At 57.3% G+C, this 57671-nt stretch carries 52 protein-coding genes, 1 pseudogene and 1 CRISPR repeat array (1 of these 54 running past the window's edge); of the genes and pseudogenes, 20 read left to right on the top strand and 33 right to left on the bottom strand.

The window, feature by feature from the left end; translation table 11 throughout:
- The 8 genes from HHUB_RS17675 to HHUB_RS13930 all read right to left on the bottom strand — a co-directional run.
- Positions 1-75, bottom strand: partial view of a DUF7563 family protein gene (locus HHUB_RS17675; RefSeq protein ID WP_449271434.1) — the 5' portion only. Its footprint begins 72 nt before the window's first position; the window shows 75 of its 147 coding nt (coding positions 1-75); its start codon is at positions 73-75; the stop codon falls past the left edge of the window.
- A gap of 8 nt (positions 76-83) precedes the next feature.
- On the bottom strand, positions 84-542 hold the full coding sequence (locus HHUB_RS13960) for an HVO_A0114 family putative DNA-binding protein (protein ID WP_059058575.1): 459 nt from the start codon (positions 540-542) through the stop codon (positions 84-86).
- Positions 535-783 carry a toxin-antitoxin system TumE family protein gene (locus HHUB_RS13955; RefSeq protein WP_059058572.1) on the bottom strand — a complete coding sequence of 83 codons (249 nt, stop codon included), beginning with the start codon at positions 781-783 and terminating at the stop codon, positions 535-537. Before HHUB_RS13955 ends, HHUB_RS13960 begins: the two co-directional genes overlap by 8 nt.
- Before the next feature lie 40 nt (positions 784-823).
- Positions 824-2209 (bottom strand): hypothetical protein, encoded by a 1386-nt coding sequence (locus HHUB_RS13950; RefSeq protein WP_059058571.1) that lies wholly within the window; start codon positions 2207-2209, stop codon positions 824-826.
- A gap of 6 nt (positions 2210-2215) precedes the next feature.
- Entirely contained in the window at positions 2216-4819 is a 2604-nt protein-coding gene (locus tag HHUB_RS16140; protein ID WP_238324103.1) for an AAA family ATPase, read from the bottom strand.
- Positions 4820-5232: 413 nt separating this feature from the next.
- Positions 5233-5448, bottom strand: coding sequence for a hypothetical protein (locus tag HHUB_RS13940; protein ID WP_059058567.1), 216 nt, complete (start codon positions 5446-5448; stop codon positions 5233-5235).
- Between the two features lies 1 nt (position 5449).
- Positions 5450-8716, bottom strand: a complete 3267-nt coding sequence (locus HHUB_RS13935; protein ID WP_059058565.1) for a carboxypeptidase-like regulatory domain-containing protein — start codon at positions 8714-8716, stop codon at positions 5450-5452.
- Between the two features lie 218 nt (positions 8717-8934).
- Positions 8935-9174, bottom strand: coding sequence for a PadR family transcriptional regulator (locus HHUB_RS13930; protein ID WP_059058563.1), 240 nt, complete (start codon positions 9172-9174; stop codon positions 8935-8937).
- Between the two features lie 1597 nt (positions 9175-10771).
- Here HHUB_RS13930 and HHUB_RS13925 point away from each other — a divergent pair.
- Positions 10772-11431: a hypothetical protein gene (locus HHUB_RS13925; RefSeq protein WP_059058561.1), complete on the top strand. Its 660-nt coding sequence runs from the start codon at positions 10772-10774 to the stop codon at positions 11429-11431.
- A 141-nt stretch (positions 11432-11572) separates the two neighbouring features.
- Here the strand turns inward: HHUB_RS13925 and HHUB_RS16735 are convergent, their stop codons facing one another.
- From HHUB_RS16735 to HHUB_RS13905, 5 genes are all read right to left on the bottom strand, one after another.
- Positions 11573-11710, bottom strand: coding sequence for a hypothetical protein (locus tag HHUB_RS16735; RefSeq protein ID WP_157534012.1), 138 nt, complete (start codon positions 11708-11710; stop codon positions 11573-11575).
- A gap of 101 nt (positions 11711-11811) precedes the next feature.
- Positions 11812-14904: a type IV secretory system conjugative DNA transfer family protein gene (locus HHUB_RS13920; RefSeq protein WP_157534011.1), complete on the bottom strand. Its 3093-nt coding sequence runs from the start codon at positions 14902-14904 to the stop codon at positions 11812-11814.
- Positions 14905-15044: 140 nt separating this feature from the next.
- Positions 15045-16208: a hypothetical protein gene (locus HHUB_RS13915; protein ID WP_059058557.1), complete on the bottom strand. Its 1164-nt coding sequence runs from the start codon at positions 16206-16208 to the stop codon at positions 15045-15047.
- Positions 16209-16336: 128 nt separating this feature from the next.
- On the bottom strand, positions 16337-16684 hold the full coding sequence (locus tag HHUB_RS13910; protein ID WP_059058555.1) for a hypothetical protein: 348 nt from the start codon (positions 16682-16684) through the stop codon (positions 16337-16339).
- A 57-nt stretch (positions 16685-16741) separates the two neighbouring features.
- Positions 16742-17140, bottom strand: coding sequence for a hypothetical protein (locus tag HHUB_RS13905; protein WP_059058553.1), 399 nt, complete (start codon positions 17138-17140; stop codon positions 16742-16744).
- 132 nt (positions 17141-17272) lie between these two features.
- Here HHUB_RS13905 and HHUB_RS13900 point away from each other — a divergent pair, with 132 nt between their 5' ends.
- Entirely contained in the window at positions 17273-17548 is a 276-nt protein-coding gene (locus tag HHUB_RS13900) for a hypothetical protein (protein WP_143416459.1), read from the top strand.
- Positions 17549-17661: 113 nt separating this feature from the next.
- Here HHUB_RS13900 and HHUB_RS16135 read toward each other — a convergent pair whose 3' ends face one another.
- Both HHUB_RS16135 and HHUB_RS16130 read right to left on the bottom strand, forming a co-directional pair.
- Positions 17662-18066, bottom strand: a complete 405-nt coding sequence (locus HHUB_RS16135) for an HVO_A0114 family putative DNA-binding protein (protein WP_082687290.1) — start codon at positions 18064-18066, stop codon at positions 17662-17664.
- Positions 18067-18089: 23 nt separating this feature from the next.
- Positions 18090-18394: pseudogene (locus HHUB_RS16130) on the bottom strand (toxin-antitoxin system TumE family protein).
- A gap of 148 nt (positions 18395-18542) precedes the next feature.
- On the opposite strand from HHUB_RS16130, the gene HHUB_RS13895 reads away from it, so the two are divergent.
- The gene (locus HHUB_RS13895; protein ID WP_059058549.1) at positions 18543-18935 is read left to right on the top strand and encodes a hypothetical protein; all 393 of its coding nucleotides are present in this window, start codon (positions 18543-18545) and stop codon (positions 18933-18935) included.
- A gap of 35 nt (positions 18936-18970) precedes the next feature.
- Here HHUB_RS13895 and HHUB_RS13890 read toward each other — a convergent pair whose 3' ends face one another.
- From HHUB_RS13890 to HHUB_RS13870, 5 genes are all read right to left on the bottom strand, one after another.
- Positions 18971-20596 carry a hypothetical protein gene (locus tag HHUB_RS13890; RefSeq protein ID WP_059058547.1) on the bottom strand — a complete coding sequence of 542 codons (1626 nt, stop codon included), beginning with the start codon at positions 20594-20596 and terminating at the stop codon, positions 18971-18973.
- A gap of 64 nt (positions 20597-20660) precedes the next feature.
- Positions 20661-23222 carry a VirB4 family type IV secretion system protein gene (locus HHUB_RS13885; protein ID WP_059058546.1) on the bottom strand — a complete coding sequence of 854 codons (2562 nt, stop codon included), beginning with the start codon at positions 23220-23222 and terminating at the stop codon, positions 20661-20663.
- The gene (locus HHUB_RS13880) at positions 23222-24331 is read right to left on the bottom strand and encodes a hypothetical protein (RefSeq protein WP_143416460.1); all 1110 of its coding nucleotides are present in this window, start codon (positions 24329-24331) and stop codon (positions 23222-23224) included. Before HHUB_RS13880 ends, HHUB_RS13885 begins: the two co-directional genes overlap by 1 nt.
- Positions 24328-24630, bottom strand: coding sequence for a hypothetical protein (locus tag HHUB_RS16730; protein ID WP_089649889.1), 303 nt, complete (start codon positions 24628-24630; stop codon positions 24328-24330). The genes HHUB_RS13880 and HHUB_RS16730 overlap by 4 nt, the downstream gene beginning before the upstream one ends.
- A 32-nt stretch (positions 24631-24662) precedes the next feature.
- Positions 24663-25037: a hypothetical protein gene (locus tag HHUB_RS13870; RefSeq protein ID WP_059058540.1), complete on the bottom strand. Its 375-nt coding sequence runs from the start codon at positions 25035-25037 to the stop codon at positions 24663-24665.
- Between the two features lie 1979 nt (positions 25038-27016).
- Here HHUB_RS13870 and cas6 point away from each other — a divergent pair.
- The 10 genes from cas6 to HHUB_RS13820 all read left to right on the top strand — a co-directional run bounded on the left by cas6 (position 27017) and on the right by HHUB_RS13820 (position 42615).
- On the top strand, positions 27017-27823 hold the full coding sequence (cas6, locus tag HHUB_RS13865; RefSeq protein WP_082687269.1) for a CRISPR-associated endoribonuclease Cas6: 807 nt from the start codon (positions 27017-27019) through the stop codon (positions 27821-27823).
- Positions 27820-29967 carry a type I-B CRISPR-associated protein Cas8b/Csh1 gene (gene cas8b, locus HHUB_RS13860; RefSeq protein WP_059058537.1) on the top strand — a complete coding sequence of 716 codons (2148 nt, stop codon included), beginning with the start codon at positions 27820-27822 and terminating at the stop codon, positions 29965-29967. The genes cas6 and cas8b overlap by 4 nt, the downstream gene beginning before the upstream one ends.
- Positions 29964-31082 (top strand): type I-B CRISPR-associated protein Cas7/Csh2, encoded by a 1119-nt coding sequence (gene cas7b / locus HHUB_RS13855; protein ID WP_059058536.1) that lies wholly within the window; start codon positions 29964-29966, stop codon positions 31080-31082. The genes cas8b and cas7b overlap by 4 nt, the downstream gene beginning before the upstream one ends.
- Positions 31082-31873 (top strand): type I-B CRISPR-associated protein Cas5b, encoded by a 792-nt coding sequence (gene cas5b, locus HHUB_RS13850; RefSeq protein ID WP_059058535.1) that lies wholly within the window; start codon positions 31082-31084, stop codon positions 31871-31873. The genes cas7b and cas5b overlap by 1 nt, the downstream gene beginning before the upstream one ends.
- A 19-nt stretch (positions 31874-31892) precedes the next feature.
- Complete coding sequence (locus HHUB_RS13845) at positions 31893-34577, top strand: CRISPR-associated endonuclease Cas3'' (RefSeq protein ID WP_059058534.1); 2685 nt, start codon at positions 31893-31895, stop codon at positions 34575-34577.
- A complete protein-coding gene (gene cas4, locus HHUB_RS13840; protein ID WP_059058533.1) occupies positions 34574-35119 on the top strand; it encodes a CRISPR-associated protein Cas4 in 546 nt (181 codons plus the stop codon). The genes HHUB_RS13845 and cas4 overlap by 4 nt, the downstream gene beginning before the upstream one ends.
- A gap of 2 nt (positions 35120-35121) precedes the next feature.
- A complete protein-coding gene (cas1b, locus tag HHUB_RS13835; protein ID WP_059058532.1) occupies positions 35122-36114 on the top strand; it encodes a type I-B CRISPR-associated endonuclease Cas1b in 993 nt (330 codons plus the stop codon).
- On the top strand, positions 36115-36375 hold the full coding sequence (gene cas2 / locus HHUB_RS13830; RefSeq protein WP_059058531.1) for a CRISPR-associated endonuclease Cas2: 261 nt from the start codon (positions 36115-36117) through the stop codon (positions 36373-36375).
- 101 nt (positions 36376-36476) lie between these two features.
- Positions 36477-39711: a CRISPR direct-repeat array (repeat unit 30 nt; unit sequence GTTTCAGACGTACCCTCGTGGGATTGAAGC).
- A 206-nt stretch (positions 39712-39917) separates the two neighbouring features.
- Positions 39918-41096 (top strand): orc1/cdc6 family replication initiation protein, encoded by a 1179-nt coding sequence (locus HHUB_RS13825; protein ID WP_059058530.1) that lies wholly within the window; start codon positions 39918-39920, stop codon positions 41094-41096.
- Positions 41097-41571: 475 nt separating this feature from the next.
- Positions 41572-42615 carry a two-component system sensor histidine kinase NtrB gene (locus HHUB_RS13820; RefSeq protein WP_082687268.1) on the top strand — a complete coding sequence of 348 codons (1044 nt, stop codon included), beginning with the start codon at positions 41572-41574 and terminating at the stop codon, positions 42613-42615.
- A gap of 189 nt (positions 42616-42804) precedes the next feature.
- Here HHUB_RS13820 and HHUB_RS13815 read toward each other — a convergent pair whose 3' ends face one another.
- The 3 genes from HHUB_RS13815 to HHUB_RS16725 all read right to left on the bottom strand — a co-directional run bounded on the left by HHUB_RS13815 (position 42805) and on the right by HHUB_RS16725 (position 46347).
- The gene (locus HHUB_RS13815; RefSeq protein WP_059058528.1) at positions 42805-43059 is read right to left on the bottom strand and encodes a hypothetical protein; all 255 of its coding nucleotides are present in this window, start codon (positions 43057-43059) and stop codon (positions 42805-42807) included.
- Between the two features lie 124 nt (positions 43060-43183).
- Positions 43184-44218, bottom strand: a complete 1035-nt coding sequence (locus tag HHUB_RS13810) for a hypothetical protein (protein ID WP_059058527.1) — start codon at positions 44216-44218, stop codon at positions 43184-43186.
- 758 nt (positions 44219-44976) lie between these two features.
- Positions 44977-46347, bottom strand: a complete 1371-nt coding sequence (locus tag HHUB_RS16725) for a hypothetical protein (protein WP_143416461.1) — start codon at positions 46345-46347, stop codon at positions 44977-44979.
- Positions 46348-46456: 109 nt separating this feature from the next.
- Between HHUB_RS16725 and HHUB_RS17375 the strand changes: the two genes are divergently transcribed.
- The 3 genes from HHUB_RS17375 to HHUB_RS16720 all read left to right on the top strand — a co-directional run bounded on the left by HHUB_RS17375 (position 46457) and on the right by HHUB_RS16720 (position 47521).
- Entirely contained in the window at positions 46457-46609 is a 153-nt protein-coding gene (locus HHUB_RS17375; RefSeq protein WP_238324102.1) for a phage terminase large subunit family protein, read from the top strand.
- 229 nt (positions 46610-46838) lie between these two features.
- Positions 46839-47012, top strand: coding sequence for a hypothetical protein (locus tag HHUB_RS17155; protein WP_169793424.1), 174 nt, complete (start codon positions 46839-46841; stop codon positions 47010-47012).
- Between the two features lie 146 nt (positions 47013-47158).
- Positions 47159-47521 (top strand): hypothetical protein, encoded by a 363-nt coding sequence (locus tag HHUB_RS16720; RefSeq protein WP_143416462.1) that lies wholly within the window; start codon positions 47159-47161, stop codon positions 47519-47521.
- Between the two features lie 50 nt (positions 47522-47571).
- On the opposite strand, the gene HHUB_RS16715 is transcribed toward HHUB_RS16720, so the two are convergent.
- The 4 genes from HHUB_RS16715 to HHUB_RS13790 all read right to left on the bottom strand — a co-directional run bounded on the left by HHUB_RS16715 (position 47572) and on the right by HHUB_RS13790 (position 50215).
- On the bottom strand, positions 47572-47727 hold the full coding sequence (locus HHUB_RS16715) for a hypothetical protein (protein WP_157534010.1): 156 nt from the start codon (positions 47725-47727) through the stop codon (positions 47572-47574).
- 5 nt (positions 47728-47732) lie between these two features.
- Complete coding sequence (locus HHUB_RS13805; RefSeq protein ID WP_059058526.1) at positions 47733-48551, bottom strand: UPF0175 family protein; 819 nt, start codon at positions 48549-48551, stop codon at positions 47733-47735.
- Positions 48552-48850: 299 nt separating this feature from the next.
- Complete coding sequence (locus tag HHUB_RS13795) at positions 48851-49339, bottom strand: hypothetical protein (protein ID WP_059058524.1); 489 nt, start codon at positions 49337-49339, stop codon at positions 48851-48853.
- A 99-nt stretch (positions 49340-49438) separates the two neighbouring features.
- The gene (locus HHUB_RS13790; protein ID WP_059058523.1) at positions 49439-50215 is read right to left on the bottom strand and encodes an AlbA family DNA-binding domain-containing protein; all 777 of its coding nucleotides are present in this window, start codon (positions 50213-50215) and stop codon (positions 49439-49441) included.
- Between the two features lie 96 nt (positions 50216-50311).
- On the opposite strand from HHUB_RS13790, the gene HHUB_RS13785 reads away from it, so the two are divergent.
- Positions 50312-50590 (top strand): hypothetical protein, encoded by a 279-nt coding sequence (locus HHUB_RS13785; protein ID WP_059058522.1) that lies wholly within the window; start codon positions 50312-50314, stop codon positions 50588-50590.
- 33 nt (positions 50591-50623) lie between these two features.
- Here HHUB_RS13785 and HHUB_RS13780 read toward each other — a convergent pair whose 3' ends face one another.
- The 6 genes from HHUB_RS13780 to HHUB_RS13755 all read right to left on the bottom strand — a co-directional run bounded on the left by HHUB_RS13780 (position 50624) and on the right by HHUB_RS13755 (position 56013).
- A complete protein-coding gene (locus tag HHUB_RS13780) occupies positions 50624-51016 on the bottom strand; it encodes a hypothetical protein (RefSeq protein WP_059058521.1) in 393 nt (130 codons plus the stop codon).
- A gap of 24 nt (positions 51017-51040) precedes the next feature.
- Positions 51041-53644: a DEAD/DEAH box helicase gene (locus HHUB_RS13775; protein ID WP_059058520.1), complete on the bottom strand. Its 2604-nt coding sequence runs from the start codon at positions 53642-53644 to the stop codon at positions 51041-51043.
- Positions 53644-54558 (bottom strand): Hachiman antiphage defense system protein HamA, encoded by a 915-nt coding sequence (locus tag HHUB_RS13770; protein ID WP_059058518.1) that lies wholly within the window; start codon positions 54556-54558, stop codon positions 53644-53646. The genes HHUB_RS13775 and HHUB_RS13770 overlap by 1 nt, the downstream gene beginning before the upstream one ends.
- Before the next feature lie 100 nt (positions 54559-54658).
- Positions 54659-55414, bottom strand: coding sequence for a competence protein CoiA family protein (locus tag HHUB_RS13765; protein WP_143416463.1), 756 nt, complete (start codon positions 55412-55414; stop codon positions 54659-54661).
- Positions 55415-55423: 9 nt separating this feature from the next.
- The gene (locus tag HHUB_RS13760) at positions 55424-55618 is read right to left on the bottom strand and encodes a winged helix-turn-helix domain-containing protein (protein ID WP_238324100.1); all 195 of its coding nucleotides are present in this window, start codon (positions 55616-55618) and stop codon (positions 55424-55426) included.
- A 101-nt stretch (positions 55619-55719) separates the two neighbouring features.
- On the bottom strand, positions 55720-56013 hold the full coding sequence (locus HHUB_RS13755; RefSeq protein WP_256943900.1) for a winged-helix domain-containing protein: 294 nt from the start codon (positions 56011-56013) through the stop codon (positions 55720-55722).
- A gap of 254 nt (positions 56014-56267) precedes the next feature.
- Here HHUB_RS13755 and HHUB_RS13750 point away from each other — a divergent pair, with 254 nt between their 5' ends.
- From HHUB_RS13750 to HHUB_RS13740, 3 genes are read left to right on the top strand one after another with little or no spacing between them, the layout of a single operon-like run.
- Positions 56268-56894, top strand: coding sequence for a hypothetical protein (locus tag HHUB_RS13750; protein WP_059058511.1), 627 nt, complete (start codon positions 56268-56270; stop codon positions 56892-56894).
- Positions 56887-57177, top strand: coding sequence for a helix-turn-helix transcriptional regulator (locus HHUB_RS13745; protein ID WP_059058509.1), 291 nt, complete (start codon positions 56887-56889; stop codon positions 57175-57177). Before HHUB_RS13750 ends, HHUB_RS13745 begins: the two co-directional genes overlap by 8 nt.
- A complete protein-coding gene (locus HHUB_RS13740) occupies positions 57174-57464 on the top strand; it encodes a helix-turn-helix transcriptional regulator (RefSeq protein WP_059058507.1) in 291 nt (96 codons plus the stop codon). Before HHUB_RS13745 ends, HHUB_RS13740 begins: the two co-directional genes overlap by 4 nt.
- The last annotated feature ends 207 nt before the right edge of the window (positions 57465-57671 follow it).

Genomic DNA, 57671 nt, shown 5'->3' with positions numbered 1-57671 from the left:
CGCGACGCCATCTGGTGTGAACACGCGAACATACTCCGAGGTCACGTGCCCGCCGCAATTCTGGCACTCAGGCATCCGTTTGATCAGGCAGGTGCGGGTTCATCGCTGGATTCGGCCCCGACCAACTCAACATCCAAGTGGATTCGTTCGTAGGGAACGTAGGGCCGTTTGGCCTGTCCGTCGTCGACGATGAACAACAGCCCGTAGTCTGCAAGCCGAGTGACGTCGTCGTGGACGGTCCGGTAGTCGCGGTCAAGCGTCTCCGCGAGCGCGGAGATACTCTCTGCGGCACCCTCGGCCCCCACAAGCACACTCAAGAGTTCGAGACGCCGGCTCGTGAGGACTTTCCGGAGTTCGCCGACCGTCGCGAACGAGACGACTGCCGGCTGCTCATCGCCATCGCTGACTGCATCAGCAGCGGCAAGCGTCTGCTCGCGTGTGTGGTCAAAACCCTCGACGGTGACGCGAAGAACGTCAGGGTGAGGGCGGTCGCGGGGGTCGCGGTACTTCTCGGGCCAGCCGTCGTCAGGCGTGTCAGTCATGGGTTTCGTTGGTGGGGTAGTGCTCGACTTCGGTGAGGAAGCGAGCGATGTGGGTGGTCAGCGAATGGAACGTGATTTCGGTGTCGTCGCCGGGTGTGATGTGTCGGTGGTGCCAGCCGAGTGTATCGTCGTCGTGGGCGTTGTCGTAGCGGAGCAGTTCGCCTTGCTCTGAATGGTAGTATTGGAACCGGTGAACCGCCTCAGGGTCAAGTGGTTCGAGAGATCTCCGATCTCTCGTCATCACGAAACGGCATAGCCGTTTCGGACGACCCCGAGGCGGTTCACAGTACTTTGCGAACTTTCTCGCCATACTGTAGGATATCGATATCTCCCGTAGACGATGTCTCCTGGTTCAGCGAGTCAACGAACAACAGGCCTTTTACTGAGACTGAGTTGAGTACATCCTCTGTTTCTTCAACATAATCCCCTGACTCAGACCTAACGAAGGCCATGTACTCCAACAATTCTCTCAGTCCCGTAGCAATGTAATCCATATCACGTGAGTACTTCACCTCACCAACGAACACCTGATCGAGCTTTCGCTCACCCGTTTCGTCAGATGAGTACTTTTCCAATACGATGTCTGGCTGGCCACCCCATAATGAATTCTGAGCGTTACGCCCGAGGAGCGGTTGTGACAAATCTTGATACTGGTCCAACACGGCGTTCATGCGGTAGAGATACCCGTCTTGTTCTATGGTCTCACCGTCGGGAGTTTCATTGAATGCAAGACCTTCACCAGTACTGTCGTGGGAAAGCACGAAACGTGCGTCATCGCTCTCCCAGGTAGCAATCGTGGAAGGTGATTCGCTCCAGTCTGAGAGTACCTGGTATTCGACGTTCTCATACGCTTGAAGAATGCGAAAAATCCAGTATAATTCGAATAGAACCTCGGTCTTCTCTGGGGAAATAATCGTATTATCGAGGATAGAACGCGCCTCCTCGCTATCCAACTGCTGATTCATCAGTTGACGGAACTGGTCAAGTAAATCCGCGGCTTCGCGATAGAATTCTGACCGGGATTGCTTGACTGATTCAATAGTCCGATGAGTCAGCTCGACATCATCGACGTCGATTTGCTGGAGGTAGATATTCCGTTCATAGATTCGCCGAAGTAGACTGAGGGCAGATTCCGTATCATGCCTTGCTCCATCGGCATCTGCTTTCGTCCATGTATCAATCCACTCGTATTCTGACGGATTTTCGATGACCGGCTCTAGGTCTTCGAAAACAATCTCATAGATAACGCCCAGTAACCGCTTCAAAACGAGATTCTCGTCGATATCGTAGTTCTCTTCTGGCTGATTACATACGAAGATAGGTTCTTCGAGACGCCCACTTCTGGCTCGTCTCTTCGTCGTCTGCTGCCAGTCTATGTGTCCCCGGATTTCTCCTCGCAGTTCGGTAGATTCCCTGGTCGTCGTAGTCTTCATCCGTCGGATACGATCTTCCAACGTCTCCATGAAATCAATCACACCGACGTTTCCGGGGTCGCCCCTCGAGTCGGTGAGTACGAAGTGGATTCGGAGTAGTGCCTCGATATCATCAATATCGAGTTCGGGATGAGCTGACCCGATAACGCGGTCGAATCGAACGCCCTTCCGTAGGTACGTGTGGAAGTTCTCCGAGATAGCCTCGAGGAGTTCCACCTCGTCAGCCTTCGGCACCAGAATTCACCCCTCGTCCTCAGGTCGCTGGAGTTCGGGTTTCTGGAAGAAGTCTCGTGCGACCGTCCACAGCTCATCCGTATTCCCGTCAATATCCTCGATTACAGTCTCGATAGATGCTATGACTTCCTGGAGCGCGTCTCCACGTAGTCCCTCGAGCTGGGGATATACGTACATGATGACCGGTGACACGTAGTCTGACGCCTGGGGAGATGACTGGCCCGCCACATATCTATAGATATCTTCGACGATGGCTGGCCCGATAGTTCGTTGCTCGTTGACTGCACGCCAAATGCGACCAACCGGCCGGTAGTGCTGTTCTGCTTCTGGCAACTCCGACTCTTCGTGATTAGCCCATCCTTCGACGTATGACTGGACCCGATCAGCGAGTTCACTAGTGCTGGAATCCTCGTCATTTGGTTCAGGAAGGTCGGGGACACCGACTGGGATAAATGCCCAACGTCGCATGAACGCATAGCTCATCTCGTATAACGACGTCTTGTCAAGGGTGTTCATCGTCGCAAACATCCGCCAGTCCTCATGTATGTAGAATCGGTTTTCAGCGATGTCTTCATCAGCACGATCTGCGCTGAGAATCTCAATAGAATCTCCATTAGAATCATCAAAAGGTAGCGTTACGCTCTCACCGGTTAACGCCGAGAATAATGATCCAAAGGCTTTGTCGATGTCTGCTCGGTTGAGTTCATCAATTATCAGCCATTCATTCGTAGGGGTTTCGTCCTCGTCTGACTGGAAGCGATCGAGTACGACGCCAGGCTCGAATTCGAGTCCCTTGTCTATCGTTGTCTGATATCCACCGACAGTATCGAATGTCGACCAATCCGCCGAAGCGGTTACGAGATTATAACCGTTCTCTCCGATGGTTGCTTCACAGATTTGTCGAGCTAGCTTAGTCTTTCCCGTGCCCGGTGGCCCGAACAGTAGAATATGGTTGTTATTCGCGAGAGCCTGGAGGATTCGATCTTGAATATTGTCCCAAACCTCCTCTGGGTAGTGGAGGTGCCCCTTTTCAACCGTATAATCTGACTCTGGGACTGCTAAGGAATCGCCGTAGTCTCCATACGTGTCTCGTGTGAAGTCACCACTCAATATTTCGTTCGCAGCCTCTGTAGGGAGATTGAATAGATAGCCGGCCATTCGCTCGTGGTTCCTGTTAATCAAGTAATGAGATGTGTTCTCGATGAAATCATCATCTTTGAGGTAATCGATGACCGGCTCTGCCGGGATTGGTTCATCAAACGGCTCGAATAGTACTGAAACCCGCTGGTGGTCTCCCTCATCGGTAATCTCTCGCTCTCCAAGAGCGGTCGATAAGCCGACGATCTCACCGTCTTCCCCTTCGCTCGACCTATGGATAATCACATCGCCCTTAGAGATTCGGGCAAGGTCTTGCTGCCAACTGTCCTTCGGATAGGGAGCTTCAAGATATTCACCGTCGATTTCATCCTGCTTCGACTGATTCACCCAGAAATATGACGTATCGAATTCGTCAGACTCCCGCATCGTGACCGCTTCTGCGGCAGCTTCAACTCGGTCAAAATCAGCCTCAAGCGAGGGATAGCTATCGATTACCTGTCCAGCGATTTCTGTGTATGCCTCCACGTCTAGCGATCTCACACCCGTGTCGATTCCGAAATGACGCTCGGAAAGATGGTCGCTACCTTCGGTATCTAATTCGAATGCCGAACCATGTTCAGCATGGATGTCGACAAGCCATCGGACGGGTCGCGTGTGGTAGTTATCGCTCGACCGAAGTTCGGGAAGTTCCCTTCGCTGATACGGCCCCGTTACAACACCTAAGCCGTACACCTTGTTCACTCCACTCGTAGCAACAAGTATCGAACCTGTCGGAAGGTTATCCCGGAAATCAAGGAGCGTTCGTGGGGTAGTTTGCCCATCCTCGAAGTGACTGCGAATATCTGACTCACTCTCATCGGCCAAGTCAACGTCGTTTACAGCTTCCCAACCAGTGACGGTGATGTCGTATTTGGTTGCAACATCCCACTGGTCATCTGGATTCATGAACCATGCTTCCACTCCATCAGGAAGTGTCCGTCTCACCGGTTGTTCATCACTCGAGAGTTCTTGGTCGATTCGGCTTTTTGCCGTTGCATCGACCCCAGAATGATTGCTGAGCTCAGTGAGATATTGACGTTTATATTCCGGCTTCAGATTGTGGACAGCGCCCATAATATTGGCTGTCACCGTCTGGACTGATTCGCCAAGTTCTTCCTCGAATGAGGACCAGTCTTCCTCATACAGAGGATTGATTTCTAGTTGAATCGGACGACAGTAGATTATCTCCGAATAGTCTGCATCGTCCCACAGGCTCCGTGCTTGGTCGTCCCCGATATCGACAACCGATTCAACTTCCCAGAGCCCTCCAACACCGTGACTCTTCTTCCGAGCAAGGACTAAATCTCCTTCTTGGATGTCCTCTGTGGGCGCTGGTGCATCACTTCGCACTCCCTGAACGGGTACGCCAACGTGCTCCTCGCCGTGGATTTCTGGATCTTCAGGACCACTCACGCACTGTTCCCAGTTCTCTGGCGTGATGTTGAACATCCAGGTCTGCGTATGCCGGACCATCTCTTTTCGTCGAAACCTCCACATCTTATAGTAATTTGGTTACGTTGGCTTGGGAACGTCACAGACGGCCCGCAGTCTATCGATTAGCGAGGAGATCTGGCTACTACAGAGTGGGTTGACCGGCTGGTTGGTATCCCTGTCGAAGAATCTCGACTACGCTGTGCTGAGGTGTGCGGCGTGTTTTGGATTGGTGGCCTTAGCCACACGCTCCACGTTCTGTTCGAGTGCTTTCGCTAACCAACAACCGACCTTTCTGCCAGCGAGTGTTGGTTAAGCCGAGTAAGTCCGGCCAGCGCCCGCTTAGTACGATTTCTCCGGTGGACGCCTGATACCACAGCCGGTGCCAGAAAGCCGCTACTATCGTCGGGACAGCCGGATGGGGAGACTACACGACCAACGACTATCCGGGAACGTCACAGCAGCAGCTTCACCGCCTCTGAAGTCCCGACGCGGTCCTCAACCTCGTTGCGGATCGCGTCCAGGTCCTCGACGTCGACGGCCGTCTGCCCTGGCCGCCGCAGTTCATCGGCAAGCCGCTGGTACTCCTCAACCAACTCGTCGACGTCCGCATCCAAATCAACGTCCACACCGACCGTCGACGAAACCGACCGTTGGGAGTCTCCCGCCATGTTAGTCCTCCGTAAACTCGCGTTCCTGCTGGTAGATACCACGCGCCGTCAGCTTCGCCTCAACGACGGAGCCATCAGCCGTCTGGACGCGCACGGTGTTCTCGCCGGTCGTAAACCACTCACCCGGCAAGTTCAACGACGAATTCCCAGTGAGGCGGCCATTCTGTAGCTGTGAGGCCGGCACCTCGGCGGTATGGGACTCGCCATCCCCGTTCGTCACCGTCACCGTCGGCTCGTTCGAAATGACCAGACTCCCCTTATACTCGACTGTCGCTGTCACGCTCGGCTCAATCCCATCTACGGCGTCGGCACTCACACTCAGCTGGTTCTGCCCCAACTCTAAGGCGCTCGAATTCAGCAACACCGATTCGGTGAGGCGACTCCCAGTGGCGTTGAACGCGCTCGGATACGCGTACGTCTCGTCGTTCACCGAAACCGCCGGCGAATCCGCTACAACCCGCGCAGGATACGAAATCTCGTACTCAAGCGGGCCATCCCCACTCGCAACCTCGACCGTCTCCCCGGCCGAGATCGGCTCCTCGACCGCAACCGTCTGTTTGGACTCCAGCCGCCCCGACTCCGAGAACAACACACGACCGCTGCTAGTCGTGACCTCCGGCTGCTTCGTCACCGTCTTCGACATCCATTCGAGCGCGACGTCGTAGCGGTCGGCCCGCTGCGCACTCGTAAACACGAACTCTCTCTCACCGGGCGGCACTGCCGACGCCGGAATTTCGAGCGTCCGCGTACCCGTAAAGCCCTCGTCGATGCTCGCGACCGTCTCCCCATTCGCTTGAATCGATGCTCCAGCAGTACGGTGGTATTCAGTCCACTCGAGCTCGTAGTCAACGCCAACCGGGCCGGACGTCGACACATCAATATCGTTCCGCCCCGTCGTGAGTGGCAAGGCAACGGTCGACGAATCGCCCTTCTGCAGATCCTGGACTGTCTTCTCGACGCCACCCGCAGAGACGGTGACATTCCCAGCGGATTCCAGGCGTTCAACACTCTCAACGCGAGTGTTCGTCTCAGAGCTGGTGAGTCCACCAGCGTGATGGGTTTCTTCAGTTCCGCCAGCGTAGATTGATTCACCCTCGTCTAGATAGACTGTGGTTGTGCCGGAATCACTCGCTGAATCACGGTCGTCCTCGCCCTCGGAATGCGTTTGTGTAGACACACTCACGTAGGCATCCTCATCAAGAAGGTGGTCCGTCGCAACGCCATCCGGATAGTATCCATCAATATCGGGATCTTCACCCGCTTCACCGACCATAATGCCAGACTCAGCGGAATCCGATTGACTGAGTGAATACCCTTGGCTGTTATAGAGGGATTGGTGGACGTGCCAGTCGACGCGGTACATTCCGGATTCAGGCGCGGTAAACACGGATGTCGCCATGTAGCCACTATCGTAGTACCCAAACTCTGGGCCACCACCGGAGTAGGATTCGACAGCCTCGTGTTCGGTTGCTGTCACCGACAATTCTGGGAGTGACCCCTGTTGGCCGTCGGGCTGCTGGTAGCCATCAATCTCCGTGCTGAACCCGGTCTCAGTGGTCCCGGTTTGCTGGCGGTCCCGCGTCCACGACTTACCGCGGAGCGTGACGTCGACGGGCGTCTGGACGTTCCCCCGATTAGTGATGGTGACTGGAGTGCTGGACTGCTGGCCGGAGAGACGCCCACTCGCCGTCTGGCGTGTGGATTCGCTGGCGGGATTGAGCGTAATCGTGGGCGTGGTCGGCAGGTTCCCCCGGAGTTCGAAGCTGGTTGTCGACGACGTTTCGCCCTGCTCGGTAACCGTCTCGGAGACCGGCGTACTCGACAGGTTGATTTCGGCGTTAGGGGCAGTGTTGCCGTTAATCTGGACGACTCGGGGCGTATTAGGTGAGACGGACACCTGCTGGTGGTCGCTGGACTGCACACCGGAGAGAGTGATGCTCGTCGAGTTCGCGTTCCCGCGACTCTGGAAGCGAACCGTGCCGGTCATGTCCGACCCAGTACCGGAGAGTGTGATGGGGTTGGCAGCGCCACTGTCCGGCATCACGATACTGAGTTTATTCTGGGCGACCGTGCCATCACTGCCCTCGACGTAGACCGCGTGGTCGGGTGACCCATCCACGGTAATGTCGCCGTTGGACTCTGCAGAGAGCGTGATTGGCGGAGTGGACAGGCCCTGCTGTGAGGCGTGCAGCGTGTGCGTGCCAGCCGGAAGGTGTTCGTCGAAGGTGTAAGTGCCGTCGGCGCCGGTTGTCACCTCTTGGCCGGTGCTGGTGATGGTGACGGTGACGCCCTCGATAGGCTGGCCTTGTGAGTCTCGGACGGCCCCATGCAGGGGGTCTTTGTCGGTCGGGACGGTGTAGCCATCGTCAGGCTGATTCGTTCCACTATTCGGGTCGTCGTAGATGGGGCCGCTCGGTCCATCGCCACCGCTTGGTGTCTGATACCCGCCGCCATCGTTCGTGTTGTCTCCGCCAGTGGGCGTCTGGTACTCCCAGTCGTTGGTTCCCCCTCCGTCAGTAGGGTTGTCGTAGATGTCGCCGCCACTTCCACCACTGCCGCTGCCGCCGCTCCCGTCGTTCGTGCCGTTGTACGTCCACGACGGCCCGGTGGTCCCGTTCGTCGATGTCGACGTATTATTAGTAGGCGACCAGCCGGGCATTCCCGACGTGGTGTTGTTCGAACCGCCGAATTCGAAGCTGGTTGAGCCGGCCGGGTCGTACGCGAGATAGGAATCAAGGACATCACGAGCGACGCCCTCAGTGTTATAGTAGTAGGGAGTGGTGGAGGGGCCGGTGGGCGTGAGATACTGGGTGCCGTCGTAGATGTAGTAGTTGCCGTCGCTTGTCTCGTAGATGGTCCAGCCACCATCGGAGTAGACTTCGGTGCCGCCACGTGGGGCGTCGGTTTGGGCGGTGCCACCGCCGAGGATGGGGCCGAGCATCGTGGGGATGATGACGAACATGAGAATGACGGCGAGAATGCCCGTAGCGTACGCGATAGCCTTCGTGGGTGGGTCCCGGATGATTGAGGGGATGGTGAGCGAGAGGCCGGCGAACGACCATTCTGGGGGTGCGAGTTGTGCTTCGACTTTGTCGGGTGGGACGCGTTGGTCGCAGTTCGGACAGCGCGTGCCATGGATGAGTTTCTGGCGGGGGTTGTCGTGGCGTTCTGCGAAGGCGTCGAAGCGATCGAGGCCTTCGGTGTGGCAGGAGGGGCAGATGAGTTCGGCGCGGGAGCGGGCGTTCCGGTTGGTGTAGGAGGTGGGCATGAGCAGGAGTATTCTTCTATTATTGCATATGTGTTATGCCGTCAACTAATTCCCAAATTTGAGAAAAACCTCAAGTAGCGACAGCGAAGAGCGGCGTCCTTCAGGTCAGCAGTCACTCGAAGTACGGCTTCGGAGAGCTGCGAGTGAAGCCCGTCGAACCCCGGTCGGACCAGTGTCAGGACTCAGAGGAAAAGACGAAGGTCGCCGGGTGAGATAACTCATGTGTGACGGGAGAATCGGCACGAAAAAATCGCGCCGCAGGCTGAATAAAGAAATCGTATTTGCAACAACTGGTATCCTTCGTCCGCGAGCTTGTCCAGATTCGGATAGAGCTGTCCCGGATTGATGTCTGGACCATGCGCCTCATCGAGCTCGTCACTAATTGTCGTGCCGTGTGGCGTATCGAGGCCGGCGATGACGAACAGCAAATCGCGCTGGAATCCTATAATATCAAACATATGTATTTATCGTAGAATATTCGATAAGTGCTTTACCGCTTCTGTGCGGAACACTCACATACTCGGGGCCAAACCAGAACTCCCCGCGTTTCCTCGTCGACGTCACCGGCGGGCCCAATCCCCTGTTACTCGTCTGCAGGGAAAGTGATGGTTTTCTGGCCAGCGCGTTCAAGCGCCAGCGTTTGGAGGGTCGCGCGGACGGCCTCGACCGACGCCCTACCCCCGAGGGGTTTCTCCACTCGCGTTCCGCCACCGTCACGACGAGCGTTCGCGGCCGCGGCCGGCGACCGCGTTCGGGGGCGGGTGGTGGCCGCGTTCGGCGGCGACGTCCTGCTGGCCGCGTTTGGCCGGGCGGGGGTTCGTGTTGAAACTGAGGGGTCGATGCTGGCAGTAATGCTGGGGAGGCAGGGAGTGTTGTCGCGATGACTGGGGGTCCAGGTGGCTGGTGACTGCTGGGGTTCCGGGGGTGAGTCTGTGGGCTGGGGGTTCGGTGGTGTGGGAACTGGGGAAATCCGGGGTGTATCGGCCGGGCTGGGTGTCCGGTGGGCGGTGGGGACCGGGCAGGCTGTCCGGTGCGGTGGAGAGGAAGATGGGTGGTGGGGTGTCGAAGAAGAGCGGTGTAATGCTGTGTGGGTCGTCGAGGAAGAGCGGTGCGGTGCTGTGCTGTGTTGTGCTGTCGGGACGGTGCTGTCGGTCGCTTCGGTCGGATTTCAGTTGTCTGAGTGCTGGATTCGACCCCCAGTGGTGCTGTTACTGGCTGGATACCCGGAGTGGGGAGTTCGTGATGGACGTCGAGATTCGGGAGAGAACTGGACCCCCCGGGGACTGGACGCTGCTGTTGCCCTCCTAGAGCTGGGGAGCCGACGCTGTCCTCCCTCGGGACGCTGGTACTGAACTGGACCCCCCGGGACCACGCTGTGCTGTTGGCTCCAGTGAGAGTGCTGTAGTGGCCGCCGCAGAGAAGCTAGTGCTGGACTGGACCCCCGGACTGGTCGTCGAGACCAGGCCGCCGCTGTCGGCCTCCACGCAGACCCTCTGGTGTATCGCTGTAGTGACCTCGCTTCTCAGAAGCCACTCCTAGTCCGGGGACTCCTCCTCGGAGATCGTCGACGCCGCTGCTGCCAGCCTCACTCATCCTCATCCTCATCCTCATCCTCATCTTCTGTCTGGCACTCGCCTTCCTGTTCCTGTCTATATCTTCCCGGCGCTGCTAGCTTCATCTCGCTCTCACCAGTTACTCCTCGAGGTTTCTCCCAGTGGACACCCCAGACTTCGTCGCTCTATTCTAACCTGTTCACGGCGCTGCTGGACACCTCTCCTCGGAGCCACACCTGGACTCCCTCAATACTCCTCGCTCTACTGGAACCCCTCACTAGCCTGAGAAACCTCTAACTCAATCCTCACTCGCTCACTCGGGTATCCACACTCTACACCTGAACTGGGGGTCAAATCAGGCTGTTACTGACGCGGCGCGGTAGTGGCCGTCAATTGCCGTCAAATTCAACCATCAAATTTAGCCGTTATTCTATCTACGGCTAGATTATAGACGGTCAATTGTCGTTAACTCTTTTTACGGTACGGGTAGATGATAGTTCCAATGGCAGACCAACCACCCAGTGAAATCCTCGAAAAACTCGACCTGAAATCACGGGATATCCTCAGTGCGCTTGCAGACCTCGACGCAGAGACCTCAACTATCACCACGCCGGACCTCATTGAGGCGACGGGCATCGACCGCCCGCAGATTCACTATCGACTCAACGAGTATTTGCAGCCCTTCGGCCTCGTCGACACCCACCAGCCAGCGGGGGAGAATCCGGGGAAGGTTCCGCCGAAGGAACTCTGGTTGACTGAGGCGGGCCGTGACCTCGTAGCGGACCTCGAATCCCAATCTGGAGACGCTGGGCTTGGTGACCGCCTCAGTCGGCTTGAAGAACAGATGGATGCGCTCCAGTCGACTGTTCAGGACCTCGACGCGGAAGCCTCGACGGACGGTAATATCGAAGTGGCTGGTGATCTGGCCGACGAGCTTGATGGACTTCAAGAGCAGATCGGATCGCTTGCGATGCAGGTAGAGGATTTAAAAGAGGATGCAGTCTTCGAGGAGCCGATCCGCGCGGATATCGACTCTACACGGGCGGGCCTGCTCGCAGTCCTTGCCTTCCTCATCGAGGAACACGGTGACGACACAGAACAGCGCCTCCAACAGTTAACTGACCAGTACCTCGAAGACCTCGACCGGCTCGCAGACCGCTAACAGTAGTTGCTAGCGCGGTTTCTTTATTCAGAACGGGTTCTAAAACTGAGGCGGCTGAATCGGTAAGTGGGAATGCGAATGTATCACGGATTGGGGACAGATTTGTGAAGCGTAGTGACGGGCAGATCGAGAGAGCCATTGTCATTCCCAATCGTCGTAATCCTTCTCCTCACTCATTCTCTTCTCGTTTTTGCCGGTTTCAATAGCCATGTACAGTACAAAAGGGGTTAGCAATATCCCTAGAATAAAGCCGATACCGACAATTGTTCCAACAACCATCTTATGACCTTCATCTCACCACTATTCTTAAACTCTATCGCTGTACTAATCGGCTGTTTCAGCTCTCACTCTGAATAAAGAAACCGTATTGGCAACTACTGCTAAAGCCGGTCAAACAACCCACCGCTGTCCTCGCCATCCCCACTATCCTCCCCACTATCGCTCTCGCTGTGTGAGTGTTCGGCCGTTGTGTTTGCGTCGGGGTCTACGGCGGCCTGCTTGGTTGCCTGCTCGATTTTCTCACTCGTCGGCGGGTTCGGTCGTGGCTGTCTATCGTCGCTTTCTGGCCGGCTCTTGGCGCGCTCACTGTCGCCAGCCCCACTGGCTCCCTGCTCCCGGTCCTCCATCGACGCCTCGGCCTCGACGTCTTCCACCTCTCCCGTATCCTCGTCCGACGTCTCCTGCTCGACGTCCATCGTCGACGACTCGGGTGCGTCACGGTCCTCGGAGAACAACGGCCGAAGCTCGCCTTGCTCGTACAGCATCGGCTCGCTGTATTCGTCGTTGTCGTCGTCGGGGAACACCACGAACACGAAATCCTCGGGCGTCGGCTCACGTGGGAATTCGTGCTCCGGAATGAACGGCGCGTAGAGGTCATCCCAATCTTCCCGAAGTTCGCTTAGAGATGGATACGGGCCGTGACGCTCACTTCCTTCCTGAACAAACCATTCGCCTTCATCCGTCTTCGCTCGATATGCATTTACGTCGGATGGCGATGGATTTGTAACCGCATCCAGACTATCAAACCGCGCTGCTTCATACCCATTTGACACCCTTGCGATGACTTCCCCGTCTTGTTCAAGCCAATCTAGCTCAGTTCGCTCTTCAGTCGCAGGCTGTACCGCGAATTGCTCTTCTCCTAATCTATACTTACTTGTTTTATTATAGAATTCTCGTCCCCCTTTCGGACCCTCTGGGTTGACACAGTTTATCGTCCCGTAATCAATCTCTCCCCCTTCAACATCGAAAATAATCTGCTCCCCACGCCGCGGCCAGTACGTGATCTCGTGGCCGGAGGCCGTGGCGTCCTTACAGGTGAACACGCAGAGGCGGTCACCCTCGATGGCCTTCCGCAGGTTCGTGAGCGTCTGCATCGGCTTCTTAATCGTCGACGTCTCCGCCTCGATGGCGATATCACGCGCTCCCGCGAGCTCGTACAGCTCCGGATACTCGCGTTCCAGTTCGGCTTCAAGCTCGTGGACGTCCTCGACTGTCTCGGCGTCTGCGAGTGGGTCGATGGGGAGGTCCGCAACCCCGTCCGGTAACTCCTCGCCTTCCTGCGTCGGCAGGTGTGTGAGTGCACCGAGCCGTGTGAACGCGCGGAACGACTCCTGCAGGATGTACCGATGGTCGTCGCCCCCGCCGGAGGCTGACGACCCTGTGTCCGCGCTAAACACGCGTGTTCGACCCTCGGGCGTGAGGCCAACCACGACCTCGCCGGACCGCCGCCCGCGCTTCACAGTCGCTAATTCCTCGTAGACGTTGCTCAACTGCGACTGGTAGCCGGTATCCCCCAGCCGTTTCTCGACTTCCTCCGTCGCGAGTGACGCCTCGACCAGCGTCTCCTCGTCTTCGTGCTGGACTTGGGCGGCGTACACGCCCTCCAGAATCGTGTCTTCCGGGAGGTCGTCGACGTCGACGCCGTCGCCATCGAGGGCAGCCGCGTCCGGGTTCATATCGGCGGCCGGCGCTGCGGTAGGGTCGACGGCCTCGTTGTAGTCGCCGTACTTGAGCTCGCGCTGAATCTCCGCGTCCGACAGTGGGTCCGCTCCCCACTGGTCCAGTGAGTCGCGAATCACGTCGCGGACGTCTTCTTCTGACCGGAGTGGTGGGTAGGGAGCGAAATTCTTGAGGTTCACCGGTTCGGACTCGCGGCCGCCCTCTAGGGGGATTTTCGTCCACGTCCGGTAGTAGTTCGTGTCCATCAGGTCGCTGGCGCTGTAGCCGTCGAAGCGCCGCATCAGAATCCCAGCATCATCGCCGCCGGGCGTCCGCATCGCGAGTAGTGTGTTGCAGTTGTTCTCCATCGCCCGCATCACGCCCTCGTGGTCTTGCTCAATCTGCCCTGGATACTGCGTCCCGAGCGTGACGGACAGCCACATGGAGCGCGCCCGCACCAGCATATCCTCGATAGCGAGGTTGTCGTTGGCGACCTTCTCGAACTCGTCGACCTGCAGGAAGTACGGCTTCGTCTCGCGTTCGGGGTTGCGGTCTTGGCGTTTCTTCGCGCTCCACAGATTCCGGAGGACAGATAGCGATATCATCTGGTGGATGTCCTCGCTGTCAACCGGAATCCTGACGAGAAGAATCAGGTCGTCGTCGACGATCTCGTCCCAGTCTATCGTCGACTCCCGCCGGGCGATGATTTTCCGAACGATCGCGTTCTCCACCCACGCCTTGATGCGTTTCGTGAGTGGACGGAGGTCGTCGTCGTCCATCTCCGCAATCTCCATCAGGAACTCTCTGAGGTAGGGGTCGTCAACCTCCATCGCGAAGTTAGCGCGGCGCTCAGCGTTCAACAGCACGAAATACATATCGATAACGCTGTACTTCGCGGAGGGGTCACCGTCAGGGTCAAGCGAAATTTCAGCGTTGCGGCGGAGCATCGCGCGGCCCATCGACTCCGTGACCGCCTGCATGTTCACGCCCCAGTATTCGTCGTTGTCGAAGATCGCGACCAAGTTCTCCAACCGACTCTCAATTTCCTTCTCGCGGCGGGTTTCGTCCTCGATAGCGGGTACATCGAGCATATTGATGCCGATGGTCTTCTCGAACTCCGGGGAGCCGGGTTCGAGGAGGATGACGTCATCGAGGCGGTGTTCGGGGAGCTGTTGGAGGAGTTCAATCGTGTCGCCGCTGGCTTTCGGGTCGATGTTGCAGAAGCCGTGGCCGGCGTAGGCGTGCTGGACGGCCTTGTTCTGTAGCTGGGTGGTTTTCCCGGCGCCGGTGGTGCCGCTGACCCAGAGGTGGCGGCGGAGTGCTGGGAACCGGACGGGGGCTTCACGGAAGCCGTTGCGGGCGGTGTCGTCGTAACCAATCCAGAGCGGCCGTTCCGGTTCCTTAGCGGCGCGCTCGAACATCCGGCGAGCCTTCTTCCCGGCGACCGGTCCCTCTCCGCGAGTGTTCGCGACGACTTCGTACTGGCCGGCGCGCTCAACGTCCTCGATGGTGACTGCGTACTGGTCGCCGGTCAACGACTCCTGCTCGGGGTCCGGGCCGGCCGACGCTTCCTGTTCCTCGGCCTCGTACTGGCTGGCGTCACCACTCTCGTCTTCGTCGGGCTGGTCGACGAACTTCGACTCACCGTCATCATCGCTGCCGAATCCAAACATGGTCAGATACCTCCATCATCAGCAGCCGCGTCACCCGCCCAGCCGGCGTCACTGCTGGCGTCCTGTCCGGCTTCGACACCGCTCGTGTTGGCTTCGTCCTTGGTGGCTTCGGCGGCAATCTGGGAGCCGGACTGCGTGGATTTCCACGGAATCTGGGGGACCTCAATCTCTCGGTTCGGGATGTGGGCGAGGCCGGCGACCTCGTCGATGCTAAGAATCATCCCGCGGTCCTGCCATTTCCGCTCGAACATCTGCGCGAGCAGCCGCTGCATCTCCTCGTCAGACGCCTCAACCGGGTGGTGGTCTAACCCCTGCTCGGAGGTGGCGTTGTAGTATTTCGCGAACATAGATGCGATACCACGCGCTCGCTCGCGCGCCTCACGCGGCTGTGGCGACGCTGCAAGCACGCGAACGTTGACGTGGAAGCCCTGTTCACCACGCTGCTGCTCAACGATTTTCGCGGCCTCCTTGTCCTTGCTACTACTGTCGCGTTCCTCGAGCTCGCGAATCCCCAGCCAGAACAGCGGGTCTTTGAACCCAGTGACGCTCCCGGACCGAAGGCCGGTGGCGACGTCTCCAACTGATTCGCCGTTCGGGCCGTTCTCCGTCCAATCCTTCGGAGCGGGCTTGAAGATGACTTGGACGACCGCGAGAGAATCGTCAAGAGTGAGCATTTCGCCCATGATGTCGCTGTAGGGGTCGCCGTGTTCGAAGCCCTCGGCGTTGTGGTGGCGAATGGGGAGGAAGGTGTGGCGTTCTTCGGAGAGGCGAGCGCCTGCGACATGGTCGTTGGGCCGTAGCTCGGGGAAGGCCCGGCCGGACGTACGGGGGGTCACTTCGGAGTTGGTGTAGGTGTTGGTGGTGCGGCGTTGGAAGCGATCACTGGCACGTTCGTTGGCGGCGTAGAGCCGGAATTTGAACTCGCCGCGGTCGAACCAGAGTTCGAAGGCGTGAGCGGGGCTGGCGTTTTCGCCGTCACGGATACGGACGTCGTGAAGAGCCTGAAGGAGGTTTGCGCCGGCGTCGATGCCGTCGTTGTCTTGGTAGGGGTGGATTTCGAGGAGTTGACCGGGGATGCTTTCGAGGGGGACGTTGTACGTGGTCTGGAGGGGGTAGGTGTCGTATTGTTTGGCTTCCCGTGAGTTATCCCGGAAGGGGAATTTCATGCGGTATGAGTGGGTCGCATTGTATTTATGTGTTATCGGATGACTGACCTTTTCCCAGATTTGAGAATAAGACGTGTTGCGCCCGCTGACTTAACCAACACAAGACGACTCTACACTCGGACTGTTGGTTAAGACAAGACAGCGCGCGCTTCCATCTCGCGAGCGGACCAGAACGCTGCGACCCCATTCCTCGTCGGCACGTACTGCTGGGCTCTTCCCTCACCGTCGAACTGCCGCAGATACCCGTACTCCTGGAGTTCGCTGAGCGCGCGGTAAATCGTCTGCTGGCTCGACGGCTGGCCCAACCGCTCGACCCGACTAACCACCCTCATCCCGGATGGTGGCGTCCCGTCATCGACGAGCTGGAGGACCGCAACGAACGTGTCGCGTTGGGGCGCGGAAAGCATCTGGAACGCTGGAAGGACAGCCCGCGGACTGACGGGCAGTTCTGGGTACGACTGCGTCTCTCCCGACACTTGTATCGACCCACGGTGATGGCGTAAACTTTCTGAGGACATGTAGAATCACCCGCGTTACCGGCTATTCGGTGTGGCGTCCGGCTCAATCCAGACGTCGGCGGCTTTCAACCGGTGTTCGAACTGTTCGAGGTCGCCGTACTCGTTGACGAATGCCGCTGCGAGCGTGTCGGTCACGCCGTCGACGCGCTTGAGGAGGTCGTGGTCGGTGTGGAAGGTTGCGTCGTCGCCACGACCGGCGATGACGCCGAGGCGGACGTCGACAACTTCTCGGCCGGGTTTGGTGTGTTGGCTGGCGAGGTCGTCGACGTTGTCGGCGTCGTAGGCATCGAGGACCTGTTGGCGCGTCTCATTGTGGATGTTCAATTCGTAGACGACGTTTTGGGGGCCTTCGCGGTGAGTGGTTAGTCGGACGGGCGTTTCAGGATGGGGGGTGGTTTTGGCGTCGGTTGCCATATGTCAATATCTCGTCGCTAAAGGTATATAATTTCCGGCATGATGGAAATACCGGTCGATATAGCGGGAAAATTCTTTCATACGGGAAACATCGGACAGTATATGGGCATCCACAGCGAACCGAGCGGACACATGGACCGGCGGGCGTTACTCACCGACCGCGAACGTGAAGTCCTCCGCGGCGACGCAACCGACGTTAAAAACCCCAAAGAGTACCGGAGTAAAATCCGCAGTCGACTCAAGAAACGACTCGACCAACTCGAAACGGATATCGACCTCCTCGACAAGCACGAACCAGAGCTCGCAGCCGACCTCTATGACCGTGTCTGTGGCGACCAAGAACGCCGCCTCGCACGACTCGAACGCGAAGTTGACGAACTCCGCAAAGAAATCAACAACAACGAATAATATTATTGTTATAAACCCGGGTTTTTATTCAATGCAAGTACTAAGGGAGAAAATAACCCAATCACTGCCATAGAAAATTTCAAGACAATACTACCTGTATTAATCGAATCTCCTCACGGAGCTGCTGTACTGACGCTCCCGTTTGACCCCGCAAAGGGAAGGTCAATTTCGAGACCATCATAGGCCAGCTTTGGTTGGTTCGCTTGGCCTGTGTCACTGTGTTCGAACGTGATGACGCCGATATCTTCGAGTTCAGAGAGGTTCTGATGGACTTGTTTGTAGTCTCGGTCCACCAGTTCGGTGGCTTCGCTGATGCTTTCTGGGTCGTGCTCGGAGATTGTCTCCAACAGCTCTAGGTTCTTCGGGCTGAGAAGTCGACTGAGTTCCGCATACGACTCGAAATTCAGTACGGGCTGGGCGTCGTCGAGGTCTTCGCCTTCTTGAGCAGCCTTGATGCGGCTCCGCGTATGCTGGTCGAGACGGTCGCGTTTGCCGACGGTAACTTTGAGTGTGGGCATGGTATGCACCTCCTGAATGCGTCCTACTCCGGCCAGTTCCACGAGACAGGCGATAGCTTCTCGGTCTCACGCTTGAAGCGGTCGTAGAGTGCCAGCATCCCGGGGAAGTCGATTATTTCGACGGTATCCGTGGTGTGGCGTTCGTGGCCTTTCGTCCGTTTGTGAGCGTTGTCGTAGCGGAGGATGGTGTCGCCCCGACTTCCCCGAGGTGTAGGCCGTAGTCCCATCCGCTCGGGTACTTGTTGTCCTCCGTTTGTCGGATGGTGACATCGATGACGTAGCCGTCTTTGACATCTCGCCAGTCTTCGATGGTGGTGTAGGACGCCATCCGTCACCGTATGTTATTACCTCCATACACATGGTCCTATGGACCACACAACATAGGCCAGTCAACCTCCCAGAAAATGGAACCGATATTTCGGATACACTCTCGACTTCCGTAGGAATTAATCCCGTAACAGTTCTCATCCCAGAAGATGTCTGATACTGATTCATCCAACAACAATGCCCCACCACTCCTCGGCCGCCTTCTCTTTGCTGGCGGCCTCGCAATTCTCGCAGTTCGCAACCTCACAAACCTAGACGGACGAATCGCGTACGCCGACGCCAAAGGCGTTCCATTCGCGGACCAACTTGTCCCAGTATCGAGCGGCCTCCTGCTAGGTGGCAGCCTCGGTATTAGTCTCTGGAAGCTCCCGAAACTGTCCGCTAGTAGTATCGCCGCGTTCTTCATCGGTGTCACCCCCACAATTCACAACTTCTGGGCCGTTGACGAAGAAGATCGCGGCGACGAATTAACATCGTTCCTTCAGAACCTCACGCTCCTCGGTGCGGTAATCGCCTTCTACAAGCGAGCCTCCCAAAACTAACCTACCGGGAGCCTCGGAGCTTGACCCTAGGCCATTTACCAGAGTCCCTCCCACGGCGGCCAGATATCTAAATCCAGCATCCGGTCGAACATATACACGGGTAGCCAGAGCAGTAGCGCCGCCAACACCAACCGAAACAGCATCCACAAATTTCCACCAAACGACGACGGCCCAGTGAACGACGCTGACGACGACGTATACGCGGGATTCCGCTTCCAGAACGACGCCGGCTCATACACGGCTGTCATCCCCTTCTCCGCCCGTTCAATCGTCACAATCGCTGTTCCTGCCGCATTCGTCTCCACCGGCGTTCCCTCGACGACCACGCGGCCATCGTAGCCCGCCGTCATCACTGGCCGGCCCTGCTCGTCGGATAACTCAACCCGTACACGGAGCGTCGACGACGTTGCATTAATGACCTCCACGTCTAGCGACGTCGCCCGTGTTTTCACGGTCGTATAGAACGATGGACTCAACTCTCGCGACGTCCCCGCCACTAACCCACGAACTTCCACCGTCTTGGGTTCGTACTCCGCGTGGCGGACCGCAAGCTGCGAGGACACATTATACGATTCGTTCGCCACGTCGACGTTCACTGACGCCGGCAGTTCCGGGACGGGACGCTGCTCGCCCTGCGTCTGCAACAGTTCTCCCTCCGGCTGGCTGAACCCACTCTCGGTTGTCGCGAGCTCTGCCTGACTCGTCGATGGATACGCGTACACTTGTAGTGGCTGCGCCGGCGAGGACACCGTCTCCGTCCCGTCCGGATTCGTCTTCGTCAACGAATCCCAATCCGTCTCACGCCCACTGTAGAACCGCCATACACCGTTTGCAGTATCATTCTCAGGGAGCGAGAGGCCCGCCCACGGGTGGTTTTGCTTCGTGACAACACCCATATCGCCGTCTGGATACTGGGTTACGTATCCTGTCGACAGGAGACTGTACTGTTCGACCAGCCGGGTGTCCTCGACCGTTATCGACTCGTCGATTTCTTCGGTTTCAGTCTCCCAGTGGCAGCGTCCGTCATCGCTACAGACCTTCGTCTTCGTGGTCTTCGTGACATCAATCTGGATTCGGGCTTCGACACCAACCGAGTGCGGGCCGGACTGGAGGTCACTGTAGTTGATTTGCACCGTCTGACTCGGCGCCGTAGTCCCGATAGTCCGCGCTCCCGAAACCGCTCGAACTGACTCGATGCTCGCGCTATTCAGGTCGTAGAAGACGCGAACGCTCCCGGTCGTGTCGTCTTCGGGAAGGTCGACGCGGTAGTCGGTTGTGGCGAGAATCGACCCCTTACTCGGTACGTATAGAGGCTGGCGGCTCCCACTCACGAACGCTCGCGTACTCGGCTGGATTGCGAACAACCGCGTGTAGGCGTCCGTAATCCAACCACGGTCACTCGCCGTCGTCTCCGTCCCCTCTGGATACACGGATGTCTTCGTACCCGTCTCAGGGAACTCTCTGAGGTCCTGTTGATTCCATCGTTGGACTTCCTCAGGGGGCTCTAAGTACGAAATATCGGTGCCGTTCGCGAGCGTGCGAATCGCCGTTTCGTTCAACGAGATATTCCCGTCGACGTCGTGCGACCAGAGTGGGTAGAACTCGCTGGCGTTCAACCCGTGGTCGGGCTCCTCAGGCGGGTCCGCTGCGGCAGGATGCACACCAACTCCGACGCCCACACAGACGACGAGAACAACGAGAACGGCGCTGGCGACTCGTCGATAACTACTCGTCCTCATCCGAGTCAGATTCGCCGTTCTCAAGCTGGTCGAACAACCGATTCAGCGACTCTCTATCCGAATCATCGCTGCTACTTTCCTCGTTACCGCCTTCGTCGTCTGCGAGGTCCAGGGCGTCCGAGACAATCTTATCGAGATTCGGGCCGGACCGCCGTATCTCGTCTTGGTCGACAATCACCTCGTCGCCATCCTCGCCAATCGCCCGAATCTCCGGCACCAGCTTCTCCGGCTTCACTTCAACCTCCACTTCGTCACTATACTTCTCAAGGAGCTGTTCGCGAATCTCCTGTACCTCCTCAGGCACTACCTCGTCGTCGTTCATCCCCGGGAGTGCGGCTCGAATATCCTCGTCCGGATCAAGGTCAACAACAGCCGCTTCCTTCGGATTCGCGCTGATATGAACGGGATACCAGCCCTCGTCCGCCACCCCGAATGCCGCCTCCGAGTATCCACGTTCCTCGTCACCGGGTGTAGCTGTCCGCACGAACTGGGCTTCCGTCTCACTCATCCCGACCTTCGACGCAACCTCATTATCTAGACCTTCCGTGTGGAAGAACAGCTTGTGGTCGCACTGGTCGGCAATCGCCTCGGCTTCCTCGTGCTGGAAGAACTCGTCGACGGTCTGCGTGATAAACTGAATACTGAGGTCGTAGTGACGGGAGTGCCGCACCGCCTGCTCAAGGAATTCCAGGGCGGCTTTGTCCCGCATGATGTACCGGGCCTCGTCAATCGCGAAAATCACCTCCTTGTCCGTCTGCTTCGCCCGCTCGTAGACCGCAGAGAACAGGAGATTCATCATTAGGCCGAGGCCGCCGCGGGACTCCTGCTGCTGGAGGTCCAACCACACCACGTCCTCGCTCCCGATATCGAAATCCGAGGATTCGCCGAGGTTCGCAAGTGCGCCACCCTCAAGGAATGGTTCCATCGCGAGCAACAGTTCTGCCGCCCGCTTTCGCTCTTCCTCAGTCACCTCCTGCGCGGCGTTCAGGACCTCCTCGATGGTCGTCTCGTCGTCGATAATATCTTGGATGATAGAGTGTTCCTCAACGTCCGTCACCATCTCCAAGAGAATCGGAATGACGTCCTCCCGGATCGTCGGAGACTGGCGGGCGTGGGTGTCGGGGTCGTCAAGGTCGATACCGCGCTCGTGGTAGGCCGTACGGAGTGCGCGCTGGAGGGTGGTCCACTTCTCGCCCAGCTCCTCGCCGCGCATGTCGAAGAACGACTCGAAGAAGGACTTGAGGTCCTTCATCTTCGCCGTCCCCGGATTCACCTGTGGATTCTCCTTGACGCTCTCCGGCGGTTCCTTGATTTCCAAGGGGTTGAGTGCGAAGTCGCCGCCGACGACGATCTGCTGGCCGTCTAGCGCGCTATTGAGGCCGGCGAATCCACGGAGCGGGTCCAGCATGATGACAATCGTGTCGTCGTCGTAGAGTTTGTGCCGGAGCAAATGCAGCTTCGTGGAGAACGACTTCCCGGCGCCGATGTTCCCGATGGTGAGCATGTTGTACCCACGGTCGTGGGTGAATCGGTCGTAGATAATCGGGCTGGAGTTCTCCGCGTGAACCCCAATCGGAATGCCTTCGTCTTGGATGAGCGTGCCGCTGCTGAACGGGAGCATCGCCCCAATCGCTCCGCCCATCATCGAGTGCTTCTTCTCGAGCTCGTCCTTCGCGATGGGCGACGTCGACCGTAGGGTTCGCTCTTGGTCTTTCGTCTTCAGGATGGACCGTAGCCCGTTCTCCTGAAGCGTATCCTCGAATTGGTCGCTAACGCGGTCTAATTCGTCCTTGCTGTCTGCGGCGACGGTGACGTACATCGAAACGTCGACGAACTCCGCGTTAGTATCACGGATGGCGTCCCGCATCGACTGGTAGTCCTGTAACTTCCGTTCGACGTCACGGGCTTCGATAGTCTGGCCGTCGTCGGCAAGCAGTTCGTACTCGGACTCCAATTCTCGAATCCGCTCTTTCAGGTCCTCAAGCGCGTGCGGGGAATCAAGCGGGTCGATGTGGAGTGCGATATCGAAATCGAGGCCGGGCTGGCTGAACAGGCCGTGGAACTGGCCGTCTGAGACACTATCCGGCCACCCGTCGATGAAGTACGAGCGCGTGTAGTGGTCGTCAATCCGGAGGTGTTCGTAGTAGTCCTCATCTTCGCGGATGTGGCGTGGAGCCATGCCCGAGAGTTGGCGTTCCCCGCGGTCATCGAGGACCTGCATCTCGTCGTCCAGCGTCTCGACCTCGGCCACCGAGGCATCGGCGTTCGTGCGTTCGCTGGGCGGCTCGTTGGCTGTCGACGGCGCCGGCGTTTCCTCAGTGGCTTGCTCGACTGGTTCTTGGTCCGTGGCTGCGTCTGCGGCTGTGTTGTGGTCGTCGACGAATGTCTGGTTGGACGAAACGAGGCCGGCTTTCCTCGCGATAGCTGCAACCACCCCCAGAATTGCGATGACCGCGATGATGCCTCCTGCGAGGAGAATCGGGCTGGTGGGGCCGACGACCGGGAGCGATACGGCAGCAACGGTGGTGACGGCGGTATGACTGAGCATTAGGAGTCCTCCGAGCGGGCTGCGGGTTGGTCGCGGGTGGTGATGCCGTTCGTCTCAAGCTGGTCCTGTTGGTCGACGTCCTCGCGCTGGTAAGCGCGGACGATGAGTTCCGCGTGCTCGACCGCGTCGACGCGGGTGGCGTCGATGTCCGTGATTTCGCGGAAGTGGCCGCGAACCATCGCGAGTCGGTCGTATAGCGTCTCCCGCTGGCGACCACGCAAGACTGCCTCTGGCGCGTCTTCCTCGTCATTCGTACTGATGAGCCGGCCGAGAAGCGGCCACTCCGCGAGTTGTTCTTTGAATCCGGCTGTCCGCCGCGAGGATTCGACTTCTTCGGGGCGGACGGGAACGATGACGTAGAATTCCGTAATGCGCGTGCCGCGGCTGGCGAGTTCTTCTGGGTACCATGCGAGGAATTCATTGAGGAGGGTTTTGAGGACGGGTTCGTTCCGAACGTCGTCGTCACTGCGGCGGTCGTGGTAGGGCTGTAGGAATGCGTCTGTGTCGAAGTCTCGGGAGGTGCGGTAGATTTGGGTGGGGAAGTCCAGCGTGTTGATTGTGGAGCCCAGTTGGGTGACAGTGCGGCTCCAGTCGTCGGCTGTTGATAGCGAGAGGTTTGCCGGGTCGATTTGGACGGCGCCAACGAGCGTGCCGTCAGTGAGTTCGACGTAGCCGGTGTCGCCACGCTGACCAGAGCCCGGTTGGACGCGTTCGACGTCAAGAACGTCCTGTGTGCGCTGGTTGGTAGCGAAGATGGCCTGTGTCGTCGTCTGTTCTACCTCGTCTGTCTGGGTGCGTTGGGCGTGGTCGTGGTGGAAGGTGAGGTGTTCGTATGTGGATTGGCGGGCGAGGTGGGCTGCGTGGAGTTTCACCCATTCGGTGGACTTGTAGTAGTCTGGCGTGGTAGCGAGCCCGACTACTCCGAGGAGGAAGGCGAGGACGCCGAGGAGGACGCCCTGGAGGCGGATGACCGGTGGGACGAGGGTGAGTGTGAGGATGCAGATTGCGATGCCGGGGCCGACGAGATAGGCGTCGTCAAGCGTGTACCCCCGGATGAGGTTCATCGAGTCGTCGGCTTGCTGTGGGATACGACGTTGAGCGCGCTTCATGGCCGTGAGTCAGGGGTATCCGGGTCGCGTTTCGGGGTGCTGACGCTGTCCGTCAGGTCGTCTCTATTGGCGTATTCGAGGAGTTGTGTTGTGTCAGTGCGTTTGAGGAGGTGTTGGGCAAGGAGTTCGGGGTTGTCGTCGATGACGTCGTCGATGGCTTGGAGGTAGCGAGCGCCGTATTCGAGAACTTCTCGCCACCGCATGTTGTGCTGGTTTTTCGTGTTACGGATAGCTTCGAGACGGTCTGGGTCGTGGAACTGTACGTGTACGTAATCGGGGTCGGATTCGGAGTCGGACATGATTGGAGGAGGACGTAGTGGTTAACAGGTGATTACGCTCCGACGCCGGTCCATCTGGTAATGAGGGACGTGATGCCCATGAGCATGCCGAGCCCCCAGCCGTACATGAGTGAACTCCGGATGTTCTCCTTGTATTCTTTCTTTTTGCCGGATTTGTTGGTGCCGGAGGCTTTCATCATGTTGAACCCGGCGTTGAGGGTGCCGACGGCAGGTCCAATGCCGGTGAGCCACGCGGTGGCGTTTTCGACGGTAGTCATGATGGGTTGGGACGATTCTTGGGCGGCTACTGGGTCAACAAAGAGAGTGACGGTGAGTGCGCCAACCCAGAGGAATACGAATGAGTGGGTGAAGCGTTCGATGTAGCCGGTGTTGGATTGACTGTCGTGTTCTTCACTAGGGTCTGTCATAGGACGAATCAACCCTGGATTGTGTGTGCGTTATTTGTTTTGGCGTATCGTCACATCGTCATTCTAAAATTTGAGAAAAGGTCTAGTCATCAGCGTCGCAGGCCGAGCGCCTCAGAGCTTGACTCTGAGGCGATTCCCGAATCGAAGACGACTACTATAAAACCGGTGTCGACAGCGATGAACTAGAAGACCGGCCACGATAGCAGAAGCACAAGAGCACATTCAATACCGACGAGAGGTCTGCCGAATCAAAATCCTTAGGTAACCTCAAAGCAGTATCTTGACCATCGCCAACCACACGAAACGACCTGTTGAGTGCGTCGTCGCAGACACCTCAGCACGTTGTCTCTCCCAAATCGTGGTTGGCGACAACTCCAACATCCGATAGCAGTAGGTAGCGCGTCCACACTCCAGCCAGCGTCGCCCATCGACACACTGTGCACTTCAACCGCACTAGCGTTCTGATGTAACTACCCGGAGACGGGAGCGGCGATGGCGCTGGCGGGGGCTTCAACCGCACTAGCGTTCTGATGTAACGGCCTTGCGCGGCGTCCATCACGGGGTCGCCAATCTGGCTTCAACCGCACTAGCGTTCTGATGTAACGAGCCGCCGTTCGCGGTCGAGGTCGAGACCAATCCGACGCTTCAACCGCACTAGCGTTCTGATGTAACCATGCCCCATACGGGGCACTCAGCGGTGCTACAGGCCATACATACTTCGGTGTTTTCGTCAACCCGTAATTCACCCTGAACCCCCTAGGGGTCGATGAAGAATCGTCGCGTATCGTCGTTGTTGGGTATACGATCTCCCGAGCAGTATGGACGCCGGTACGATGGGAGTTCCAAGGCTGATCACTCGTGCTCCTCGCCGGAGAGTTCATTCGCGCTCGTGTTGATGCCGCGGCTAATCTAATCTCCGTTAGGAGGGTTTGATTATCAGTTGTTGCAAATACGATTGATTTATTCAGCGTGGACGGCGTCACATGCCCTTCACACTCCTAATTACGGGGCAATTCCTGAATAAAATTCTGTCCGTTCAACTACTGTTAGGGGAGCGGAAATAGAGATCCGATACCGGTCAGAGAAGACGACCAACAGGGGAATTTCCGGATGGTATCTGAGCAGCAGATCGTGGCTCCGAGGAGGTTCCTAGACTCTCCTTTTTCACTCTACTGCCGGGAACCCTAGCCTGATCATGGAACGCCAGAGCAGTGCGTAGCCGTTCTCTCGCCCAGTTCGATGTCGCTTCTCGATCCACAAACTCTAGCTCGAAGCAGTCGCTATCTCCGCTGGGCGGCTGATTTCGAGGATAGAGAACTCAGAAATTTGGCCGCCTCATCCTTCAACTCTAATCTGAACAGTGCCCCAATCCATTGGTTAATACTCCCCGATCACCGTCTCAATACGTCGATACCAACCGGCGTTGACGTTTATGTCACCGCTACACAGACACTGACAGAATCCACTTCCCGTGACAGCTGTCGAATCGAACGCCCGTCGGGTACGTTTCAGACGCACCGGCATGTGGTTGAAGCTACGAGACCTCCTCAAGCTGCGAGAAATGATCGAGACCGCATTTCAGACGTGCCCTTGTGAGGGTGAAGGGGTGTGCAGTTATGCCATATTGGTAGAAAGAACTAAGTTGACAGCGGGGAAATAGGCTGTTGATGAAGCCAATAATATGATGCTTGCCTCAGGGGAGTAGATATTCCTGGTATCTACTCCGGGCCCTAGGCATGTAAGCACCATACGGAAACTGCTGCGATAGGTGAGTATACTCCCAGCACTCATGATGGTTGTGGCTTGACGAGGCACCCAATCTGTATCAGATGAACGCAACTGCGGTTGAAGTTACCAGTATGGTGCCAACACCGTCACAAGTTTCAGATGAACTTCGGTGAGGTGGGTGCTGGCATGTACTTCTCATCAGGGGAAAAGAATAACTACCATAGGATCGATACCTAAATCGACATAACACTGTGAGATTACTAGTACGGTTACACGCGCGGGCTGATACCGCATACGACAACGCGTATCACCCCAAGCTCCGAGGTAGGATCTGGCAAGCGTTGCAGGGCACGGAGTACGAACAGTATCATGACGAAAACCGCCCACCGGGATTCAATTACAGTAACCCCTTCCCGCCGGGAGATATGCAGGAAGGAGACGAGCGAACTCTGCTGATTTCGGCCCCGCAAGAGCAATTACTGGCCGATGTTGCAGAAGACCTGACCGCCGATCGCGAGCTCAATATCGGCCAGATGCCGTTCCATATCGACGAACTCACGTCACTGTCACCGGATGTCGGCGAACCTGGGAGCAGCGGGACGATCGAGACTGGCACTGGACTCCTCGTGCGCATCCCACCATGGCGTTGTGACGATTATGGAATTGAGAACCCCGGCGAAGAGGCGGTGTATTGGCAGCCAGAACATACAATCGAGCCACTGCGAGAGCAGCTCGAGGCGAATCTCGACCAGAAACACGATCTATTCAGCCCGGACTACCTTCCGGGCCCAAGCGACACTGAGGGTGATCTCTTCGAGGGGTACGAGCTACTGAAGACGTTCGCCGTCCCGCTCCAAGTGACCGCAGATCAGGAGCTGACCTTCGTACTCTCGAAGTGGCAGTTCGACTATACCGTCCGAGACGACGACCATCGACGCCACCTCAACCTCGCACTGGACTGCGGGCTCGGGGAACGAAACGCGCTGGGGCTGGGATTCTGTAACCTGGTCGAAAAGCGCAACCCGTACGGCAAACCAGCGGCGGAGGTCCATGGATGAGCCTGCTCCCGGAGCCGTCGACGTTCGAGAATGACTATGACGACGAGGAACTGGCAAGTGAACTCCCGGACCGGCCGATCACCTCACTCCGCGACCTCCAGTACGTCTACGGCCGTCTGTACACGCTTGCGACCGCGGGGGGTGGCGAATACGCGGCCTACCTGACGCCGGAGAAATCCACGGACCTGTTCGATGAACCGGAGAGCCTACTCTATCTCCGCATCGATCTGAGTGGGAACGAGCCCCGCTTGGACCCTGACCAGCCAGTCGGCGTCGAGAGCTACGGTAAGGGGAAAGTCGAGGCGGTTGCCCACTCGTGGTACGACTCCGCGCGTGGGTTCGACCATAGCGTCACCCACCGAACGGGCAAGAGCAAAGAGCCCGAAAAGGTCGCGGAGTATCTCCACGAGCGACTCACTTCGTGGGCTGCCGACGACGTGATCCAAGAGGCTGCCGCCGATCACGAAGACAGGTGGATCGTCGACGCACTCGCTGCACTCGGCGAGAGTGAGGGGCTTAGAGAGCGCATCGAGACGGCCGTCGACGAACAGCTCGACGGGAAGACCACGGCGCTCACGACTGTCGCAGTCAAACTCGATTCTGACGGTGAGTATCTCCTCCCGGGTGAGGCGAGTTCGGTGTTCAACGAAGCAATGCGGGCGCGCAAGCGATCGAAGCTCGTCTCAAAGGGTGAAGCCACGAACTCCGTGGGTGAGGCGACCGATCTCGTGACCGGTAGCCGAGGCCCGACCGTCGGGACGGCTGAAGATCCGCTGAACTACTTCCTCGGCAAGCAGCTCGAGAAATTCCCCGGGTTCGATCCGGACGAGGCATGGCGGACGCACCCAGTCTCGGAAGACGTTGCAGTGACGCTGATGAACGCGAGTACGTTCGTCGACGCCTGCGACTACTACACGATGGGAGCGAACATCTACTACCTTCCGTACTTCTTCGGGCGGCTCGATCCGGCAGACGCGAGGGACCTCTACGGACTTCTCTACGACCTGGTACACGCCGGAGAGATGAGTCCGCTCGAGAGCGCCTATCGAAGCTATCAGGACACCCCGCGACTGCAGGAAGCGGGAGAACGCTTCCGGTTCTACGTCGCCGCGGTGATGGAACACCAGACGAAGCGCTTCGACGTGTTCGGCGACAGCATGGACGGAACGCTGTTCTCACCCGTCGAGCTCACCAGAGCCCACCAGCGGGTACTTCGGTCGTGGCTGTACGACGCGGAAGGTGACGTCGACCACCCCGATCCGGGGCTTCGAGCCGCGTTCCCGACACCGGACAACTGGGACATCTTCGTTCCGGAGGAGTCGGCATTGCTGAGCATCCTTGCAACTGGCTGGTACTTCGAACAGACGTTCGCGCCGGCCGATGACGACGACGCAAGCGCCGACGACTACCGAATCCGTGCGCTCGTGGCTGTACTCTCGAGCGAGCCGCTCGATGTCGAGAAGGTGCTCACAGAGTACGTGGAACGATTGCTCGAGGACGAGGGCGAGGAGTTCCCGAGCTTCCGTGTCTCCGCACAGTACGCACAGCTCTGTGCGCTCGCCGAAGCGGGGCTTCTCACCGGACGCGACGCGTACGAACCGGTCGCAGAGCCGCGGCAGTTGACACACGATCATACAGACGATATGCAACAGGACACACCAGCCCGAGCCGACGGCGGGAACGTCGCCGCGGCCCGGGAGACGAAGCTCGAACAGTTCCTTGAACAGACACCCGCTCTCGCGGCGGATCAGCCCGAACGGCGTGGCAGTTTCCTCCTCGGCGTACTGGTCGGCCAAGTGACCGGCTACCAGCAGGTGAGCGAGGGACGCTCGACGACGCTCATCGACCAGTACCCGATCAAGGCCGTCACGGAGTCGAAGCTAAAGCGTCTCGCGAGCGACGTGCTCGATAAGAACGTCGTCTACTCCCGGGAGAACAACATGGCGGGGACAATGTACCGCGAGGTCGTCGATCGGCTGGTGACGACGCTCCCCCAGATCGACATCGACGGCGACTGGGAGCTCGACACGACCGATCTCCGATTCTACTACTCGCTCGGAGTCGCCTACGGAATGAACAACTGGGCGAGCAGCGACGACGAACAGGCCGACGACCAGCCCGAAACTGCGGAGGAAGAAGCATGACTGACGACACATACGCTGACGACAGCTACGACCCCGTGACGAACCGATCCGAGATCGTCTTCTGCTACGACGCCGTCGACGCCAACCCCAACGGCAACCCTCTGAGTGGGGCGAACCGCCCGCGAATCGATCCCGAAACCCAACAAGCAATCGTGACGGACGTCCGGCTGAAGCGTTACCTTCGCGACCAGCTCGACGACGACGGCCATGGGGTCTACGTCCGGAACGTGAAAAACGAGGCGGGCAAGCAGTCCTCGCGGGAGGACCTCCTCGCCGACCGGATGCGTGAACTAGACCCGGACGACTGGGACCTCAGCGATCTGGACGACGATGAGGCAGCCGAGCTCCGCGAGGAAGTGTTCGGCACGTTCCTCGACGCAAGCGCCGACGTGCGGTATTTCGGTGCGACGATGAGTGTCGACATGAAGGGGAACTACGAGGGGTTCGAAGACTACCTTCCGGACCACTTCACCGGGCCGGTCCAGTTCTCGCCCGCGAAGACGCTCCATCCCGTAACGGAGAACGAGGAGTACAACAGTCTCACGAGCGTCATCGCGACTGGTGAGGGGAAAGAGCAGGGTGGGTTCGACCTCGACGACCACCGAATCCAGTACGGCTTCATCGCGTTCCACGGATTGGTCGACGAGAACGGTGCCGCCGACACGAAGCTCTCCGAGGCGGACGTGGAGCGCCTCGACACCCTCCCGTGGCGCGCGATCAAGAACCAGACCATCAGCCGGAGCAAGGTCGGCCAAGAGCCACGACTCTACCTCCGTGTGGAGTACGAAGACGAGAGCTTCCATCTCGGTGGCCTCACCCGTGACCTCGACATCGACGAAGAGCGCTCGGCCCCTGTCGACGAACTCCGGAACGTCCGGGAGTTCACGCTCGACGGGAGCGATCTCATCTCCCGGCTGGGCCGCCACGCCGACCGTATCGCCCGCGTTCGTGTCGTCGCCAGCGACGTGCTCGACGTGACCGTCGGCGACGAGGTCTACACGGCAGGCGACGAGGCCGGCGAACACGGCTTCTACGACGCGCTCCGCGAGGCTGTCGGCGACGCGGTCGAGGTCGTCGACGTCTACGACGAAGCCGCTGCGACGATGCCCGAGTGATGGCCCAAGAGTCACTCGAGAGCTGGACCGACGAGGACGACCAGCTCCCGGAGACGTGTCTCTCCTTCGAACTCCGCGGGGAGTGGGGTCACTTCCGACGGGTCGAAGGGAACATCGTCAAACAGACCTATCGGATCATCCCCCGGACGACCCTCGCCGGCCTCGTCGCCGCGATGCTCGGGCTGGACCGCGACAGCTACTACGAAGCGTTCGGTCAGGACGTGTCGGCGGTCGCGGTGGAGCCGATCGCCGAGCTCCGCACGATCAACATGCCGATGAACACGCTCTCGACGGCCAAGGAACACATGATGACGATGCCCAGCCGCGGGCATGCACGGATCTCGATGCCTGATCCGTCGGAGCTCCGCCAACAACACAACTACGAGGTGCTCGTCGAGCCGGCCTACCGCGTGGATCTCCGGCTGGCGAACGACGATCTCCGGGATCGACTACAGGACCGGCTCCGCGACGGGACGTCCTACTACCCGCCGAGTCTCGGCCTCTCGGAGCATCTCGCGGAAGTCACGTATCTCGGTGAGTTCGAGGTAACGCCGCGTGAGCGCGAGACGACCGACGTCGATTCGGCAGTGCTCGAGGCAGTCGACAGCGTCGAACTCACCCCTGAGACGGAGGTCAAAGTCGAACGCTCGCCGGCGTTCATGGCGGCCGACGAGGGGGGCCGGACGACGACGGCGTTCCAGTCGGTCGCGTACGCAACCGGGGCGGAGCCACTCCGGGTGCAGGACGTCGAGACCCACGAGGTCGACGGCAGACGGGTGATGTTCTCGTGAGCCGCGAGGGGGCGTAGCCATGGCCGAGTTTACCGACCGACCGTCACACATCGGACCGAATGGGGAACAGATCCCGCTCGAAAAGCATCTCGACGACATCCGCGAGCGGGTCGGATGGCTCGTCCCCGACGACGCCGAGACGCCGGCGGGGAACTCGCTTGCTGAGTTGGCAGGAGTGGTGGCGCAAGTCCACGATTTCGGGAAGCTGACTTCTTGGTTCCGCGAACACCTCCTCTCGGACGACGCACAACCGGACGGACCGAAACATCACGCGCCGATCTCGGCGCTGCTTGCTCACTACGCGCTGGAGGCACGCGGGTTCGACGGTGCCGATCCTCTCGTCGGCTTTCTAGCCGTCGCGAGACACCACGGACGCCTCCCCGATACGGCCGACTACGTGCACCGGGCGAGCGTCGAGCAGTCAGGACGGGTCCAGACGCTCTATCGATCTGATGCGCTCGAACAGGCAGCACACCTTAACGAGACCGTTCCTGAACTTGCCGAGATACTCGTCGACCAAGCGACCAATAGCGGTGGCGACTGGGAAACGTTTCACGAACGGCTCGACGAGTCAGATACAGCTATCGAGCTCCCGTGGGTGGCGGAAGCCGTCTGTAGTGGCCGGCGACTTCGCCCGGCACCGGAGAAGCTCCCGTCAGGGTTCTACGAATCAGTGCTGCAGGTCTGGAGCGCGCTCGTCTTCGCCGACAAGGCGAGCGCGACGTACCTGTCGACTGGTGTCGAAATCGGCCGCGAGGCCTACCGATCGCCGATCCCCGAGCGGCGGGCGATCGACAACTACATCGACGAACTCCAGACTGCGAACGCTGAGACAGAGCTGGACCCCCGAACGGAACAGATGAACGAGCGGCGCGAGGACGCTCGACAGGCAGTTCACACTCGCGCCAAAGAGTTCGTCGACGACGACCGGAACGTCGCGACGCTGACGCTCCCGACGGGCATGGGGAAGACCCTCACTGGACTGGACGCCGCCTTAACCGTGCTCGAGGAGAGTGAGATGGCGTCGAACCCGAACGGGGGACGTCTCGTCTACGCGCTGCCGTACACGTCCATCATCGACCAGGTGGCCGAGCAGAGCCGCGAACTGTTCGAGACCGACGACAGAGGCGAACGGCTCACCGTCGACCACCACCTCGCGGATACCCTCGTCTCGCCGCCGGGCGAGCCCGAATCAGTCGCCGACGACGCCGTCGAGAACGTCGCCGCCCTCCTCGGCGAGAGCTGGCGGTCGGGGATGGTCGTGACGACGTTCGTCCAGCTGTTCGAGAGTCTGGCCGGGCCGACAAACGCACGCTCGATGAAGCTCCCCTCGCTGTACGGGAGCGTGATAGTTCTCGACGAACCGCAGGCGCTGCCGCTCGAGTGGTGGCCGCTCGTGGACCGACTGGTCGAACTGTTGACCGAGGAGTACGGTGCATCGGTGATCGCCATGACGGCCACCCAGCCCGAACTCCTGTCTGCGGGCGACCAAGAGCCGTTCTCCCTTGTCGCGGATCCTGATCCGTACTACGACGAGCTGGACCGGCTCGACTTCGTGCTTCACCCGTCCGCGATCGCGATGCTTCCCGGGCAGAACGAGACAGGGGGTGAGATGAACGACGACGCGGAGTCAGCAGCACTCCCCTACGATCGAGCCGGCGAACTCGTCGCGAACCGGGCCGACGACCGTAAATCGGTGTTGGCGATCTGCAACACAATCGACAGCGCGCGCGAGCTCGCCGAGTCGGTGGACGACAGAACGGCACCGCTGGACATCAACGAGGTGTACGACGAACTGCTCACCGCCGCGGACCGATCGACCAAATCGATACGCTCCGAGCGGACGCTTGCCGATGCAGTCCGTCGACGACGACCGGGGCAGCCGCTGTTGGTCCACCTCACGACACGCCACCGGCCGTGTGACCGACGCCACCTCATCGACGTGGCGTCCGACCTCGCCGAAGCGGGTGAACCAGTGTTGTTCGTCTCCACCCAGCTGGTCGAGGCGGGCGTCGACGTGAGCTTCGACGAGGTCATCCGTGATTTCGCGCCGATGGACAGCCTCGTGCAGGCTGCGGGTCGATGTAACCGGTCATACGACCGCAACCGTGGGCGCGTGACAGTCTGGCAGCTCGCGCCGCCGCCGAACCGCGAGACAACGCCCGCAAGCGCGGTCTACGGTCGAGGAGAGAGCCTCACCAAATTGACTGGCCAAGCGCTGGCAACGGTCTACGACGGTGACCCGATGCCCGAGCCAGACGTTACTCGAAACGCCGTCGAACACTACTTCGACCTGCTCGATAGGCGTGACATCGGTGCCGACGAGTACGTGGAGTACCTCGAGCGGGCAGAAGCCGAACAGCTCGGGCGACTCTCGCTCATCGACGAGCGGCCCGCCGTCGACGTGATCGTGACGAGAACGGCCGATGAGCGCGAGACCGTCGAAGAGATCCGGCGAGCGTTCGGCGAGTACCGGTGGGACGACCTGGACGACCTCGTCGAGTCGACCGCGGACTGGCAGGTCTCCGTCCCCGTCTACCCCGGCGACGACGACACGATGGAGAAGCTCGCTGCATGCGAGCCGCTGTTCCCCGACACCGACCGGCTGGTGCTCGACGGGCGCCCGGGACGGCATGACGGCTACTTCGACGCCACCGACGGCGTCGTCATCCCTGACACGAGCGTGGAGGCACGTCTACTGTGAGCGATCCCGTCTCTCGGCTGGTGGCCACGGCACAGGGCGACGCCGTCGACAACCCGTTTCGCGTCACTGGCGTGATGATGCAGTACTACTACGTCTGTGAACGCGAGCTCTGGTTCGAGAGCCGGAACATCGAGATCAACCGGGAGAACGCAAGCGTTGCCCGAGGGACCCGCGTCGATGAGTCCTCCTACGGCGAACGTTCACAGGAGAACCTTCGACTCGGGATGATCGCTCTCGACCTACTTGAAGACGGTCGAGTGGTGGAGGTAAAACCCTCATCGACGTTGACAGAGCCAGCGCGAATGCAGCTCTCGTACTACCTCTGGTACCTCGATCGGGTATTAGGCGTCGAACGTGAGGGCGTGTTGGCACACCCGACTGAGCGTCGACGGGAGGGCGTTTCCCTCGACGACGACCGATGCGACAAAGTCGAGTCGGCAATCCGAGGGATTCACGCGATCGTGACCGCGGACAGTCCGCCGGAAGCCACTGAGAAACCGTACTGCGAGTCGTGTGCCTATCACGACTTCTGTTGGGTCTGATTATGGACAAGAACTACCACATCTTTTCGGACGGCCGCATCGAACGGAGCGAGGATACAGTTCGGCTGGAGACCGATAATGGCGAGAAAAAACATATCCCCGTCGAACACGCTGAGGCGATCTATCTGCACGGACAGATCGACTACAACACGCGGCTGATGTCGTTTCTCAATGACCACGGCGTTGCTATCCATGTCTTCGGCTGGAACGATCGCTATGCAGGGTCACTGATGCCCGAACGCGGGCAGACGAGCGGTCGAACTGTCGTCGAGCAGGTCCGGGCGTACGACGATCCCGAGCAACGGCAGTCTCTCGCTGCCTCGTTCGTCCGTGGGAGTATCCACAACATGCGGACGAACGTCACGTACTACGACAGTCGGGAGTACGAGCTCGGGGGCGTAATCGAGGAGTTGGACAACGCGACTGCGCGTATCGACGACGCTGGCGATATCTCCGAGCTCATGGGTGTGGAAGCGACGGCCCGGAGAGCGTACTACCAGACGTTCGAGGCGGTTCTTCCCGACTCGTTCGCGTTCGACGGCCGAGAGTACAATCCACCACCGAATCCGGTGAACGCGCTCATTTCGTTCGGGAACAGTATGGTGTACGCAAACTGTGTCTCCGCAATCCGTGCTACCGCACTTGACCCGACCATCAGCTATCTCCACGAGCCGGGAGAACGGCGCTACTCCCTTTCGCTGGATATTGCCGACCTGTTCAAACCAGTGTTAACGGATCGGCTGCTGTTTAGACTGGTCAACCGTAAGCAGATCAGCCGAGACGATTTCCGAGACGAGGTTGGCTCCTGTCTACTTAACGAGGAAGGGCGAACGACGTTTCTGAAGGAGTTTGAGGAGACACTCGAGCGAACAGTCGAGCACCCGACGCTGAACCGGAAGGTGAGCTATCAGTATCTGCTTCGCTTGGAGGTATACAAGCTCAAAAAGCACTTGTTAACCGGCGAATCCTATGATTCGTTCAAGCGGTGGTGGTAGATGTACGTCATCGTCGTCTACGACATGGAGGCTGACAGGACCCACCTGATGCTGAAGCTCTGTCGCCGATACCTTGTTCACGTCCAGAACTCAGTACTGGAAGGGGAAATCTCGGAGGGAGATCTAGCGACACTGAAGGGGGAAATTGAAGATCTCCTTCAGAAGGGAGAATCAGTCATGGTCTACGAACTCTCTTCGGACCGGCTATTGAACCGTACCGTGTACGGGGACGACCCGACCGAGGATAGTCGGTTCCTCTAGCTGATGTCGACCCCCCGGGGGTTTTGGGGGGATTGCGGGTCGACGGAAATGATGAAGTGTATACCACTGGTAGAGGTGATATGGTGGGCAAAATCACCATGGTTTCAGACGTACCCTCGTGGGATTGAAGCGGGATGTAGAAGACGTGAACCGTCGAGTTCGTGCCGGTTTCAGACGTACCCTCGTGGGATTGAAGCCGCCCATTCGAGCAATCTGTCGTCCCAGAGCGTCATGTTTCAGACGTACCCTCGTGGGATTGAAGCGCGTCGTGTACATCTACGGGCGCGACGAGTTCCTCGTTTCAGACGTACCCTCGTGGGATTGAAGCATCACGTTGATGGCGCTCTGGGAGGCCATCCAGTCGGTTTCAGACGTACCCTCGTGGGATTGAAGCATTTGTTCAGACCGGGGTCGCCGAAGATAGCGAAGTGTTTCAGACGTACCCTCGTGGGATTGAAGCTGCGGGGAGAGTTCAGGGAACCCCTCAACGGTGTAGTTTCAGACGTACCCTCGTGGGATTGAAGCGGTTGGGCGGCCTGACACGACCAACAGGAACAGGGAGTTTCAGACGTACCCTCGTGGGATTGAAGCCTGCGGCACCGAGCCAGTCAGGTAAAGCGACCCTGTTTCAGACGTACCCTCGTGGGATTGAAGCGCTGCTGGCCGCACCCGGACGAACCCGACCACGTCGTTTCAGACGTACCCTCGTGGGATTGAAGCACGCTCGACCCGATGCTGCTGGCGGTGTTGCTGGCGGTTTCAGACGTACCCTCGTGGGATTGAAGCCGTTGGGTATACCGACGGCTTCGGCGCTAACGCACGGTTTCAGACGTACCCTCGTGGGATTGAAGCGCGGGTCGCCGTCCTCGTAGAGCGGACCATGCTCGGGTTTCAGACGTACCCTCGTGGGATTGAAGCGTCTCCTCGCTTGAGACGTTGACCGTCATGCCTCGTTTCAGACGTACCCTCGTGGGATTGAAGCCTGACGTGGCTGTTGTGGCTGGCGTAGCTGGCGCTCGTTTCAGACGTACCCTCGTGGGATTGAAGCCGTTGGGTATACCGACGGCTTCGGCGCTAACGCACGTTTCAGACGTACCCTCGTGGGATTGAAGCTCCTTGTGAAAGTCCACCTCGGGCGGTCGGAGCCGGGTTTCAGACGTACCCTCGTGGGATTGAAGCTCGGCGCAAAGCGTGTCGACGTCGCCGAGAACCTCGTTTCAGACGTACCCTCGTGGGATTGAAGCACGTCAAACTCAAGCGCACGCACCTACCACACCCAAGGTTTCAGACGTACCCTCGTGGGATTGAAGCGCCAATATCTCTGTTAACCCGGCAGTCCAAACCCGTGTTTCAGACGTACCCTCGTGGGATTGAAGCCTGCGCCTGCGCCTCTTCCGGGAAGTACACGTCGGTTTCAGACGTACCCTCGTGGGATTGAAGCGTCCTCGAGGCGCAGGACCTCGACAGCGAGGACGTGTTTCAGACGTACCCTCGTGGGATTGAAGCTGATGCCGGAGGTGAGGCCAGTGCCTGAAGAAGAGAGTTTCAGACGTACCCTCGTGGGATTGAAGCGGCGAGATGGTCGGCGCGACAGATGTTGCAGACGCTGTTTCAGACGTACCCTCGTGGGATTGAAGCAGACCGAACCATCGGCGGTGCGACTTCAGTATCATCGTTTCAGACGTACCCTCGTGGGATTGAAGCGACGAGCGCGAACGGCTACGCCGGCACCTCGGGGAGTTTCAGACGTACCCTCGTGGGATTGAAGCCGGCCACGTGATGGTGTTGTCGTCGGTCATAGTGGTTTCAGACGTACCCTCGTGGGATTGAAGCCGGATTATCTCGAAGAGGAGTCGGTGGTGCGTGGGTTTCAGACGTACCCTCGTGGGATTGAAGCGTTGAGGGTTTGGCAGTGCTGGCAGTGCTGGTAGTGTTTCAGACGTACCCTCGTGGGATTGAAGCTTCGTCTACGCCGGCCAGCAGTACAACCAGGACGAGTTTCAGACGTACCCTCGTGGGATTGAAGCCACGTTGGCGATCTCGATAGGAGTCGGGAAACGCCGGTTTCAGACGTACCCTCGTGGGATTGAAGCGCAGCGAACCGAGTAAGACGTACACGTTCCCGGTTTGTTTCAGACGTACCCTCGTGGGATTGAAGCTTGTGGTTGTCTATCCAGCAGCGGTCGGGGTCGCCGTTTCAGACGTACCCTCGTGGGATTGAAGCGTCAGAGACAACTACTGTATGGGACGGCGTTCGGGTTTCAGACGTACCCTCGTGGGATTGAAGCGACCAGAACGAAGTATTGTGGAGCGACAACAGTCCGGTTTCAGACGTACCCTCGTGGGATTGAAGCGCGTTGCCCGACCTGCCTCGGTCCGACCGACGAGCGTTTCAGACGTACCCTCGTGGGATTGAAGCTTCGGGCCGGCGTACGTGAACGCGCCGGAACCGCCGGTTTCAGACGTACCCTCGTGGGATTGAAGCCGACCATCCTCAACGGGGTTGTCCGACTCGCCGGAGTTTCAGACGTACCCTCGTGGGATTGAAGCTTATGGTGAACATGGTTGCCCGCCACCGCGTCAACAGTTTCAGACGTACCCTCGTGGGATTGAAGCTGCGGGAACTCTAGCGCGTCGTTCAGGCTAGTTACGGTTTCAGACGTACCCTCGTGGGATTGAAGCGTAACGTGAACGACCTTCACACCAATTCCATCCAACAGTTTCAGACGTACCCTCGTGGGATTGAAGCAATAACAACAGGCAAACGAAGATCCGAGAATATAACAGTTTCAGACGTACCCTCGTGGGATTGAAGCTTCAAGAGAATAACGTTACGTATGCCGCATATACGGTTTCAGACGTACCCTCGTGGGATTGAAGCTGGATAGCCGCAGTCACGCCATTAGTGGTTGCTCGTTTCAGACGTACCCTCGTGGGATTGAAGCCGCGTAGACGTATCCGAAGACGTGGTTGCGGAGTGTTTCAGACGTACCCTCGTGGGATTGAAGCAGGGCGTCGGCGAACTCACCGCCGTTGAACTGGGTTTCAGACGTACCCTCGTGGGATTGAAGCTTCCAGGTCGTCGACCGGACCACGAGACAGTAGACGTTTCAGACGTACCCTCGTGGGATTGAAGCAGCCTGGAGCGCGGCCTGCCGGAGGATGGCGATAGCAGTTTCAGACGTACCCTCGTGGGATTGAAGCGGGCGATATTGGTCCGTTATTGGTTGATTTTCAGCTGGTTTCAGACGTACCCTCGTGGGATTGAAGCGGCGGGCTGACGGAGAGTATCCTCGCGACGCTGTTGTTTCAGACGTACCCTTGTGCGGTTGAAGGCACGAGCATCCTGCGTGCCCTCGGGGACCTGGCCGTGTTACAGAAGAACGCTAGTGCGGTTGAAGCAGAGATATGGGGAGCCTAGAGAACAGCGGAAGTGATGGGGTTGCTAAAATCAGAGTTGTTTATATGCCATAGTTTCAGAGGAAACAACGGAGGTGGGTGGTCGGTGGGTTTATTGTTCCCTCTGTTCCATGTGGGCCTATATGGCCGACTTCACATTTGAACAAGACACCCAAATCTTCCGGGACCGGGACGCCCTCACGGAAGACTACACCCCAAACACACTCGTCGGCCGCGACGACGAACTGGAAGAATTCCACGCAGCACTCCAACCAGTCATCAACGACGAAAACCCCTCCAACATCTTCCTCTACGGCAAAAGCGGCGTCGGAAAAACAGCCGCCACACGCTATCTACTCACCCAACTCCAAGACGACGTCCAAGAAGTCACCGGCGTTAGCGTCACCGTCGTCGAAGTGAACTGCGACGGTCTCAACACCAGCTATCAGACCGCCATCGAGATCGTCAACCAGCTCCGCCCACATGAAGACCAAATCGCTTCAACCGGCTACCCTCAATCAAAGGTCTACCAGTACCTCTGGGAAGAACTAGACGCCTGCGATGGCACGGTTCTCATCGTCCTTGACGAAGTTGACCATCTCAACGACGACTCCATCCTCTACCAGCTAACTCGCGCGCGAGACAACGGCAACATCTCGGATGTCAACCTCGGTATCATCGGAATCTCGAACGACCTGACGTTCCGTGAGAATCTTTCATCGAAAGTCCGGTCGTCCCTCTGTGAGCGCGTGGTTAGTTTCTCTGCCTACGATGCACGACAGCTGCGGCAAGTCCTCAAACAGCGCGAGGAAGTGGCGTTCTACGATGATACGTTGAGTGAGGATGTGATTCCGCTGTGTGCTGCGCATGGCGCGCGTGAGTCCGGTGATGCGCGACGGGCACTGGATCTGCTGTTGATGGCGGGCGATCTTGCGAGAAAGAACCACGATGAGATGATTCGAGAGGAGCACGTCAATAGGGGGAAAGAAGAGATTGAGAAGGAGATTATCGCTGAGGGCATTTCGGATCTTTCCGAGCACGCACGGGTGCTCCTTCGGACGTTGATGAATATGACGACCGAGAATGCGACGCCGGCACGGACACAGGAGATTATCCCGATTTACCGAAAGATCTGTGAGGAGACAGGGAAGGACCCGGTGTCCGTGCGGTCGATTCGAGATAATCTTGCTGCCCTCAGCCAGCTCGGGATTACGTCTCGGAACGAGGTGAATAAGGGGCGGAGTGGCGGGAAGTTCGCCAAGCACGAGTTGGTGTATGAGGTTGAGACGGTGCGGTCCGCATTAGCGAGCATTGAAGATTGAGCCACTGGCTGCGGTTTTAGGAGAGGATGTTCTGAGAGAGGTCTTGGACACCCCCACCCCACTGCTTCCGCTGTTCTAGTGAAGAAGTGATGGGGATGGTCTTACCATCCCCATCATTTATCGAGTAAAGATGGAGTACGGACTAGTTTCGTACGCATTATTATAAAGGTATCTTCTAGAAAGAGACATAAACAGCACTAGCCAGAAAAGAGTAACAGCAAATCCAACCAGAGATAGCTGTCCTACCAGAAGCATCCACAACCAATCCAAAGAACAGCGGAAGCAGTGGGGTGGGAGGGAACCAAACAATCTCAATCTCCACCCCAAAGAACAGCGGAAGCAGTGGGGTCCCTCTTCCAAACTCGAACAATACGCTCACCCCCTAAACCCCGGTTTCAGACACCAACTAGCGCGAAAATTGAAAGCAATCCTTCCAGTAACGACTTCCCCGTGCATCACGATTAGTAGACCATACATGGAGAAACCGGCTGTTGATTCGCCGGCGTTCTATCAAACGCTCGTCGAACACGCATCAGAGGGAATGCTAACCATCGACGACGAGAGCCAGATCGTCTACGCGAACCCAGCCGTTGAGAAGATTCTGGGATACAAGCCAAGCGAACTCATCGGCAGCTCGAAAATGAAGATCATCCCCGAGCGCCTGCGGCCAATCCATGCAGCCGCCCTCGAAAAATACGTTCAAACCGGCGAGAAACATATTGACTGGAACGGCGTCGAACTCCCCGCACTCCACAAAGACGGCCACGAAGTCCCGACGCTGATCAGCTTTCGCGAACACGAGCTCAACGGCGAGCAATATTTTACCGGGATCATTCGAGACATCACAACCCGCCAACAGCGAGAGCAACAACTTCACACGCAAAACGAACACCTCGACGACTTCGCAGAACTGCTCGCCCATGATATCCGCAACCCCCTCTCAGTCGCACAGGGCTACACCGAGGTTGCTCAACACGAACAGGATATTCCGGCGTTAGCAGAAGTTACGGATGCACTCGACCGGATTGAGACACTCGTTGATGACGTGTTAACGCTCTCGAAGGCAGGCCAAGCAATCGGGGAAGTCGAACAGGTCACCGTTATCGAGCGCGTCAATCAAGCATGGCATCACGTCGAAACCCCGCAAGCAACCCTCCAGATCACCTCAGAGCTAGGCTCGATTATCGCCGACCAGAGTCGATTCCAAGAGTTACTTGAGAACTTGTTCCGGAACGCCATCGAACACACGGACGGCCCAGTCACGGTCCGTGTCGGTCGATTCGACGACGGAAACGGCCTGTATGTTGCGGATGACGGTCCGGGGATTCCGAGCGAAATCCGCGGAGAGATCTTCGAGCATGGGTATTCGACGCGTGAGGCTGGCACCGGCTACGGGCTCGCAATCGTCAAACAGATCGCGGACGCCCACGGCTGGACGCTTTCTGTAACGGCGAGCGACGACGGTGGCGCGAGATTCGAAATCACTGGTCTCCAAGACGATACCCCGAATCAGCTCTAACAGTTGTTGCAAATACGATCCCTTTATTCGGCGTGGACGGCGCTAGCATGCCGTTCCACGCCTACGCACTCGGTAATTCTTGAACAACACGTCTATTATTTTACCTGCTGATATGTAGGGTGGTGGGAAGCAGGGACGGTGGCCAGTACACTCGTGCCAACCCTGTCTATTCGGCTTTCACAACGAGAGTTACTGGCTTGTTTGGTCTCCCAATCGGTCGTCGAGCACTGTTGTGGCCAGTGACTTCTCGATCGGGGAGAGCGCATCTCCACCAGCTAACTCCTCTAAGTAGCGTTCGGCCGGCCCGGAGACCTCACCAAGACGCTTGATCGCTGCCTCCCGGCGATACGGGTCCACTGACTCGTCAGTCGCTATCGCCAGCAAGTCGCTCGCACTCTCTGGCAACGCCTCACTCTCCTCGGTATCGCGCTCGCGATCTCCCATCACACCCCTGTTTCGCGTCGCTAGCCAAATCTGTTTCTCATACCAGTCGTTGGCAGCCTCCTATCCGATGCGGGCGTGGATTTTCTCCGGTGGAGTTGTTGGCTGTCTCTGGTCCAGATGGTGATTATCCCTCGTGGAGCGGTTGTGCGAACCAGTATCCGTATCCAAACGGCACGATGCCGGCTGTGAAGCCGACTCCGAGAGGAAGCAGTCCAAATAGAATGCCGGCGATTCCGAGTGTCGCGGCGAACGCGGTGATTGCTGCGAGTGCGGTTCCGATTGAGACGCCGACGAGTCGGAGCCACTGGCGGCGAGCGGCGAAGACACCCGCGGCAGTTCCAACTGCGACGATAAACGCACTCATCGGACCGGTCACGAACCGACTGGGTGACCCAGTCTCGAACAGAATTGTTCCAAGGAGTGCGACCGGGATCGCGAGTGCGGACACCGCAATTGCTCGTCGTCCGGTCAACGGGCGATCACGCGTTGGTTCGTGGAACCGATACCCGAGCAGGCCGATCCCGACCGCAGCATACGCTCGACCGACTGGTGTCAGGACAAACCCGGCGAAGACTTTCGCAAGTTGGGCGAACACTGCCCCCTCGTTTTCGGGTGTGACGGCGTAATACTCGCCGTTCTGCTGGTATATCCCGGATTCGACGGTTAAGCCAGTCGCTGTGCCTTCCTTGAGTGCGGTTTTGACTACTGGGGGTGCATCAGCAACCGGGCGAACGACATCCTCGAATACTGTTTGCGGGTCGGTCGGCTGCATGCGGATTGTCGCATTCGTTGTTTCGGATTGAGTCGAGATTGTCCACGTGTAGTATTGGTCATTGTACCAGACGTATGGTGATTCGATATCGTCGATGACGATATCGAGTTCTGGGCCGAGACGGCCGGTATAGGAGCCGGTCGCTGCAGCTCTCTCAATCGGTCGCTGGTGTTGTGTCGCCGTGCCTGCGAGTTGGTCGTCGAGATTGGTGATGTTCCTTGCTGCGCGTGTGACTAGGTCCGAGTTCTCTCCGGGATCGACGGCAGTTGCAGTATACGTGACGCTTGCACTGTCCATGGAGGCGTGAAACGAGAAACTGAGGACGACGCCGACGACGACTAACAGGAGGACTGCGATAGTTCGGATGGAGGGAGGGGACCAGTTCATGTGTGGAAGACAGCACGATGCCGTCCTATGTTTAACGATTCGATACTCAGTCTTGTCGTATTGAATATTGGTACAGCCAATTCTGAGGAGGGTTGCTGAGTGGTGAGGATGGTAGGGTGTCGTCGGCCACTCCCCTTGGGTGCGGGCTGGCGCGATGGTTCAAACCGGGAGAGGCTGGTGTGGCGAGTCAGCCATGGCCGACGACAGTGGAGTGCTTTCGCCCAATCAAACTTATGTGGTTTGATTGGTGGCTCACGGAGCAATTGGGTCGGGGGGTGTCGCCGGCCACGTCGGGGTTGCTCCACAGATTTCCGCCACTCCCTAACTCTTCGTTGGCCGAATGGACTCTGTTTGGAGGATTGACGACCCCATCGACTACATACTCGGGAGTATGTCGTGTCGGTGCTGGGTTTCATGCAGGGAAACACCACTGAGGATGGTGTATGCCTGTCAGAGGCTGTCGTCGGCCAGGTGAGGTGCCTGTGAACCAACGCAGTCCTCGGCGGCCAGGGTGGATGGCCGACAGTGGCCGACGACACTACCAACTCGGTTCAGGATTCGTATGAGGGTGTCGCTGAGTTGCACGCGCAGAAACTCCACCGTGGGATTGGAATCGTGGTAGGTGTTGATAGTCAGGCCTTTCGTTTAGCAGTAGTTGAAAACGCAGACGTGGTATCAGGAATCACCGAGTAAGTCGGCGTGGAACGGCCTGCTGGCGTCGTCCACGCTGAATACAGAACTCGAATTTGCAACGACTGTTAGCATTGTTCTGGGCGATGGTACAGTTCGGGAGCGGCTAGGGTTCCCGTTATTTTGAGGGGTTGGTTGTAGCCGAACTTGGGGTCGCCTTTGTAATCTTCCCCAAATTCCGTCTCAAATATCAAGTATATCGCGCGTCCAAGTCCAACAAACTGCTCTGCCCGGTCAGATGAGGGATTCACGATAAAGTCCTCGATAGACGTGCCAAACTCGTGAGTCAACGATTCGATTTGATAGCCACGATTACCGTTACAGCCGAGGACTGCTCCTGCGGGAATGCTCTCGTCATTGCCCCCGTTATCTACCATCGATAATAGGGTGCCAATCAGAGCTTTTCGGAACTCTCCATCTTTGAGGAGTCCTTGCTGGCGCATTTTTACTGCCTTCCGGTAATCCAGAGCAGTGACGAAGTGTTCGGGATACTGTTTGAGTGCTCGCCCCTGTGTTCCCGTCATGGAGAAGTAATCCTTGCTTAGCGGTTCCCGGTAGACACTTTTCGAAGGCTTCCGAAGTGTATCACGTAAATACCAGGGGCTGAATCCTGGCCGATTGACGTACCGTATTTGGAACCCATCGTTATCCTTGAACATCAACAAGTACAGGGTTGTCCGCATTTCGCCAAAGGTACCGACCCGTTCCGGAGCAATCGGTGCACCAACGCCTGTCTCCCGGACTGTCTCCGGCTTGACACCGTCGTAGTCGGCTGATACAGGATGAACCGCCCGCGTTGAAGTGAGACTATACGCTGGGAAGTTATACCCGAGTTCTGATATTGCGTGTTCTGCGATATTCGGGACGATCTCACCGGGGAAATCTGCACTTGAGACTTCGTCCTCAGCAGCGATCAACGCATTCGTAAATGCGACAGGACCGGTTTCGTCAGTCGCCTCGTACAGCTCTTGTGTCCGCGTAACGATTTCCGCTGGCGTTCCAGGCGTCCCGTCTGTTGGTTGAACCGTCTCACCGGCCATGTATGCTTCAGCATATGCAACGTCGTTTAATCGGAGATCACGCCATTCATCCTCGGTCCGTGTATTCTCGATAATCTGCCACTCATTCACGTCATCTGGTGGCTGGTTATGGTCACCAACACCCCCCAGCGTCCCCGACTCATCGCTGAAAAAATACCTGAACTGGCGGTCTACAGGCGGACTATCTTGATCGTTATCCTGACCGTTACCAGTGGAACATCCTGCGAGAGTTCCACCGACGGCAGCCACTGTTCCGAGTCGTAACTTAGAGAGAAATGCCCGCCGATTCACACCTAGCCACTCTCTCAGCATGAAAAGTATGTTTCGCCCGGCGAAACTAGCAACACCCCGATCCATGAACAATCTCTTGAAGGCCTTCAATATCCCATCCAGCCCCATCCCCGGAAATCCGCGGGTGTACGACCAGCGAATCCGCCAAAGGCTTACCATCCGAACCGAATGAACCCCACGTGAAGGACCTGTCACACGCTCCTTCCACCCCCTAGGCATGCCTCCCGATGACTTGTCGCTTGGTCAGTGTCCGAACTGCGGCGAACCAATTTCTCACGCATGGCTGCTTGTTGAATACACGAAAGACGACGGAACTGACGGCGTCTGGGCAGAGTGTCCCTCGTGTGAGGATGTCGTCGAGCCGGAGTAGCCCTCCAGCACATTGCCCCTCCCCCTCCACGGCGTGGACGCCATGGCGCCCCGTCATAGGCTCTATTCTCTGGGTTAGCCCGATAGAAAACCGATGAGGTACAAAACTGCTTGCAGAGCGGAGTCAGTCCCGAGGACGAGACTTCCTGTACTCCGCCAAACCCGGTTTTCCTCCCGTTGCATCCAGCTAGACGCGCAATGATGATAAACTCAGGCTCTTTTGCGAACGTATGGACCGAACAGAGCTGTTCCTCGCCGCAATCATCTACCTGCTAGCTGCACAGGTATACGTGACAGGAGACATAGATACGCCTGACTTTATCGTAATTCCCGTTTTGATGATTCTGTTCTTATTCCCGTTTTACGTCCTCGGGGCTGCTATCATCGAATTCGGCGATAGTTGAACTGTCTGTACGTGGCTCATCTGAATCTCGGGAAGCGAGTTCTCGTGTGAACCGTCCGATTGCACGCTAAACCTATGGGTAGTTCAGAGAGCAGACATAGCAAACTCTTCGGTCACGTTTTATTTCCTCCTCTCAGTTGTCCTCCTATGAATGAGGCCTCGGAGACAGATCCGCCTGACGCTGGTGGCTTGCCCCTCCGCTCAATTGTCTCACGCGATCTGCTCGGAATCGTTCTGTGTATCGTGGGGGCATACGGTTTACTGGTGTTTTCTGGTCGTGTCTCGGTGGTCTTGGCGGGCGTAAACGGGATCGGTGCGGTTCTGATTTTCACCTCCGGCGCGACGACCTCGACAAATTCAGCGGGTTATTTCGTCGCGCTTGGATCGTGGTCGCTGTTGGCATTGAGTGGGCTGACAACCCGTATCGCAATTCCAATATTACTCACCGCATTCTGGTTTGGATTCAAAGCGGAACGACAAATCTGGACGGAACGAATCAACGCTTCATAGTTCGTCTAGAACAGAATCGCGGACTACCGAGTTTTTCCGTCAACGGTGCTTCAATCCTTCACAGGTTCGTCCGGAACACCACTCACCGTTATCGAAGTGTTCGTGGCGGATGCTTCAATCCTTGAGATGTTGAGGTTCTCGAACCAGCCCGCGAGGAGGAATGAACTGAGGACGCCAGTGTTGAGGACGATCGGGGAGGCTACCATCGACGCTAGAACCAGTCCTCGCTCTCGTCGTACAACTCTTCGTCGGCGTCCGGACCCTGCGCGGGCTGGATGCCTTGCTGGGAGAGCGCCGCTTCGAACTCGTCGAGAGACATCCCCGCGAGTTCTGCACCGCGGCTCAGTGAGATGTCCAGTTCCCGGTACGCCTTCGTCGCACCAGTCGTGAGGACTTGCTTACGCATGCGGCCGTCGGAGAGTTTAGATGGATGAGTCGGGGTCGGACGGTCGGTTGCCTCGGCAAGGTAGTAGTTAGCGTACACGATATCCTCGATCAAGTCCTTGTAGAGGGTGTCAACGCCGTCTTCTTGGAAGGTTACGAGGCGGCCGTTCAACGCTATCAGAATCGAGGGGAGCAGTTCGTCGACCTCCGTTTCGTCAGTAAGACTCCTCTCGTACAACGAAGTCAGTGAATCAGATAGTTTCTCGAGGAACACCGTCAGTATCAGCGACACTTCCGCCGCCTCACGATTCGCAACGACAACCTCTAGGAAGTCCTCTTGAACCTCTTCGATGTCTGGGTTCAATCGGTCGAACAGGACTGGAACCAGTCGTTCCACGACCTGAATTTCGAAATCGGAGGAGTTGAGGTCTTCCCCAATCTTGCCCTGAAGTTCCTCTCTGAAGATGCGCATCGAGTCAGTGAAGCGTTTCTCGGGAGGGGCCTCACATACTCCCTGAAGAACCTGCTTGATGACCTCCTCGTCGACGCCTGGAATTCGATTCAGGTCTTCGACGAACTGGTCCGAGAACTGCTTGAGCTGCTCGGCCGCCCCTTCGGGGCCGTTCGGACCAGAAATTGCGGACATAACTAACGGACCTAACTCACAGTACGCGCTCCCTCAGATAAAGTCCTAATGTGGTCGACGACGCTTCGCCGTCCAGTTTCACCGCGGTTGAAGAAGCTCTACAGGGAGAGGACCGACGTTCGAGTATGGGAAGTGACCCTGTCGCCAACGAAATCAAGCGAGATAGTTGTCCCGAGCGCGGCGAAAACGTAGTCGAAGAAGAGAAAGGACGGGTTCCAGGGTGACGACTGGCATCGCCTCTCCTGCACTAACTGCGAGTGGGCGCGGACAGTCTGAGTCAACATAGCCGAACGAGAGAGTTACCAATCCAGCTGGAAGTCTACGTGGACTGCATCGAGGGGAATATTGGCGAACTCGTCGTAGTCGTAAACTTGGAAGTGAGCCGGCTCAGGCTTGTCAAAGTCCGCAGGCGGGAGCTGTAGAAAGTGCCCGTAGAGGTGCGAAAATTCAGAGAGCGGAGTCGAAACGCTCGAGTCCAAGTGTCTCGAAATCGCCTCTTCATCGCCCTCGAACGGATTTTCGAGGAGGTATCCAATAATCTCGTTTCCCTCGCTCACAGGATCTGACGTTTGTCCTTGGACCTGCTCAACAGGCTGCACAGGCATCCTCTCGGGACGAGCAAGTCCGGTACTCGACACCGTTATCGACTCCGCTGTGCCGAAGTTCAGGTTGGATTCGTCGCCAAGTTCGTTGAGTGGGCGGGTGTCGATTGGATATCCATTGGTCAACAGCACGACTTTGAAGTGCCTACAGAAGTCGTTCGAGACCCACGGCTCAGCGTATATCACGAGTAACGACTCCGAATATGGGAGGTCAGGATTCGCAACGAAGACCGCTTCCTCGCACTTGTAGAGATTCTTGGGGTGAAGATCCGCCGCCTCATACCGCTACTGTTGTGATTTGATTGCGTCAAGGAAGTTTGAGAGACCGGCCCCAATCCATGCTCCGTTCTCCTGGTTGATTGTAAAGTGGCCCTGGATGTCCTGAAGGGCGAATGTATCGGCCAGATAGGAAAGGTTGTGTTCGAGAGTCTGGAAATCCGGTCGATGTCCTGACGCGGTTACGCGCACCGGATCGCGGGGAACATACATTTCCCCGAAGGTGCAGAGGTGAGCGATGTGGCCATCGGGCTTCGGGATGTAGTGTGGGCCGTGGTCGTGCCAGTGCTGCTTCGATGGGAGTTGCTTGAACTCTACTTCAGAGTCTGCCTCGGTCTGGGAATCTTCGGTAGGTTGCTCTTCCGAGTAAGTGCTGTACCGATGCCTGAGGTCGCTTCCATCGAGATACGTCGTCGTAGAGCCTTGACGGATGGGGAACCGTGGCGGGTCGATGCCGAAGCTCCGAACGGCGGAATCGCCACGTGCTTGAAACTCGACTACGTCCCCTCCATCGATGTGGTGGACTTCGATTTCAGGCTCAAGACGTGGCGAAACGTGGCGGCTCAACGTTTGACTAACTTCTTCCTCAAGTTTCTGGAGGTCCGTCACACCGGTTACAACGGGGCCATCATCTCCCTCTGCGATTCCAACTAGAACAGATCCACTACCCTTGTTCGAGAACGCCACGATCTCTTTCACGATCTTCTCGTTGTCGACGTTCTCGTGCTTGATCTCGACGGTCGAGGTCTCGATGTTCCCCTCCTCGAGTAGACGCTCTACGTCCATTCGCTGTTCAAATTAGTCAGTCCCTCAGTAGCACCTTAACGTTATCTCAGCTGGTCCGGGAGTAGCTATAAACAAGTAGTAATTTAACTGCTAGCTATGGGTAGTCACGGTCAAGCCTTCGAACGAAGTGGCGCGGTCAAAGAGTTCGTCGACGACGAGGGACGACACTACTACATCGTCCAGTTCGGGGACGAGAGCGGGCGAATCCTGCAGAAGCAGCAGAGCGACGAAGACAACTCAGTCGCCGAGTACGTTCCTCGTGACGAATCTGCTATGGAGTCGATGCGGATGATCGCAGCGTCTTCCGACTTCGAAGTCCGAGAAGACAGGAACACGCAGCAGAACCTCCAGAACCTCCTCGACGGCGGCTGGTAGTCTGAAAGGAGTCGAGACTGCGGAGTCAGTCTGTCACTCCTTGACTCGTGAGACGAGCTGATCCAATTCGTCGAGGTCAACGAGAGAGCAGTCGATTGAGCGGAACATCGCGTCCCAGTCGATTCGCCCGAAGTCCCACTTCTCCGCGACGACCACAGCCTTCGGCGCGTCAAGTTGCCGGAAGTCCCCCATCTCCGCGTACGCCCGTCGCATGTGGTTGATGTACGTGCTACGATTCGCGGAGCGCGAGGTCTCCTTGACCTCTACGTAGCCCTTCCTGACGCCATGTTCGTCGAGGAGTACGCAGTCGACCTTCCAGCGATTCCCCGACTTCCCCACTTCGAACTGCTTGGCGCACTCGTAGCCGGTCCGCTCGGAGAGCGTGTCACGGAGTTCCTGCTCGAAGTCACCCGGGACTGATGACACAACGGCGAGTAGAGAACAGAAATATCATAAAATCCCCTGATTCTCCAAGTGGCTCCTATGGAAGGGAACAATCCGGCCACTATTCTCGTTTAGGTACGCAACCGGGTCGTCAACACTCTGTGGCAAGTAAAGAGCGACGGCAATTGAACGATCCACTCCACGAGACATCAAGTGGATACGGTTGAATTCCATAGATCCCATCTCCAACATCTGATCAAAGTTCAACATCCATTCCGGGGTCTCGTAATCCAGATACTCTAAGATAGTCGTGAGAATACCGTAGTACTTCACTAATACAAACCGAATATCTGTGTTGACAAGTTCCAAAACATTCCGGATAGACTTATCAAGGCTCCCATCATTCACGTTCTCAGCATCTCTACGGCTCTCAATCATTGCGTGATAGGTATCTCCTCTAAGCCAGTGATTCGCAGTAACTACAATTGGTTCAAGAGCCCCATAGTCTGTCTCGACGTGCTCTGGATCAACGCCAGCTACGTCGTCGTTAGTGAACTTGAAAATCTTGTTTAGCTGCCTCGTAATCCTCAAAAAGGAAGAGTAAGAAAAGTCGCGAGAGTTAGTTCCGATAATCCACTGTTCGGGGTTGGACTGTACCACATTAAATAGGATATCCTGCTTTATTGGGTCAACAGTCGGGTTCTTGCGTAATAGCGAGTTAGGGATTTCAATATCCGATAGTGTTCGCTCTAGGGCGCTATTAACCCGTTCAATCTCACCCTCCTCCATTCCCTTGTTAGATAGATATGAACTGATTTCCTGGTCTTTTAGATATCTTCCACGAAGAAGGACGGAGGTGTACTTGACAGAGGGCTCTTCAACCGAGCCCAGATCTTCCTGCTGTAAGGCATTAATAAGTTCATCTGAATCATCCACAGCCTGATTTGTCGCAGGCTCAACCGCCTTGTCACCAGTATTCTCGAGCTTATTGTCTGCCCACTCTTCATCTTCACCCTCGATACAGTAGATCGCCCCGTAGAGTTTAGTGTCAATCCGTCCTACTCGACCGATGAGGTTCCCGAATTCAAAGTCGCTCAGTTCATTCTGACCCCGGTTTGAGCTTACCAAGAAAATTTTCTCCGCAGGTAAATTGACACCCTGCATTAGTGTTGGAGTTGTAACTATGGTATCGATGACTGCTTGATTACTGTATATCTCTTCAATTTTTTCTCGCGCAATCTTGGGGACCATCCCGTGGTGAAACGCTACGCCTCGTTGCAGACAGTCGATGAGAGAGTAGTCTTCATGGATCGTCTCTTCTAGGAAATTGATTAAGTCATCAAGTTCCTCAGAAGAGGTCTGCTTTTCTTTATCTTGAGCGATATATTTCGCTCTATCCTCAGCATAGTCCTTCCTGCTTGAATAGACCAGATTCTTTGAGTCCGATCCAAATCGGCGAACGATTTTGCGCAAGGATTTCTTCTTATTCCCCTTGACCTCAGAGTAAGTCATTGACTCAGGTTCGGGGACCTCAATTTCCTCTATATTTCCAGAGGGGCTATGTATTCTAACTTCCAGCTTCCGATTCTTTGACCGATTCTGGCTGATAAACCTCAACACGCACCTCATTTGCAGAACGGGAGTGAATCCTGTCTTCACCTCCGCAACCTCGTTACTGGTTAAATCTTCAAGTGTCTCCTGCGGATTCTCAAGATAAGGACCAGCAGCGACAACTTGAGCTGAGGAATAGTAGTCTTCAAGCGAGCGAACAATATTCTCGAATAGGACACCTCGTTCGTCGTCCTCTATATTTTGAACTTCATCGAAGAAGACCAGATTAGGGTCAATCTCTTTCCGAACATCCGGGTCAATTAGCTTCAGGCATCTCTCCGGGGTCACCACCAGGAAGGAGTTATCTGATCTATCCTCATCCTCCGGGAAGTGTGCGCCTGTGAGGACATCAAACTCGTTTTCGGGACTATCCAGCGAGTCGTTCAAATCCGTGAGTTTCTGACTAACCTCAGAAATTAAAGCCCTTGTTGGAACAACATAGATGACTTCAAAGTTACCAGGCTGTCTCGCCATTTCCTCAATATACCTCCGCAATATGAAGGATTTACCTGCCGATGTTGGTCCTGAGATAGCCACGTTTCTTCCCGCAAGGAGATGCTCATAGATTTCCTTCTGAAATTCGGAGAGAACATCTCCATTCTCAAGGCTGTACCGACTGGAATTGGTGCCGAGCTCTGTTCCCAAAACGGAGTCTAACGAATGAATGAGGTCTGCTTTGAAATTTACACGACTCTCGGACCGCTTCACGTTTCTAAACGCGGGAAGATTGCCAACACGAGAAAGGATGATATACAGATACCGCTCATACATCTCCTCATATTCCGTATCATTATAGTGTAGATACGATAGAATACCGAATGCGAGGGCCTTCCGTTTATGTTCTGAATCATCACTAGAAGCTAGAAATGACGCCACCCACGCACTCTTCTCCACATTTTCTTGGGTTAGGTCACCATGTGGGGATATCGTCTGATTTCCCCAATTAGATAAACCACCCGTCTCCCTTACGCCCAGATCATCCCTTATGAGGTTCTCCGCCATCTGGTCCAGACAGCGGTTGAACGATTCAAGCTCAGCAGCGACTGAATACGTGTCCATTAGTGATTAACGCTGTGGGGGAAGATTTCTTCCTGTAACCGTTCACGGAACTCGTCAACATCTTCTAGCGGGAATAGCATGAAGACGGTCTCGTACTTCTCAAGGTTGGGATAGTCCTCTGACAAAGACTCTTGGACATCTTTTTGTATTTCTGAATCTTTTATTTCGGTCACGATCTCCTCTTCTAACTCCTGTGGTGAGTTACACTCCTTCTGTTTCTCGGTAAGCCAGTCCGCTTGATATCCCAGGAAAATAGGATGGACATGCAGATGCTGGCTTTTCCCAGGGGAAAACACGTCTAAGAGGCGTTTGAATTGATCTTCGTCGAGATTTGCACTCAGATTATTCCGAGCTACACGGAGTTCATGGCGTGTTTTCGCGTCACCCTGAGCACCGTGGAAGCGATCGGTACTCTCGAAGGCGCTGTCGATACCCTGACTCTTCCTTGTGTAGATTTTTGCCTCCCCCACACCGAGGGCCTCATTTCCATCATACAGGCCATAGAACAGAGCGTCTGCCCCTTTCTGATCTTGTACCGGCTCCTGCATCAGCCCGATTTTATGGCTGACTAACGGCAAATCAAGAAGAGCATCGACGAGTACGAAGAGAACTAACTCGCCAAGTTTTCCGTCGTATTTTGAATCTTCATCGAAGTCCGCTCGACGCTGAGCCTCTCGATACGGGAAATCATAGTCATCGACCTCATCTTCTGGAAAGACGAAATATGGGTATTTACGCCCTAGGAACTGGATAAACGCCGCATCATCTAACGTTCCCATGCCGGGCTTGATGCAATAGGTAGAGACCTCTAAGCTCTGGAATTGCCAGCTTTCGACTTCGAAAACGTGGTCCAGCAGTTCTTCTTGGTCAAACAGTGTGCTTTCAGCCCACGGATCAGTAGTTGAATCAGACATCAGAGGCCCCTTCTGTCGAGGTGTTACCCCTGTGGACTGTCCACTGTAATAATATTTTTTACTAGGTTAGTTGGAGCTAGGTGGAACTTCGAATTCAGATTCAATACGAATCGAATGTCTCCTGAGCGTCGTCATCAGGCCGCACGAAGCTTCTTTTTTGGATTTCTTGATACAGCGAGTGTCCCGACTGCCATCCCTCTCGCAGTTCGTCACGGTGTTGCTCGAACCACTCCGGAGGAAGCAGAACCTCGACTTGTGGCGGCGAGTGCTGATGTGGAACGTCGGGGCGAACGTGAGCATTCGGAGCCGGTATTGAGGAGAAGTCGTCGTAGACAGTCGGTGTATGTGGCTGGCTAAACGCGACATTCTTCCCGTGGAAGTGCTCCGGTTCGAGCCAGTAAACGGTGTAGCCCGCATCTAGGAAGTCGTCCGTAGCGGCGTCGATATCTTTCTCCTCGTGGCGGTACTGGACCTCTGCCACGATTCCCTCGCCGAATACGCGATGCGGGTCTGAATGAGGAAATCGGACAGCAGCGTCAGCGCGTCGGTCGTGGATTTCGACCTCGACGCCTGCTTCAGCGTGCTCGGGGAATCGGTCCTTCAGCTTCGAGAGAGCGATAGACTTCATGCGGCGGTGTTCCGCCGACTCTCCGCCTTCGCCAGCGCACTCGTTCCCATCTCCTCCGTTCGAAGCGTGGTAGAAGTGCTTGGCGACGAATGTACCCTGTCCACGAGTGTACGAACTCCGGACGTACATCTCGGTCCGACAGTGTGGACAGATTAGCGTCGTTCCAGACGCATCCTCGACTTCTTCGGGGGCTACAGGTTCACCGTCCCGAAGAGCGATGAATGGCATCTGCGATCACTATAGAACGCGTCCCGGCCGCGGTCTCGGCTGATTTCTCGCGTCAACCTCCCCTTCGAGGTACAGCCGCCCCCACGTCGTTAACTCGTACATCTCGCTGTGAATCGGCTCTATCAGGTCGGCGTCGGCGAGTAGCTGGCAGCGCTCTCGAATCCGCTCCTCTGAAGCGTCCATGCTAAGCTCGTGCTCCAGCACGTGCGGCATGGTCCACGGTTCATCGTTAAGGTATTCTAAGATACGTTCATCGAGCGAGCACATCCATTCGGCGGGCTTGCGCATCGTCATAGCGAGCGGATTCAGGAACCGTTGACTTCCTCAGGCGACGCACTCGGCGACTCTCCCGCAGATTCGTTAATATAGGCCTCCGTCTCGGCATTGTACTCTCCTCTGAGGTAGGCCTTGCCCTCGTCAGTGATGACGTAGACGCCATTACCGAGGTGGTTGAGAAGACCTCGTTCCGCAAGCTTCCGGAGACGGCGAGAGATTTGGGACTTAGAGATTTTGAGGTACCCCGATTTTTCGAGTTCGGAAGGTGAACCGGATTCTTCCTGCTCAATATACTCGAGAATACGGTCGTCCCAAATCGTCATCCATGAACCCGACTGCCTCATTGAGCGCAAATTTGCCCTAACAACGCCTAATAGTCCGGGATGTAGTATACTTGCTTTGCCCGAAGCACAAACACTCTTTAAAGAGAGTTAGTGCCACGTCGTTGCATTTATGCTGTATGCTGATATTGGTGTAGACGCGAGACCGCTGGCTGGGCGTACGAGACTCTTATCGGTCGTGGAAGACCGGGGCGCGCTGCAACGCGCCCCGAGAAGTGGTTTCGCGGTACCCGAGTATGACCGCGAACACAAACGCGGGGTCAATTCCCCGCACGGCCGGAGAGGTGTCGCTATCGCAAAAGTCCACCGAGAGCGTTCTCTGTGCTATCTGTCGGGCGCGTTCGGCAGACGGCCTGAACGCTGACGGACGGCCGCTCTGCCGGTCCTGTGCAGCCTACGCGTCGACAGTCGCCTACGACGGCGGTCACACTACCCGCGAGTTCGAAGCCGCGAAAACCCACACTCGGAACATCATCAACTGCTTCGCTGGCGTCGACGAGGCGAACGTTACGGTTCGCCATAATCGCGAGGACCTCTTCGTCGACACGGTCGAAGGCACGAACCTCCCCGCCGGCCTCCTCGCCCAAATCGAACGGCGGGCTGGCCTCCGATTCTGTGCTGTCGAACCATCGACCACAGAGACCGATGGTGTCCGTGCGCGGTTCCAATTCGACGACACCACTGTCCTCAACCGTCTTGCCGGTGAGTTCCAGCGTCGGTTCGAACAGGCGGCCGACGCGAAAGCAGCGTACGAACAGCGTGACGACGAACACAACGCCGGCGTTGAGCATGGTCGCACTCTTGCCTACCAGGACGCACACAGTGCCGTCCGGGCAGCAAAGCGGGGTGAGGGCGATGACTGACGCGCTCGCATCCTGTTCGGCGTTCCAACGCGATGTCCTGTGGACGCTCGCCCATGAGGGCGCAAGCAAAGGCACAGCCATCCAAGCCGCCCTCGCGGACTACTACGAGGAAGACGTCAACCACGGCCGCCTCTACACGAACCTCGACGCACTCGTCGATGCTGGCCTCATCACGAAGAGTGCTCGCGACCGCCGCACCAACGAATACGCACTCACCGATCTCGCTCGCGACGCACTCGCCGCACGCCAGCGCTGGCAGGCATCGGAGGAGGTGTCGCTATGAGCGACTCCCACACCACCAACATCGACTGGGATACTCTGGGATTCGTGGCGGCCTCGGACTACCGGCGCGCAGTCATCACCGCCCTCGACAACGACGGCCCGGCGACGCCGACGACGCTCGGTGAGCGCACTGGCCTCGCGATTACGCACGTCTCGCGCACGCTCACGGAACTCCGCGAGCGCGACGTAGTCGAACTGCTCGTCCCCGAAGAGCGCTCGAAAGGCCGCTTCTACGGGCTCACCGACGCCGGCGAAAGCGTCGCCGCGGAGGTGACCTCGCATGAGTAACCACCCGCGGGGTACGCCTCTGGCTGGCGTCGAATGCAACCCCAGCACACGCACCCATGTCCCTCGCGAGGCGACGAGCAAGAATGCCAGCCACGCGAGCACACGCCCACCGGCCTGCCTTCTTCACTCCAACTGCGAGTCAACGGCACACCGTGGGAAGCGTCGCTGCTCGGGGAGCTCCCGGTGATCCCCATGCAGCCGCCGCAC

The organism is Halobacterium hubeiense (genome assembly GCF_001488575.1).
Classification (GTDB): domain Archaea; phylum Halobacteriota; class Halobacteria; order Halobacteriales; family Halobacteriaceae; genus Halobacterium; species Halobacterium hubeiense.
The sequence above is the reverse complement of the archived record's forward strand: the minus strand, read 5'-3'. Positions and strand labels throughout refer to the sequence as shown.

Coding starts and splice junctions, on each gene's coding strand:
- HHUB_RS13960 (WP_059058575.1), bottom strand. CDS start 542: ATGACTGACACGCCTGACGACGGCTGGCCCGAGAAGTACCGCGACCCC.
- HHUB_RS13955 (WP_059058572.1), bottom strand. CDS start 783: ATGACGAGAGATCGGAGATCTCTCGAACCACTTGACCCTGAGGCGGTT.
- HHUB_RS16140 (WP_238324103.1), bottom strand. CDS start 4,819: ATGGTCCGGCATACGCAGACCTGGATGTTCAACATCACGCCAGAGAAC.
- HHUB_RS13940 (WP_059058567.1), bottom strand. CDS start 5,448: ATGGCGGGAGACTCCCAACGGTCGGTTTCGTCGACGGTCGGTGTGGAC.
- HHUB_RS13935 (WP_059058565.1), bottom strand. CDS start 8,716: ATGCCCACCTCCTACACCAACCGGAACGCCCGCTCCCGCGCCGAACTC.
- HHUB_RS13930 (WP_059058563.1), bottom strand. CDS start 9,174: ATGTTTGATATTATAGGATTCCAGCGCGATTTGCTGTTCGTCATCGCC.
- HHUB_RS13925 (WP_059058561.1), top strand. CDS start 10,772: ATGGCAGACCAACCACCCAGTGAAATCCTCGAAAAACTCGACCTGAAA.
- HHUB_RS16735 (WP_157534012.1), bottom strand. CDS start 11,710: ATGGTTGTTGGAACAATTGTCGGTATCGGCTTTATTCTAGGGATATTG.
- HHUB_RS13915 (WP_059058557.1), bottom strand. CDS start 16,208: ATGAAATTCCCCTTCCGGGATAACTCACGGGAAGCCAAACAATACGAC.
- HHUB_RS13905 (WP_059058553.1), bottom strand. CDS start 17,140: ATGGCAACCGACGCCAAAACCACCCCCCATCCTGAAACGCCCGTCCGA.
- HHUB_RS13900 (WP_143416459.1), top strand. CDS start 17,273: ATGGACCGGCGGGCGTTACTCACCGACCGCGAACGTGAAGTCCTCCGC.
- HHUB_RS16135 (WP_082687290.1), bottom strand. CDS start 18,066: ATGCCCACACTCAAAGTTACCGTCGGCAAACGCGACCGTCTCGACCAG.
- HHUB_RS13895 (WP_059058549.1), top strand. CDS start 18,543: ATGTCTGATACTGATTCATCCAACAACAATGCCCCACCACTCCTCGGC.
- HHUB_RS13885 (WP_059058546.1), bottom strand. CDS start 23,222: ATGCTCAGTCATACCGCCGTCACCACCGTTGCTGCCGTATCGCTCCCG.
- HHUB_RS13880 (WP_143416460.1), bottom strand. CDS start 24,331: ATGAAGCGCGCTCAACGTCGTATCCCACAGCAAGCCGACGACTCGATG.
- HHUB_RS16730 (WP_089649889.1), bottom strand. CDS start 24,630: ATGTCCGACTCCGAATCCGACCCCGATTACGTACACGTACAGTTCCAC.
- HHUB_RS13870 (WP_059058540.1), bottom strand. CDS start 25,037: ATGACAGACCCTAGTGAAGAACACGACAGTCAATCCAACACCGGCTAC.
- cas8b (WP_059058537.1), top strand. CDS start 27,820: ATGAGCCTGCTCCCGGAGCCGTCGACGTTCGAGAATGACTATGACGAC.
- cas7b (WP_059058536.1), top strand. CDS start 29,964: ATGACTGACGACACATACGCTGACGACAGCTACGACCCCGTGACGAAC.
- cas5b (WP_059058535.1), top strand. CDS start 31,082: ATGGCCCAAGAGTCACTCGAGAGCTGGACCGACGAGGACGACCAGCTC.
- HHUB_RS13845 (WP_059058534.1), top strand. CDS start 31,893: ATGGCCGAGTTTACCGACCGACCGTCACACATCGGACCGAATGGGGAA.
- cas1b (WP_059058532.1), top strand. CDS start 35,122: ATGGACAAGAACTACCACATCTTTTCGGACGGCCGCATCGAACGGAGC.
- cas2 (WP_059058531.1), top strand. CDS start 36,115: ATGTACGTCATCGTCGTCTACGACATGGAGGCTGACAGGACCCACCTG.
- HHUB_RS13825 (WP_059058530.1), top strand. CDS start 39,918: ATGGCCGACTTCACATTTGAACAAGACACCCAAATCTTCCGGGACCGG.
- HHUB_RS13820 (WP_082687268.1), top strand. CDS start 41,572: ATGGAGAAACCGGCTGTTGATTCGCCGGCGTTCTATCAAACGCTCGTC.
- HHUB_RS13815 (WP_059058528.1), bottom strand. CDS start 43,059: ATGGGAGATCGCGAGCGCGATACCGAGGAGAGTGAGGCGTTGCCAGAG.
- HHUB_RS13810 (WP_059058527.1), bottom strand. CDS start 44,218: ATGAACTGGTCCCCTCCCTCCATCCGAACTATCGCAGTCCTCCTGTTA.
- HHUB_RS16725 (WP_143416461.1), bottom strand. CDS start 46,347: ATGGGGCTGGATGGGATATTGAAGGCCTTCAAGAGATTGTTCATGGAT.
- HHUB_RS17375 (WP_238324102.1), top strand. CDS start 46,457: ATGCCTCCCGATGACTTGTCGCTTGGTCAGTGTCCGAACTGCGGCGAA.
- HHUB_RS17155 (WP_169793424.1), top strand. CDS start 46,839: ATGGACCGAACAGAGCTGTTCCTCGCCGCAATCATCTACCTGCTAGCT.
- HHUB_RS16720 (WP_143416462.1), top strand. CDS start 47,159: ATGAATGAGGCCTCGGAGACAGATCCGCCTGACGCTGGTGGCTTGCCC.
- HHUB_RS16715 (WP_157534010.1), bottom strand. CDS start 47,727: ATGGTAGCCTCCCCGATCGTCCTCAACACTGGCGTCCTCAGTTCATTC.
- HHUB_RS13805 (WP_059058526.1), bottom strand. CDS start 48,551: ATGTCCGCAATTTCTGGTCCGAACGGCCCCGAAGGGGCGGCCGAGCAG.
- HHUB_RS13790 (WP_059058523.1), bottom strand. CDS start 50,215: ATGGACGTAGAGCGTCTACTCGAGGAGGGGAACATCGAGACCTCGACC.
- HHUB_RS13785 (WP_059058522.1), top strand. CDS start 50,312: ATGGGTAGTCACGGTCAAGCCTTCGAACGAAGTGGCGCGGTCAAAGAG.
- HHUB_RS13775 (WP_059058520.1), bottom strand. CDS start 53,644: ATGGACACGTATTCAGTCGCTGCTGAGCTTGAATCGTTCAACCGCTGT.
- HHUB_RS13770 (WP_059058518.1), bottom strand. CDS start 54,558: ATGTCTGATTCAACTACTGATCCGTGGGCTGAAAGCACACTGTTTGAC.
- HHUB_RS13765 (WP_143416463.1), bottom strand. CDS start 55,414: ATGCCATTCATCGCTCTTCGGGACGGTGAACCTGTAGCCCCCGAAGAA.
- HHUB_RS13755 (WP_256943900.1), bottom strand. CDS start 56,013: ATGACGATTTGGGACGACCGTATTCTCGAGTATATTGAGCAGGAAGAA.
- HHUB_RS13750 (WP_059058511.1), top strand. CDS start 56,268: ATGACCGCGAACACAAACGCGGGGTCAATTCCCCGCACGGCCGGAGAG.
- HHUB_RS13745 (WP_059058509.1), top strand. CDS start 56,887: ATGACTGACGCGCTCGCATCCTGTTCGGCGTTCCAACGCGATGTCCTG.
- HHUB_RS13740 (WP_059058507.1), top strand. CDS start 57,174: ATGAGCGACTCCCACACCACCAACATCGACTGGGATACTCTGGGATTC.